General features: G+C 69.1%; 42 protein-coding genes (1 of these 42 running past the window's edge). 12 read left to right on the forward strand and 30 right to left on the reverse strand.

The window, feature by feature from the left end:
* A protein-coding gene (locus KPL78_RS27610) for a hydantoinase/oxoprolinase family protein (RefSeq protein ID WP_219766498.1) crosses the window boundary here: on the reverse strand, nucleotides 1-997 show its beginning. The gene continues 1043 nt to the left of window position 1, outside the view; only the first 997 of its 2040 coding nucleotides appear in the window; the start codon lies at nucleotides 995-997; the stop codon falls past the left edge of the window.
* 161 nt (nucleotides 998-1158) lie between these two features.
* Here KPL78_RS27610 and KPL78_RS27615 point away from each other — a divergent pair, with 161 nt between their 5' ends.
* The 6 genes from KPL78_RS27615 to KPL78_RS27640 all read left to right on the forward strand — a co-directional run bounded on the left by KPL78_RS27615 (nucleotide 1159) and on the right by KPL78_RS27640 (nucleotide 9496).
* Nucleotides 1159-4563: a DUF4114 domain-containing protein gene (locus tag KPL78_RS27615; protein ID WP_219766500.1), complete on the forward strand. Its 3405-nt coding sequence runs from the start codon at nucleotides 1159-1161 to the stop codon at nucleotides 4561-4563.
* Between the two features lie 131 nt (nucleotides 4564-4694).
* Nucleotides 4695-5369 carry an RraA family protein gene (locus tag KPL78_RS27620; RefSeq protein WP_219766502.1) on the forward strand — a complete coding sequence of 225 codons (675 nt, stop codon included), beginning with the start codon at nucleotides 4695-4697 and terminating at the stop codon, nucleotides 5367-5369.
* Nucleotides 5370-5418: 49 nt separating this feature from the next.
* Complete coding sequence (locus KPL78_RS27625) at nucleotides 5419-6393, forward strand: Bug family tripartite tricarboxylate transporter substrate binding protein (protein WP_219766504.1); 975 nt, start codon at nucleotides 5419-5421, stop codon at nucleotides 6391-6393.
* A complete protein-coding gene (locus KPL78_RS27630) occupies nucleotides 6390-7283 on the forward strand; it encodes a BMP family ABC transporter substrate-binding protein (RefSeq protein WP_219766506.1) in 894 nt (297 codons plus the stop codon). The genes KPL78_RS27625 and KPL78_RS27630 overlap by 4 nt, the downstream gene beginning before the upstream one ends.
* A 183-nt stretch (nucleotides 7284-7466) precedes the next feature.
* Entirely contained in the window at nucleotides 7467-8489 is a 1023-nt protein-coding gene (locus KPL78_RS27635; RefSeq protein ID WP_219766508.1) for an SMP-30/gluconolactonase/LRE family protein, read from the forward strand.
* Nucleotides 8490-8545: 56 nt separating this feature from the next.
* On the forward strand, nucleotides 8546-9496 hold the full coding sequence (locus KPL78_RS27640) for an SMP-30/gluconolactonase/LRE family protein (protein WP_219766510.1): 951 nt from the start codon (nucleotides 8546-8548) through the stop codon (nucleotides 9494-9496).
* A 93-nt stretch (nucleotides 9497-9589) separates the two neighbouring features.
* Here KPL78_RS27640 and KPL78_RS27645 read toward each other — a convergent pair whose 3' ends face one another.
* From KPL78_RS27645 to glpK, 5 genes are all read right to left on the reverse strand, one after another.
* Nucleotides 9590-11167 (reverse strand): ABC transporter substrate-binding protein, encoded by a 1578-nt coding sequence (locus tag KPL78_RS27645; RefSeq protein ID WP_219766512.1) that lies wholly within the window; start codon nucleotides 11165-11167, stop codon nucleotides 9590-9592.
* 192 nt (nucleotides 11168-11359) lie between these two features.
* Nucleotides 11360-11689, reverse strand: coding sequence for an AtuA-related protein (locus KPL78_RS27650; RefSeq protein WP_219766514.1), 330 nt, complete (start codon nucleotides 11687-11689; stop codon nucleotides 11360-11362).
* Nucleotides 11680-13059 carry an acyclic terpene utilization AtuA family protein gene (locus tag KPL78_RS27655; RefSeq protein WP_219766516.1) on the reverse strand — a complete coding sequence of 460 codons (1380 nt, stop codon included), beginning with the start codon at nucleotides 13057-13059 and terminating at the stop codon, nucleotides 11680-11682. The genes KPL78_RS27650 and KPL78_RS27655 overlap by 10 nt, the downstream gene beginning before the upstream one ends.
* Entirely contained in the window at nucleotides 13056-14717 is a 1662-nt protein-coding gene (locus KPL78_RS27660) for a Na/Pi cotransporter family protein (RefSeq protein WP_219766518.1), read from the reverse strand. The genes KPL78_RS27655 and KPL78_RS27660 overlap by 4 nt, the downstream gene beginning before the upstream one ends.
* A gap of 18 nt (nucleotides 14718-14735) precedes the next feature.
* Entirely contained in the window at nucleotides 14736-16229 is a 1494-nt protein-coding gene (gene glpK, locus KPL78_RS27665; protein WP_219766520.1) for a glycerol kinase GlpK, read from the reverse strand.
* A gap of 53 nt (nucleotides 16230-16282) precedes the next feature.
* Between glpK and KPL78_RS27670 the strand changes: the two genes are divergently transcribed.
* Nucleotides 16283-16975 carry a glutathione S-transferase family protein gene (locus KPL78_RS27670; RefSeq protein ID WP_219766522.1) on the forward strand — a complete coding sequence of 231 codons (693 nt, stop codon included), beginning with the start codon at nucleotides 16283-16285 and terminating at the stop codon, nucleotides 16973-16975.
* 135 nt (nucleotides 16976-17110) lie between these two features.
* Here KPL78_RS27670 and KPL78_RS27675 read toward each other — a convergent pair whose 3' ends face one another.
* The 3 genes from KPL78_RS27675 to KPL78_RS27685 form a co-directional block, all read right to left on the reverse strand.
* Nucleotides 17111-18160: an ABC transporter ATP-binding protein gene (locus KPL78_RS27675; RefSeq protein WP_219766524.1), complete on the reverse strand. Its 1050-nt coding sequence runs from the start codon at nucleotides 18158-18160 to the stop codon at nucleotides 17111-17113.
* A 1-nt stretch (nucleotide 18161) separates the two neighbouring features.
* Complete coding sequence (locus KPL78_RS27680; RefSeq protein ID WP_369412883.1) at nucleotides 18162-19820, reverse strand: ABC transporter permease; 1659 nt, start codon at nucleotides 19818-19820, stop codon at nucleotides 18162-18164.
* Nucleotides 19821-19896: 76 nt separating this feature from the next.
* Nucleotides 19897-20946, reverse strand: a complete 1050-nt coding sequence (locus tag KPL78_RS27685; protein ID WP_219766528.1) for an ABC transporter substrate-binding protein — start codon at nucleotides 20944-20946, stop codon at nucleotides 19897-19899.
* Nucleotides 20947-21084: 138 nt separating this feature from the next.
* Here KPL78_RS27685 and KPL78_RS27690 point away from each other — a divergent pair, with 138 nt between their 5' ends.
* Nucleotides 21085-21918: a sugar phosphate isomerase/epimerase family protein gene (locus tag KPL78_RS27690; protein ID WP_219766530.1), complete on the forward strand. Its 834-nt coding sequence runs from the start codon at nucleotides 21085-21087 to the stop codon at nucleotides 21916-21918.
* 273 nt (nucleotides 21919-22191) lie between these two features.
* On the opposite strand, the gene KPL78_RS27695 is transcribed toward KPL78_RS27690, so the two are convergent.
* The 11 genes from KPL78_RS27695 to KPL78_RS27745 form a co-directional block, all read right to left on the reverse strand.
* Nucleotides 22192-22950: an SDR family NAD(P)-dependent oxidoreductase gene (locus KPL78_RS27695; RefSeq protein WP_219766532.1), complete on the reverse strand. Its 759-nt coding sequence runs from the start codon at nucleotides 22948-22950 to the stop codon at nucleotides 22192-22194.
* A gap of 2 nt (nucleotides 22951-22952) precedes the next feature.
* Complete coding sequence (mnhG, locus tag KPL78_RS27700) at nucleotides 22953-23318, reverse strand: monovalent cation/H(+) antiporter subunit G (RefSeq protein ID WP_219766534.1); 366 nt, start codon at nucleotides 23316-23318, stop codon at nucleotides 22953-22955.
* Entirely contained in the window at nucleotides 23315-23596 is a 282-nt protein-coding gene (locus KPL78_RS27705; RefSeq protein WP_219766536.1) for a K+/H+ antiporter subunit F, read from the reverse strand. Before KPL78_RS27705 ends, mnhG begins: the two co-directional genes overlap by 4 nt.
* A complete protein-coding gene (locus KPL78_RS27710; protein WP_219766538.1) occupies nucleotides 23593-24084 on the reverse strand; it encodes a Na+/H+ antiporter subunit E in 492 nt (163 codons plus the stop codon). The genes KPL78_RS27705 and KPL78_RS27710 overlap by 4 nt, the downstream gene beginning before the upstream one ends.
* Nucleotides 24081-25682 (reverse strand): monovalent cation/H+ antiporter subunit D, encoded by a 1602-nt coding sequence (locus KPL78_RS27715; protein WP_219766539.1) that lies wholly within the window; start codon nucleotides 25680-25682, stop codon nucleotides 24081-24083. The genes KPL78_RS27710 and KPL78_RS27715 overlap by 4 nt, the downstream gene beginning before the upstream one ends.
* Entirely contained in the window at nucleotides 25679-26023 is a 345-nt protein-coding gene (locus KPL78_RS27720; RefSeq protein WP_219766541.1) for a Na+/H+ antiporter subunit C, read from the reverse strand. Before KPL78_RS27720 ends, KPL78_RS27715 begins: the two co-directional genes overlap by 4 nt.
* Nucleotides 26023-28923: a monovalent cation/H+ antiporter subunit A gene (locus KPL78_RS27725; RefSeq protein ID WP_219766544.1), complete on the reverse strand. Its 2901-nt coding sequence runs from the start codon at nucleotides 28921-28923 to the stop codon at nucleotides 26023-26025. Before KPL78_RS27725 ends, KPL78_RS27720 begins: the two co-directional genes overlap by 1 nt.
* An 18-nt stretch (nucleotides 28924-28941) precedes the next feature.
* Nucleotides 28942-29418, reverse strand: coding sequence for a PTS sugar transporter subunit IIA (locus KPL78_RS27730; protein WP_219766545.1), 477 nt, complete (start codon nucleotides 29416-29418; stop codon nucleotides 28942-28944).
* A gap of 221 nt (nucleotides 29419-29639) precedes the next feature.
* Nucleotides 29640-31277 carry a hydantoinase B/oxoprolinase family protein gene (locus KPL78_RS27735; protein ID WP_219766547.1) on the reverse strand — a complete coding sequence of 546 codons (1638 nt, stop codon included), beginning with the start codon at nucleotides 31275-31277 and terminating at the stop codon, nucleotides 29640-29642.
* Complete coding sequence (locus tag KPL78_RS27740) at nucleotides 31274-33295, reverse strand: hydantoinase/oxoprolinase family protein (RefSeq protein WP_219766549.1); 2022 nt, start codon at nucleotides 33293-33295, stop codon at nucleotides 31274-31276. Before KPL78_RS27740 ends, KPL78_RS27735 begins: the two co-directional genes overlap by 4 nt.
* A complete protein-coding gene (locus tag KPL78_RS27745; RefSeq protein WP_219766551.1) occupies nucleotides 33292-34227 on the reverse strand; it encodes an alpha/beta hydrolase in 936 nt (311 codons plus the stop codon). The genes KPL78_RS27740 and KPL78_RS27745 overlap by 4 nt, the downstream gene beginning before the upstream one ends.
* 103 nt (nucleotides 34228-34330) lie before the next feature.
* Between KPL78_RS27745 and KPL78_RS27750 the strand changes: the two genes are divergently transcribed.
* Both KPL78_RS27750 and KPL78_RS27755 read left to right on the forward strand, forming a co-directional pair.
* Nucleotides 34331-34921 carry a helix-turn-helix domain-containing protein gene (locus KPL78_RS27750; RefSeq protein ID WP_219766553.1) on the forward strand — a complete coding sequence of 197 codons (591 nt, stop codon included), beginning with the start codon at nucleotides 34331-34333 and terminating at the stop codon, nucleotides 34919-34921.
* Between the two features lie 3 nt (nucleotides 34922-34924).
* A complete protein-coding gene (locus tag KPL78_RS27755; RefSeq protein ID WP_219766554.1) occupies nucleotides 34925-36208 on the forward strand; it encodes an NAD(P)/FAD-dependent oxidoreductase in 1284 nt (427 codons plus the stop codon).
* A gap of 108 nt (nucleotides 36209-36316) precedes the next feature.
* On the opposite strand, the gene KPL78_RS27760 is transcribed toward KPL78_RS27755, so the two are convergent.
* The 6 genes from KPL78_RS27760 to KPL78_RS27785 all read right to left on the reverse strand — a co-directional run bounded on the left by KPL78_RS27760 (nucleotide 36317) and on the right by KPL78_RS27785 (nucleotide 42714).
* On the reverse strand, nucleotides 36317-37375 hold the full coding sequence (locus KPL78_RS27760) for an ABC transporter substrate-binding protein (RefSeq protein ID WP_219766555.1): 1059 nt from the start codon (nucleotides 37373-37375) through the stop codon (nucleotides 36317-36319).
* Nucleotides 37376-37403: 28 nt separating this feature from the next.
* Nucleotides 37404-38216: an ABC transporter permease gene (locus KPL78_RS27765; RefSeq protein WP_219766556.1), complete on the reverse strand. Its 813-nt coding sequence runs from the start codon at nucleotides 38214-38216 to the stop codon at nucleotides 37404-37406.
* Nucleotides 38216-38995, reverse strand: coding sequence for an ABC transporter permease (locus KPL78_RS27770; RefSeq protein ID WP_219766557.1), 780 nt, complete (start codon nucleotides 38993-38995; stop codon nucleotides 38216-38218). The genes KPL78_RS27765 and KPL78_RS27770 overlap by 1 nt, the downstream gene beginning before the upstream one ends.
* Nucleotides 38996-39024: 29 nt before the next feature.
* Nucleotides 39025-40068, reverse strand: a complete 1044-nt coding sequence (locus tag KPL78_RS27775; protein WP_219766558.1) for an ABC transporter ATP-binding protein — start codon at nucleotides 40066-40068, stop codon at nucleotides 39025-39027.
* A gap of 85 nt (nucleotides 40069-40153) precedes the next feature.
* Entirely contained in the window at nucleotides 40154-41020 is an 867-nt protein-coding gene (locus KPL78_RS27780; RefSeq protein WP_219766567.1) for a 4-(cytidine 5'-diphospho)-2-C-methyl-D-erythritol kinase, read from the reverse strand.
* Nucleotides 41017-42714, reverse strand: a complete 1698-nt coding sequence (locus KPL78_RS27785; protein WP_219766559.1) for a tetratricopeptide repeat protein — start codon at nucleotides 42712-42714, stop codon at nucleotides 41017-41019. Before KPL78_RS27785 ends, KPL78_RS27780 begins: the two co-directional genes overlap by 4 nt.
* A gap of 165 nt (nucleotides 42715-42879) precedes the next feature.
* Between KPL78_RS27785 and KPL78_RS27790 the strand changes: the two genes are divergently transcribed.
* Entirely contained in the window at nucleotides 42880-44316 is a 1437-nt protein-coding gene (locus tag KPL78_RS27790) for an NAD-dependent succinate-semialdehyde dehydrogenase (RefSeq protein ID WP_219766560.1), read from the forward strand.
* Nucleotides 44317-44604: 288 nt separating this feature from the next.
* On the opposite strand, the gene KPL78_RS27795 is transcribed toward KPL78_RS27790, so the two are convergent.
* Genes KPL78_RS27795 through KPL78_RS27805 form a run of 3 tightly spaced genes read right to left on the reverse strand, consistent with a single transcriptional unit; the run spans nucleotide 44605 to nucleotide 46796 of the window.
* Nucleotides 44605-45111, reverse strand: coding sequence for a universal stress protein (locus KPL78_RS27795; RefSeq protein ID WP_219766561.1), 507 nt, complete (start codon nucleotides 45109-45111; stop codon nucleotides 44605-44607).
* 9 nt (nucleotides 45112-45120) lie between these two features.
* A complete protein-coding gene (locus KPL78_RS27800; protein ID WP_219766562.1) occupies nucleotides 45121-45885 on the reverse strand; it encodes a TIGR02186 family protein in 765 nt (254 codons plus the stop codon).
* Complete coding sequence (locus tag KPL78_RS27805; RefSeq protein ID WP_219766563.1) at nucleotides 45882-46796, reverse strand: sulfite exporter TauE/SafE family protein; 915 nt, start codon at nucleotides 46794-46796, stop codon at nucleotides 45882-45884. The genes KPL78_RS27800 and KPL78_RS27805 overlap by 4 nt, the downstream gene beginning before the upstream one ends.
* Nucleotides 46797-46926: 130 nt before the next feature.
* Between KPL78_RS27805 and KPL78_RS27810 the strand changes: the two genes are divergently transcribed.
* Complete coding sequence (locus KPL78_RS27810) at nucleotides 46927-48516, forward strand: bifunctional metallophosphatase/5'-nucleotidase (RefSeq protein ID WP_255569526.1); 1590 nt, start codon at nucleotides 46927-46929, stop codon at nucleotides 48514-48516.
* Nucleotides 48517-48538: 22 nt separating this feature from the next.
* Here the strand turns inward: KPL78_RS27810 and KPL78_RS27815 are convergent.
* On the reverse strand, nucleotides 48539-48920 hold a 382-nt coding region (locus KPL78_RS27815; protein WP_219766565.1), incomplete at its 5' end, for an energy transducer TonB.

A 48920-nucleotide genomic window follows, 5' to 3' on the forward strand; every position in this document is an offset into this window, starting at 1 on the left:
ACCCGCCGCCGGCGCCGATGCTGTCGATGTCGATGCTCGGCGTGCGCACGGCATAGGAATGCAGTAGTGCCTGGGTGCGCAGCTCCGGCCGGCCCTCGCGGATCAGCGAGACATCGAAGGTGGTGCCGCCCATGTCGCCGAGGATGGCGTCCTGCCTCCCGGTCGCCTCGGCGAGGCGCATCGCCGCGCTGACGCCCCCGGCCGGGCCGGATTCCAGCAGCAGCACGGGGCGCGCGGCGACGGTCTCGGCTTCGGCGAGGCCGCCATTCGATCCCATGAAGAGCAGCTCGCCGCGGAAGCCTTCCGCTGCCAGCCCGTCGCCGAAGGCGCCGATGTAGCGCGCGCAGACCGGGCCCAGCATGGCGTTCATCACCGTGGTGCTGGTGCGCTCGTACTCGCCCTGCTGCGGGTTCACCTCATGCGAACAGGTGATGAAGAGGTTCGGCAGCGCGGCGCGCAGGATCTCGGCCGCACGCTGTTCATGCGCCGGATTCACCTGGGCGTGGAGGAAGGCGATGGCCACGGCCTCGACCCCGCTGCGGGCGATGCGCGCGGCGATGTCCGCGAGCGCCGCCTCATCCGGCGCCTGGACAACATTGCCGCGCCAGTCGAGCCGTTCCGGTACCTCGTAGCGCCAGCGGCGCGGCACCAGCGGCTTCGGGTTGTCGAATTGCAGATCATACAGATCGGCGCGGTCATGGCGTGCGATGCGACGCAGTTCGAGCAGGTCCCGGAAGCCCTGTGTGGCCAGCAAGGCGGTCGGGGCGCCGGTGCCCTCGACGACCATGTTCGTCGCCATGGTCGAGCCATGGCCGATGAAGCCGATCTCATCGGGCGCGCAGCCCGCCACCTCCAGGATGCGCCGGAAGCCGGCGATGGCGCCGATGACGCGGTTCGCCGGTGTCGTCGGCACCTTCGCGGTGTGCACGCGGCCGTCTTCTTCGATCAGGACGACATCCGTGAAGGTGCCGCCCACATCGATCCCGATGCGCTTCAAGACCATTTCCTCCGGGCGTCCTGGTGGTTCGCCTGGGATAACGGTGAAACGTTTCCACAGGCCTGCCAATGCGGTCATGCCCCGGCCAGGACCGCGCAACCCCCTGGTAAGCATTGCGCCGCACTCTAGGATCGGTGCCGCACGGGATGGTGATTCGGACGATGGCGACGACGCTGGACATCGCACTCAGCACGACGATGCAGACCTGGCTCAGCCAGGGCGGCAGCGGCAATGGCGTGTCGGCCTATGCCATCCTCTATGGCAGCGCGGCGCCGGGCGGCAGCGCCGATACGCCGATCTCCTCGCTGACGCTGGTCAACAACGGCGTGGTGCAGTCCGGCGGGTCCTTCACGCTGGACCTGACCACCAGCACGCAGACCACGCTCTATGGCGGCAAGGTCTACTTCATCATCCAGAGCCTGGACGATCCCTCCAGCGCCATCGATCCGACGACGTTGAGCCAGTCCGCCATCACCTGGGGCAATGCCGAAAGCCTCAGCTACCGCTACGACAGCATCGAGGTCAGCCTGACCGGCAGCTCGGGCGACGCGGCCAACCTCACCTCCATCCAGGGCTTCGGCATCGGCATGGCGCTCTCGGCCGAGACGGGGTCGCGGAGCTATTCCGTCTCGGCGGGCACGCTGTTCACCTCGCTCGCCAACGCGGCAACCGACCCGACGGCCAGCATGCCGGCGGTGACCACCTTCTCGGGCGGTGGCCTGGCCGGGCAGAATCGCGAAGCTGCCTCGCCCGCCATGGCCGTGGCGCCGGACAACGACTACCCGATCTATGCTGCCAGCGACTGGACCAACTACATCGATGCGCTGAAGCACCCCGACACGCCCATCGTCATCAACGGCTATTTCAACGGGGCGGGGGATCTGCAGGCCACGGCGCCCGCCGGCACGCCGGTCATCTGGCGCAATGCCGGTTTCTTCAGCTACCGCCTGGAATGGGTCGAGAAGGACAGCACCTTCTGGCTGACGCCGACCGAAGGCAGCCAGATCCAGGGCGCCATCAAGCTGACGCCGGATGCCCTGGCAGACAGCGTCTATTCCACCCTCGGCCAGGTGGAACTCTACGAGACGATCGGCTCCACAACGCCCTTCGAGCTCTATCCCGGCAGCAGCGAGATGAGCTCCGGCGCCAACAATGCCTGGGGGCAAGTGCTGCAGCAGCTCACCCTGGGTCTGACGGCGGGCTATCTGCAATCGAGCGGCGTATCGCCGAACAGTGCCGTGACGGCGGGCATCGACCTCAACAAGAACTACAATTGGGATCCGTCCTACGCCTTCGGCCAGAACACCAACAGCACGCTCGGCGCCGACGTCACCGTGACCTGGGATCCCTTCGCCCAGCTCTTCTACCAGTACTCGAATTCCTACGGCACGCAGTATGCCGACGCGCTGATGAGCGCCTTCGCGCAGGGCGGGCCGCAACTGCCGGCCTATGCCAACGGGCAGAACATCTCGACGCTGTCGGTCACGCTCTTCGCCGACAGCGAGGCGCCGCCCGCGGGCGACTACACGCCACCCGTGATCCATGACTACGTGGCCGGTTCCGCCGCCGGGGGCCAGTACGAGGCCGCCCAGTGGCACGAGAACAATCCCGCCAATGTGGTCCTGGACTTCAATCCGGGCGCGAGCCTGGCCCAGTCGCTGGTGTTGCGGGACGACGCCGAGCTCTCCATCCGTATCCTCACCGGCTATAACGACGACAAGCCGCAGTGGCAGGATGTTGCCCTCGGCGGGGCCGGGGTTACGCCGTGGCAGAACTGGACCTTCGCCTATGCCAACGGCAGCTATTCCGTCAGCGGGAATGGCGGCGCAGGGCAGACCTCGCAGAGCCTGGTGCTCACCGGTCTGCCGATGGCCGACAGCGGCGTCGGCTGGTACCAGATCGTCGTCAAGTCGCGCGGCTTCGAGAAGGTGTTCAACCTCTACACGACGACCTTCACGCCGGCGCCGACGACCGGGGATCCCAATCCCATCCCGCGTTTCTCGGATTTCGGCAGCGATCCCTCCCTGTTCGGAATCGATGGGCTGGCGACGCTCACTGCCGGCACGGCGGCATCGGGCGGCGGGCTGCTGACCTTCTCGGTCGAGGTCACCGGCGTCTCGCCGACGCTCGACCTGTCGCTGATGCAGGCGAATACGAGCAGCGCCTTCCTCAACGGTCAGGTCACCGCCACCGCCCCCGTCGCCGGCACCCTGAAAGGCGGGGTCTTCACCGCCGTGGCCGGGCAGACGGCCGATGTCCACGATGCCGGCGGCGAAGGCGTCGCACTGTCCGTCACCAGCTCGTCGGGGCTGCTCGCCTTTGGCTGGACGGGGCTGAACGATGCGGCCGATACCAGCACTTGGACCGAGACCTTCACCAATCTCGTGCAGGGCAGGTCCGTCGCGGTGATCCATATCGACCACCAGGGCGGATCGGGGTCCATTGCGCCGCTATTCGCCAAGGCCGATCTGGCGGGCGGCTGGCAGACTCTGGCCGCGCAGCAGCTCGGCAACGGCACCTACGATGTGACGATGACGGCCTATGACGCCAAGCCTCATGCACCGAATGCGCCGGACTATGCGGAGCCGCTGACCAAGGCGAGCGCCGCGCTGACGGTGACGGTGCAGCTCAGCGAGCTCGCCCTGACGACGAGCCCCGATGGAAAGGGGCTGGCGCTGCAGGCCGATGACGGGGATACGGGGGGCAACTGGATCCGCTTCACCTCCGGCGCGGGCAGCCTGCCCGAGGGCATGGCGGTGGCGCTGTATGCCACCGATGCCGACGGCCATCCGGTGAATGCCGATGGCACGCCGGCCGGCGGCATTGCCGAGGCCGTGCTCGGATGGGTCGGCACCGTGGGCAGCGACGACGGCGCGTCACTCGTGGCCGGTCTCCAATCCATCTATCTGGCCGCCGATCGGCATCTGCATTTCGCATTGGTGGATGGAAAAGGCGACGTGCCACGCGCGACGGCGGTGACCATGCGCGACAACGGCGACGGTTCGTTCTCCCTGGATGTCGGCGGCGTTGCGCTGCGTGCCGAGGTCGACAACACGCTGTCGGCGGATATGCAGATGGCATCGGCCCAGCGAATGTACGGGTTGCCGCTGGTCCATCTTGATCATGGGCAGCAGGTCGCCGTCGAACTGACCGGAAGCGCGTTCAATGCGAATACCCTTGGCTTTGTCCGCGTCGATCTGAATCAGGCCACCGGAGAGATGAGCCTCGACGGCATTGCCTATGGCGATACCGATGCGTTCCGCGACGCGGTGCGCGGCGCACTTGATCCGGGCTATGGCGTGACGATCGGCGGCAGCGACTTCGCGCGGACCGATAGCTGGACGGTTGCAGGGGAGACCGGCTTCTACGCCCCGGTTCTGCTGACCCAGTCCGGCGAGATCTTCGTCATTGGCGACGCAGCCAATGCCGGTGGCCACGCCTATATCCGCACCTATGGTGCCAACATCTTCGGCTTCGAGGATCTGGCCTACGATCAGGGATCGGATTTTGACTACAACGACATGGTTGTGACGTTGAAGGCCATTTCCGACAGCTCCATGATCTGAACGGTCGACGAACACGTCAATCATCGAACCGGGCATGCGGCGCTGCAGGCCTGGCCCGTCGCGGGCGCGGATTGTCGCGCGGCGCCCTGCGTGCTGGATTGCGTGCCTCTGCATTTCAGGACTACGAGACCATGCCCATCGGCTTCCGCATCGCCCCCGTCACCCAGCGCGTCGACGCCGCGCTCATCGCCCGCGCGGCGAAGCTGCCCGCGGCCAATATTGGCGATGTCATGAGCCGCGTGCAGACCATGCGCGGCGGCTTCCGCCCCTTCGGCGGCAAGAAGGTCATCGCCGGCCCGGCCTTCCCGGTGCGTGCCCGCGCAGGCGACAACCTGATGCTGCACCGTGCCTGCGATATGGCCGAACCGGGCGATATCATCGTCGGCGATGGCGGCGGTGACCTGTCCATCGCGCTGATGGGCGAGCTCATGATCGGCCATGCGCAGACGCGCGGCGTGCAGGGCATCGTGCTGGACGGCGCGGTGCGCGACGTCGAGGCGCTGGCGATGCTCGACATCGGCGTCTGGGCCTGCGGCGCGACACCCTCCGGCCCCTACAAGGACGGGCCGGGCGAGATCGGCTACCCGGTGTCCTGCGGCGGCCAGGTGGTGATGCCGGGCGACCTGATCGTCGCCGATGCGGATGGCGTGGTCGTGGTGCCGCTGGCCCATGCCGCCGAGGTCATCGCCCTCGCCGAAGCCCACAATGCCAAGGAACAGCGGGCCCAGGCGGCGATCGAGGCCCGGACCTATGACCGTTCCTGGGTTGTGGACGCGCTGCGCGCCAAGGGCTGCGAAGGCGCCTGACGCGGCACCGGCCTTGCAGGGTCCACCGTCGCAACGACGGAGACCCTGCATGCGCCGCCGCCACCTGCCGCTGCTCGCGGCACTTGCCTGCCCCATAGTCGTGCAGTCGGCCCGGGCACAGTCCTGGCCGACCCGTCCCATCCGCATTGTGGTGGTCTTCCCGCCCGGCGGGTCCTCGGACATCGTCGCCCGGGTGCTGGCCGAGGCGCTGTCCACCCGCATGAATGCCCGCGTGGTGGTGGACAACCGGCCGGGTGCGGGCGGGACGCTCGGCGCCCTTCATGTCGCGCAGCAGCCGGCCGATGGCACCACACTGCTACTGTCGAACACGGCGCCGATCACCTCCTCCCCGCCGATCTACCCCAATGCCGGCTACAACCCGGTCACGGGCTTCACCCACATCGCCTATATCGGCGCGACGCCGCTGGTCGTCGTCGCCAACCGCAACCTGGTGCCGGCGACGGACCTCCAGGGGCTGATCGCGTGGGTGAAGGCGCAGCGGACGCCGCCGGGCTATGGTTCCTCCGGCGCCGGATCGGTCGCGCATATCGCCGGGACGCTGTTCGAACAGCAGACCGGCGCGGCGCTGACCCATGTGCCCTATCGCGGCAGTTCGCCCATGCAGGCCGATCTGCTCGGCGGCAACATCCCCATGGCCTTCGATACATTGCCGCAGAATGTCGAGCACATCCGCGAAGGTCGGCTGCGCGCCTTCGCCGTGACCGCCCGCGCGCGCGAGCCCATGGCCCCGGACGTGCCGACCGTCGGCGAGGCCGGCCTGCCCGACCTGCTGGTGGAGAACTGGCTTGGCCTGTCCGGCCCAGCCGGCCTGCCACCTGCGATTGTCGAGCGGCTGAACGCCGAGACCAACGCGGCCATGCAGACCGACGCCGTGCGCCAGCGCCTGGTCGAGCACGGCATCGCCCATCGCCCGATGACACCCGCCGAGTTCCAGGGCTTCGTCGCCAAGGACGTGCAGGAGATCGGCGGGCTGGTGAAGTCGCTCGGCATCACCGCGCAGTGATCCGCGCTGTCTTCTTCGGCCGCCCCGGCGCCGGTGCCTTCAATGCCGCCGGCGTCGCCGGGCTGGCGCGCGCGACCGAGGACGCCGGCATCGCGGTCGAGACCGTTTGGTGTCCCGATCCCGCGCAGCGCATCGACGTGCTGCGCGCTGCCGCCTCAGGCGCGTCGCTGGTCATCGCCCATGGCGGCCAGGGCGAGGCTCCCGTCGCCGCCGTCGCGCCGGATTTCCCGACCGTCCGCTTCGCGGTGACCCAGGGCCGCATCGCCGGGCCGAACATCGCCTGTTTCGAAGTACTGCAGGAACACTCCGCCTTCCTGGCCGGCGCGCTGGCGGGGTGGTGGTCGGAAGGGCGGCCGGTCGCGCATTTGTCCGGTGAACCGGTGCCCCCCGGGCTGCGCGGCCGCGCCGCCTTTGCCGCGGGGCTCGCCCATGCGGCGCCGGCGACGCGCTTCCTCACGGGCTTCTGCGGCAACCAGCACGACCCGGCGCTCGCCGAAGCCTGGACCGCGGCGCAATGCGCGGCGGGCGCCGTGCTGCAATTCGCCATGCTCGACGGCGGCCGGCCGGGTGCGATGGTCGCGTTGCGGCGCAACGGAGCGCGGGCGATCGGCAACGTGCATGACTGGACCATGGAAGACCCGACCTTCCTGGCGAGCGCCATCGCCGATAACGGGTGGTGCATTGCCGCGGCACTGTCCGCGCATCACCGCGACGATTGGCGCGACGCGCGCATCGGGCTCGAACGCCCCGAGGCGGTGCGCCTCGCCCTGGCGGCCGATGTGCCGCGCCTCCTCGCGGACCGTATCGCGGCACTGGCCGGGGAGGTCATTGCCGGCCATATCGCCATTCCCGAACATTACGTTGGCTTAGAATTCCGCCCCGTCGACTGACGCCCAGCGTGAAAGAGCGTTTTTCGCTCACGCTGGATCGGTATCGGCCCGCACCCCCCACCCTGCCACCCAACGACAGTATCCTGGCCGGGCAGGGGTGCGGGGTGATGCTATTCGACCGAAAAATGTTCTAGCCTTCCCCCACGGCCCCGAAGAAGGCCGTGCCAGGAAGGAAATCACGCCATGCACATGCAACGCCGCGCGCTGTTGGGCGCCGCCGGCGGCGCTGTGGCGCTCGCCGCCTCGCCTGCCCTCGCGCAATGGAAACCCAGCGAGCGCTACCCGGACCCCGCGGTCCAGGTGCTCGACCCATCCTTCAACGCGTACCGGCTCGTCCTCGCCAGCGTCGAACGCCTCTCCACCGGCGCCCGCTGGTCCGAGGGTCCGGTCTGGTTCGGCGACCAGCGCTGCCTGGTCTGGTCGGACATCCCCAACAACCGCATGCTGCGCTGGCACGAGACAACAGGCCGAACCGACGTCTTCCGCAACCCGTCCAACAACAGCAACGGCAACACCCGCGATCGCCAGGGCCGCCAGATCACCTGCGAGCACCTCACGCGCCGCGTCACCCGCACCGAACCCGATGGCCGCATCACCGTCGTCGCGGACCGCTTCGACAACAAGCCGCTGAACAGCCCGAACGACGTGGTGGTGAAGTCGGACGGGTCGATCTGGTTCAGCGACCCGCCCTTCGGCATCCTCGGCTTCTATGAAGGCGAGGTGGCGCAGCCGGAACTGCCGACGAATCTCTACCGTGTCGATGGTCAGACCGGCGCCATCCAGGTGATGACCGGCGATGTCGGGCGCCCCAATGGTCTCGCCTTCAGCCCAGACGAGCGCCTGCTCTATGTCGTCGAGGCCGCGGCGACGCCGCGCGTCATCCGCGTCTTCGACGTGAGTGGCGAAGGGGCGCAGACGCGCCTGATGAACAACCGCGTCTTCTTCCAATGCCGCGACGGAGAAACGCCGGACGGCTTCCGCGTCGATGTGGACGGCAATCTCTGGTGCGGCTGGGGGATGGGCACGGAGGAGCTCGACGGCGTCCGCATCATCAACAAGTCGGGCACCCCGATCGGGCATATCCGCCTGCCGGAACGCTGCGCGAACCTCGCCTTCGGCGGCCGTCACCGCAATCGGCTGTTCATGACAGCGTCGCATTCCCTCTACAGCCTCTACGTCAACACCCAGGGTGTGGCCGGCGGTTGAGCCCGACATCGCGGCGGGCCATGCTGCCCGCCGCGAACCGAGGGGGAAACCAGACCATGACCGAGCCGGCACCTTGGCAGCCGAGCGAGCGCTACCCTGACCCGTCCATCGTGGCGCTCGATCCGTCCTTCAAGCGGTATCACCTGCCGCTCTCTGCGGTAGAGCGCCTGTTCCACGGCACGCGCTGGGGCGAGGGGCCGGTCTGGCTCGGCGATGCGCGCTGCCTGTTGTGGTCCGACATCCCCAACAACCGCGTGCTGAAATGGGAGGAGGAGACCGGCGCCGTCTCCGCCTGGCGCAAGCCCTCCAACAACGCCAATGGCCACACCCGCGACCGCCAGGGGCGCATCATCGCCTGCGAGCATCTCGGCCGCCGCGTGGTGCGCTTCGAATATGACGGGTCGATCACCGTCCTCGCCGACAGCTACCAGGGCAAGCGGCTCAACAGCCCGAACGACGTGGTTGTGAAGTCGGACGGATCGGTCTGGTTCACCGACCCGCCCTTCGGCATCTATGGCTTCTACGAAGGCGAGAAACACACGCCGGAACTGCCGCACACCAATGTCTATCGCATCGACGGCGCGACCGGCGCGATCACCCTGGTCGCCGACGATGTCGACCACCCGAACGGCCTCGCCTTCAGCCCAGATGAAAGCCTGCTCTACATCATCGAGAGCCGGTCCGAGCCGCGCAACATCCTTGTCTATGACGTGGACGGCGCCAAGCTGCGCAACAAGCGCGTCTTCGTCGCCTGCCAGCGCGGCGAAACGCCGGACGGCTTCCGCGTGGATGTGGACGGCAACCTCTGGTGTGGCTGGGGCATGGCGCCGGCCTTCGATGGCGTGCGCGTGTTCAACGCGGCGGGCGCGCCGATCGGGCACATCCGCCTGCCGGAACGTTGCGCGAATGTCTGCTTCGGCGGACGGCACCGGAATCGGCTGTTCATGGCGGCGGCGCAGTCGCTCTACAGCCTGTATGTCGGCACGCAGGGGGTCGCGGGAGGATAGGAGAGGCCGCTCACCCTGCCTGGGCTGCGAGGCCTTTGGCGGGCAGGGGCCCGGGGGAAGGCAGAGCCCTCCCCCGATGGTGCTCCACCTCCGTCACGTGCGGCGCACATTCCACGGATATGGCGCCGACCCTTGCAGGATCCCGGTGACGTCACGCCGGAATGCGGTCCGGATGACGAACTGGCCCAGGGGCAGGAAGGACACGTCCTCCAGCGCCAGATGCCCCAGATCCTGTGCCAGCGCCTTCTGACGATCGGGGTTTTCCTCGGTCACCCAGGCCTCGGCGAGTTCCTCGGCGCGATCGCTCTTCCACCAACCGAACCAGCCATTGGCCCCCTGCCCGCGCACGAGGAAGGAGAGTGCGGGATTCGACCAGGCCGACGCGCCGCCCGTGGTGTGCAGGATGGACCAGCCGCCCTTGTCCACCGGTTCCCGGTTGGCGCGCCGCTGCACCACGGTTCCCCAATCGGATTCGGCGAGGTCGACATTCATCCCGATGCGCTTCAGCCGGTCCGCCGTCACCTGGCCGAGCGGTCCGATATCCGGGAAATCCGTCGGGTTGATGATGACGACCTTCTGGTTGGCATAGCCTGCTTCGCGCAGCGCGGCGCGCGCGCGGTCAAGGTCGCCGGGCATCATCGCTTCGCCCTCGTCACGGTAATACGGCGTGCCGTGCGGCCAGAGGCTGCGGCAGATCTGCCATTCCGAGCGATCGTCACCGCGTGAGGCGCGCATGTATTCCTCCTGCGCCACGGTCAGCCGCACGGCCTTGCGAAGGCGGGCGTCGTCGAAGGGCGCCTGCAGGCAGTTCATGCGCATCACGGCCAGGCGGCCGAGCGGATCTGTCACCTCCCGCCGGATGTCGCGCGACCGCGCGAGGAGCTGCTGCAGGTCGGGATGCGGGCGTTCCCACCAGTCGATCTCTCCGTTCTGCAGCGCGGCTGCGGCCGTCGCGGCATCCGGCAGGATGTGCCATTCGATGCGCGGGAAATGCGCGACCTTACCGCCGGAGGTCCAGATCGGCGGCTCGTTGCGCGGCACGTAGCCGTCGAACTTCTCGTAGGCCACCCTGCTGCCGGAATTGTAGTCGCCGGCGACGAAGCGATAGGGACCGGAGCCGATCATCTCCGTCACCGCGCGTGCCGGATCCGTCTTCGCCAGATGCTCAGGCATGATGAAGGGCACGGAGGAATCCGGTTTGGCCAGCGCCTCGAGCATGATGGGGAATGGCCGCTTCAGGCGGATCGCGAAATTCCGGTCGTCCACCACGACCCATTCATCGACTTGCCGCGCGAGGAGCTGGCCGATCGGCTCGCGCGCGCACCAGCGGGCGATCGAGGCCGTGCAATCGGCCGCGCGCACGGGATTGCCATCGTGGAAGCGCAGCCCTTCGCGCAGGCGGAAGCGCCACAGGCGGCCGTTGTCGGCAACCTCATGCCCCTCGACCATCTGTGGCTTCGGCTTCAGTCCGGCATCGACGCCGTAGAGCGTGTCGAAGACATAGAAGCCGTGATTGCCGGTAACCGTCGCCGTGGTGAAAATCGGGTCGAGTACCGAAAGATTGGCCTGTGGCACGAAGCGCAGTGTGCCGGCGCGGGTGTTCTGCGCGACGGCAGGCGAAGCGAGCAGCCCCGCGGCACCGGCGGCGAACAGGGTACGACGTTGGATCATGACCTCCTCCTCCGGCGTCGTGGCGCGCCGATCCAGCGCAGGCTAGAGCGGTTCCTTCAAGGGTGGAACCGCTCTCGTCCCTGTCCGGCGGCAGCTCTGCCCGAATGGGATCCGCGCCGGGACGGGCGGTCCGTTGCTGCCGGACGCAGGACCAGTGGCCACCGCAAGCTGCCTGGCGGAGGGGATCGGCGATCAGCCCTTTGGCACTCGCACGGTCAATGACAGCAACCGGAAGGAATGGCTCTTCCCGTGTCCGTCCAGGTTCAGCGCGCCGTTCACCCCGCCTTCCAGCGCGTCATCGACGACGAAGTTGAAGGCGTGGATCAGGGGCAGGTCGTAGCGCTGGCAGCGCGTCGCGCCGCGATGGGCGAACAGCGCGAGCACGCGCTCCTCCGTTACCTGCTCGGCGAGCAGCGGCCACATCGCCGGGTCGTAGGGTATCAGGGACAGGTTGACGCGGTTGCCCTTGTCCCCCGCGCGGGAATGCGCGACCGCATGCAGCGGGACGTCGATCAGTTCCATGCCCGGGCCTCCAGCACGCGGATCTCGGTCGGCACCATCTCGCGCGGGACGAGGAAGGATCGCGTCAGGATGCGCGGCGTCACCCGCCAGCGTGCGCCCGATGTTCCCGCCGTGCCGCAGCACAGCATGGCGAGCACTTCCCGCGCCGCCTGATCGGCATTATCGCGCGTGGTGGATTCGACGGCGAGGCGGATGCGAATGTCAGGAGGTTCCGGCCCGTCATAGCTGCGCCACAGCGCGCCTTCGTCGGAATCATGCACTGAGGCAACCCCGATCAGATCGGCCCGCGCGCGGCGCGCCAGGCCGCGCTGCTCCACCCGTTCCAGCAGCACATCCGCCGTGGCGCGCGCGCGGGCCAACGCATTCGGGCCGGCCACCGACACTTCGCCCTCGCCGAGCCAGGAGCCCTCATAGCAGGCTGTCACCTTCAGCCGCTCGGGCCGCGCATGGCCACGCACGCCGTGCAGCGCCACGCGATCCTTGCCGGATTGCTCCAGCGTCACGCCGGTGATGTCCATGACCACGTCCGGCGTCAGATAGGCCGCGGGGTCGTGCAACTCATACAGGAGCTGTTCCTTCACGCTGCGCAGATCGACTAGCCCGCCGGTGTCCCGGGGTTTGGTGATGACCATGGCGCCATCGCGCGACACCTCGGCGATCGGAAAGCCGATATTCGCGGGATCAGGAATGTCCTTGAAGCCGGGGTCCCAGAAGACGCCCCCCGTCACCTGCGACCCGCATTCCAGCAGATGTCCGCAAGCCGCACCCAGCGCGAGCGCCTGCCAATCATCCTCCGCCCAGCCGAAATGATGCATCAGCGGCGCGATGGCGAGCGAGGGGTCGGAGGTCCGTCCAGCGACGACCACCTGCGCGCCCTGCGCCAGCGCCTCGGCGAGCGGCGCCGCGCCGATATAGGCATTCGCCGAGACCATCCGCCAGGACGACATGTCGAGGCCGGCATCGGCCTCATGCACTGGCAGCGCATCGAGATCGACGGTGCCCGAGACATCATCCCCGGTAACCACGCCGATGCGCAGATCAGCCATGCCGAGCCGCCGCGCCAGCCGCGCGACGCAGCGCGCCGCGGCCACCGGATTGGCCGCGCCGAAATTGCCTAGGATCGGAATGCCGGCCTTCGCGCAATCGGCGAGGATCGGCTCCAGCAGGCGTTCGAGCATCGGCTCGTACCCCGCTTCGGGGTCGCGTCGCTTCTCGATCTGCGCCAGCGCGATGGTGCGCTCGGCGAGGCATTCGAAGAACAGCGCAGCCGGGCGGCCACTGCGCACCAGCGCGCGCACCACCGGCGGCGCGGCATCGATGCGGTCGCCGGAAAACCCCGACGCATTGCCGACGAGGAAAAGGTCGCTCATGTCGGGTTCAGGCCCTCCTCGGCCTCGGTCAATCGGCTGGGCCGCAGGGCGCCGATGCGTTCCAGCAGCGGATAGGCGGTCGCTGCCAGATGACCGCCGACACGCTTGAGGTCGCGCACCACCTCCAGCACCACGCCGCGGGACGCGATGGCGGCGGGTTCGGTGGCCAGGGAGAAACTGCGCGCCGCTTCGGCCTCCTCCTCCCGCATGCGTTCCTTTTCCTCCATCAGGCGGCGCGCGGCGGAGACGTCTTCCCGCATGAAGGCGGCGACGGCGAGCTGGAGCTGCTCGAGCCCCCGCGCATGCAGGGCCTGGATGGAATCCATCATCGCGCGATCGAGCGGCACGCCCTCCTTCGCCCATTTCGCCGCGACGCGGGCGAGGCTGCGGTCCAGCACGTCGCCCGCGCTCTCCAGGTTCAGCACGAAGGCACGGATCTCGGCGATGCGGCGCTGCTCCTCATCGCCCAGGTTCTCCACCGGCAAGCCGGCGAGATAGACCTGCACCGCGCGGTTCAGCCGGTCCACCACCTCGTTCAGCCGCGCGATGCGCTTCGCCAGGTCGCGATCCTCAGTGCGGAAGCCGGTGGCGATGGTGCGCAGCATCTCCTCCAGCGCGTCGGCCTGGCGCAGCGCCTCGCGCTCGGCATTGGCGAGCGCGACCGGCGGGGATTGCAGCCCGGCCTCGTCCAGATAGCGCGGCGCTGCCGGATCGCCGGTCGTGCCGGCTTCGGGCAGCAGCCGTTCCAGAAGGCGTGCCGTCATCGGCAGCAGGGGCAGCGAGACGATCGCCAGCGCCAGGTTGAAGGCGAGATGCGCATTCGCCACCAGCCGCGCCGGCGCCGGATCGAGCCAGATCATCGCCTGCGTCACCCAGGGCAACGCCGCCAGCACCAGCACCGCGCCCAGGATGCGGTTGGCGAGGTTGCCGAGCGGCACGCGCATCCGCGCCCATTCGCTGCGGTCCCCTTCCAGCACCGGGTTCAGCGCGGTGCCGAGATTGGCCCCCACCACCATCACGATCGCCGCGTCCGGCCCGATCACGCCCACCGCATGCAGCGAGGCGATGAAGAGCACGGCCGCGACCGAGGCATGCATCGCCCAGGCAAGCGCCGCCGCGATCAGCAGGTTGGGCAGCGGCAGCGCCCCCACGGCGGCGAGGACCGTGCGCAGCGTCGGCGAATGCTCCACCGGCGCCATGACCACCGCCATCATGTGGAGCGCCAGCAACATCAGCCCGAGCCCGATCGCCGAACGGCCCAGGTCGCGACGGCGGCTCACCTCCGCACGGCGGAAGGCGACGACGCCGACCAGGATCAGCGCCGGCGCCACCGCCGAGACATCGAAGGACATCACCTGCACGATCAGCGCCGTGCCGACATTGGCCCCGAGCATCGCCGCGAGCCCCGGCACCAGCGCCACGGCACCACCCGCGCAGAAGGACGCGATCATGAAGGCGGTCGCGGTGCTGCTCTGCAGGATTGCGGTCACGGCAAGCCCGGCGGCGAAGCCGCGGCGCCGGTTCGCGAGGCCAACGCCGAGACGCTGCCGCAGCCGGCTGCCATAGGCCCGCATCACGCCGCTCTGTACCATGTGGAGGCCCCACAGCAGCAGCGCCGCGTAGCCCGCGAGTTCCAGGATCAGCCAGGCTTCGGCCATTCCGTCGGCATACTCCCTTCAGTGCGTCAGCGTCCGGCGCACGGCATCCTGCCAGACGGCGTGGCGGCGCGACGCCTCCGCCCGAGCCATGGCCGGGACGAAGCGGCGTTCCAGCCGCCAATGCGTAGCACCCGAATCCCCCGGCGCCGGACACAGACCCGCCTGCAACCCGGCGAGATAGGCGGCGCCGAGCGCCGTGGTCTCCCGCACCTCCGGCCGATCCACCGGCGCGCCAAGCAGGTCGGCGAGGAACTGCATCGTCCAGTCGGACGCCACCATACCGCCATCGACGCGCAGCACCATCTCCCGCGCCGCGGGCCAATCGGCGTGCATGGCATCGATCAGGTCGCGGGTCTGGAAGGCGACGGATTCCAGCGCGGCTCGGCACAGTTCGGCGCGCCCCGACCCGCGCGTCAGGCCGAAGATGGCCGCCCGCGCCTCCGGATCCCAATGCGGCGCGCCGAGGCCGGTGAAGGCCGGCACCAGCACCACCTGCTGCGCCGGATCGGCCTGGGCGGCGAGCGTGCCGGCCTCGGCCGCCTGCGCGATGATGCCGAGCCCATCCCGCAGCCACTGCACCGCGGCGCCGGCGACGAAGATCGCGCCCTCCAGCGCATAGTGCCGCTGCCCTTCAAGCTGATAGGCGATGGTCGTCAGCAGCCGGTTGCGGGAGGCTACGAGCTCCGCCCCCGTGTTCAGCAGCGCGAAGCAGCCGGTGCCATAGGTGGACTTCACCATGCCCGGCTGGAAGCAGCCCTGCCCGACCGTCGCGGCCTGCTGGTCGCCGGCAACGCCACGGATGGGCACGGCGCCACCGAGCAGCCCGGCATCGGTGGTGCCGAATTCCGTGGCGCAATCCAGCACCTGCGGCAGCACCGCGCGCGGAATGCGGAACAGGCGCAGCAACTCGTCGTCCCAGGCGCCGCGCCGGATATCGAACAGCATGGTGCGCGCGGCATTGGTCGCATCCGTCGCATGCACGCGACCGCCCGTCAGGCGCCAGATCAGGAACGCATCCACCGTACCGAAGGCGAGCGCCCCGCGTTCCGCCGCCGCCCGCGCGCCCGGCACGTTGTCGAGCATCCAGGCGAGCTTGGTCGCCGAGAAATAAGGATCGGCGAGCAGGCCCGAGCGTTCGGTCAGCAGCGGCTCGACGCCCTCGGCGCGCAGCGTCGCGCAATACTCGGCGGTGCGGCGGTCCTGCCAGACGATGGCGCGGTGCAGGCAGCGGCCGGTGGCGCGGTCCCACAACAGCGTCGTCTCGCGCTGATTCGTGATGCCGATGCCGCCCACCCGCCGCGCATCCCCGCCTGCCGCGGCCAGCGCGTCGCGCAGCGTGGCGAGGCTGCTGCGCCAGATGTCCTCCGGCTCATGCTCCACCCAGCCGGGTGCAGGAAAATGCTGCGGCAGTTCCTGCTGCGCGGTCGCGAGCGGGCGCAGCGCCGGGTCGAAGGCGATGGTCCGCGTGCTGGTCGTGCCTTGGTCCAAGGCAAGCAGAAGATCGGCGGTCATGCGGTGGCGTTCTCTCTCCATCCCCAGGATAGTCGCGATCAGGAGGATCAGTCATGCCCATCACGCTTTACGATCTGGCCGGAGCCGACCCGGCCCGGCGCTTCAGCCCGTATTGCTGGCGAGCGCGCCTGGCGCTGGCGCAGAAGGGGTTGGATGTCGAGACGATCCCGTGGCGCTTCACCGAGCGCAGCGCGATCGGCGTGCTGGGCTCGGAAAAGGTGCCCGTCATCGTCGATGGTGATCACGTGCAGAACGAATCCTGGCAGATCGCCGAGTATCTCGAAGCGACCTACCCCGACCGGCCCAGCCTGTTCGGTGGCGCCGGCGGCCACGCCCTGGCACGCTTCCTGACCGGCTGGGCGGATGCCGTGGTGCTGGCGGGCATCGCCGGGCTGATCGTCTCCGACATCCCGGCCATTCTGGCACCGGACGACGCTGCCTATTTCGTCGAGAGCCGGGAGAAGCGCTACCGGAAGACGCTCGCCGAAGTGACGGCAGGGCGCGAGACACGCGTCACGGCCTTCCGCGAGGCCCTGCTGCCGTTGCGGTTGGCCCTACGCCAGGGGCCATTCCTCCATGGTGAGGCGCCTGGCTATGGTGACGCCATCGTCTTCGGCGGCTTCCAATGGGCGCGATGCTGCAGCCCTTTTCCGATCCTGGAAGCCTCCGATCCCGTGCATGCCTGGCGCGAGCGGATGCTCGATGCTTATGACGGGCTTGGGCGGTCAGCGCCGGGCTTCGCGTGACGTGGATCGAAGATGGGCCTTGCCCCTCCCGAATTCTCCCACGCCCGCGGACGAGGGGCGGTTGCAGCCCTCGACCTGGCAGGGAAGGCCTCGATAGCGATAGGCGCGTTGGGCCCCAAGGCGCTCGGTCGGCCGCTATTGCACCACCGCCACCTGCCGCGGATCGATCGCGAGCCAGACACGCCGGCCGACCTCGTGCGCCTCAAGCGGGGCCGCGGCGGCGCGCAGGCGCAACGCCGACCCGTGCGGTTGCACAACATAGTCCCAGGATTCGCCGAGATAGGTGCGCTCCGCGATGCTGGCTTCGATGACCGGCCCGGCGAGCGGCGGCTGTGCCTCATGGATCGTCATCGCCTGCGGACGCAGCGAGACGAGCACCGGGCCATCCGGCTGTGTGCTGGGACCCAGCGCGATCCCGTCGACGCGTAGCATGCCGGAGGTGACCTGCGCCTCCAGCAGGTTGGTCCGGCCGACGAAGCCGGCGACGAAGCGCGTCCGCGGCCGTGTGTAGAGCAGATGGGGAGCATCCACCTGTTCGATCCGCCCGGCATTCATCACGGCGATGCGGTCGGACGTCGCCATGGCTTCCGCCTGGTCATGGGTGACATAGACGGTGGTGATGCGGAACTCGTCATGCAGGCGGCGGATCTCGAAGCGCATCTCCTCACGGAGGTTGGCGTCGAGGTTGGAGAGCGGTTCGTCCAGCAGCAGCACGGCGGGCTTCACGACGATCGCACGGGCCAGCGCGACGCGCTGCTGCTGGCCGCCGGACAGTTCAGCCGGGTAGCGATGGGCGAGATGGCTCAGCTGCACCACTTCCAGGATCTCGCCGACACGGCGGCGGGTCTCCTCGCGCGTCAGCTTGCGTAGCTTCAGGCCGAAGGCGACGTTCTCCTCCACTGTCATGTTCGGCCAGATGGCATAGGACTGGAAGATCATGGACATGCCGCGCCGTTCCGGCGGCACCACCGCACCCGGCGCCGACAGCACCGTGCCGTCGACCGCGATGCTGCCGCCGGTCGGATCGACGAAGCCCGCGATCATACGCAGCGTGGTCGTCTTGCCGCAGCCTGACGGGCCGAGCAGGGAGACGAACTCGCCCTCCTCCAGCGTCAGGTCGACGCTGTCGACAACGGTCAGCCTGCCATAGGCCTTGGTGAGGCCCGAAAGCGTCAGTCGCGGCACGCTATTCCCTCCGCAGCATGAAGTCGCGGCCGACCAGCTTCATGCCGATGCCCACGATGGCCAGGGTGATGACGAGCAGGATGCCGCCGAAGGCGGAGACGACCTCGAAATTGCCCTGCTCGGTGAGATCGTAGAGCAGCACCGACATGGTCCGTGTGCGCGGCCCGACGAGGAAGATCGCCGCCGACAATTCGCGCGAGGCGACGATGAACACCACCAGCCAGCCGCCGAGCAGCGAGGTCTTGAGCAGCGGCGCCGTCACCTTGCGGATCGCGTGCAGCCGTCCCGAACCGAGGATGCGCGCGGCTTCCTCCATTTCCGGATGCACGGCGCGGATCGCTGCCTGCGAGGATGCATAGGCGATCGGCAGGAAGCGCGAGGCGAAGGCGAGGATGATGAGCAGCGCCGAGCCATAGAGCGACAGCGGCGGCCCCGCATAGGCGGCGTAGAAGCCGATCGCCATGACGATGCCCGGGATGACGAATGGCGCCATGGCGAGGAAGCCCAGCGCATCCGCGAAGCGCATCAGCCGGCGCACCACGATGTAGGCCACCAGCAGCGCCAGCACCACGGCGATGGTCGCCGAGGCGCCCGAGAACCACACAGTGTTCCACACCGCCTGCGGCGCCATGTCATGCTCAAAGAGCAGGAACTGGTAGTTGCGGAGCGTCAGGTTGTCGAAGGAGAAGCCACGCCCCCAGGCTTTGGCGAAGGAGGCCTGCAGAAGCACGGTCAGGGGCTTGCCGACCGACAGCATGGCGACCGCGAAGCACCAGGCGAAGAGTACCCAGCGCCAGGGGCCGAGCTTGATCTGTCGCCTCTCCCCGCCCTTCCCCGTTTGAGAGACAAAGCCCTTGCGCGCCAGCAGCAGCTTCTGCACGGCGATCAGCGCGATCGTCACCAGCAGCAGCGGAATGGCGAAGGCGGCGGCGACCTCGACACGCACCGGATCCTCGAAGAACTGCCAGAGCTGCGTGGTCACCACATTGATGCGCGCTGGGATGCCGATGATCGCCGGCGTGCCGAACAGCGCGATGGTCTCCAGGAAGATCAGGATGAAGCCACCCATGATGGACGGCCAGACCAGCGGCAGCGTGACCCTGCGCATTGTCACCCAGGTGCCGCCACCGAGGATGTTCGCCGCGTCCTCCATCTCCGAGGAGATGAGGTCGAGCGCCGACTTCACGAAGATGAAGACGAGCGGGAAGGAATGCAGCGCGATGACAAAGGCCATGCCGGTGAAGGTGTACACATTCACCAGCGGCGCGGTCGCGCCAGTCAGGTCGCGCCAGGCGACGTTGATCCAGCCCGAATTCGGCCCGGCCAGCAGGATCCATCCGATCGCACCCAGATAGGGCGGCATGATGAAGGCGGCGAGCACAGTCGCCCAGGTGAAGCCCTTGCCCGGCATGTCGGTGCGCGACACGGCCCAGGCCATGGGCACGGCGATCACCACCGAGATCGCCGCCGACAGCGTCCCCAGCATCAGCGAGTTGCGCAGCGCCTCCAGATACCGCGCACGGCCATAGGCGGTCACGTAGTTCTGGATGGTGAAGACGCCGGTGTCCTGCTCCTCGAAGGAGATGACGACCATCTTGAGGATCGGGGCCGCTACCAGCACCAGCAGCGCCGCGATCAACACGATCCAGAGAAAGGTCACCGGCTCCAGACGACGGAGCCGGCTTGGGCGTACCACCTGGGCGGCAGGAAGGGCCGCGTCACTCATCCGACCAGCCTCAGACGCCGAAGATCTCGCGCCACTGCTCGCGTACCTCCGGCACGCCCTTCTCGGCCTCCTCGAGCGACGGCGCGAGCATTGTCACCTGATCGAGCGGCCGCGAGCCTTCCGGCGGCGGCACGTCGGGGCGGATGCTCTCGTTGAACAGCAGCCGCACGGCGGTGGACAACGCCGGGCCGGTCTGGAATTCCTGGAACAGCTTCGCCGCATTCGGATGCGGCGCATTGGTCGGAATGCCCGAAGGCGACATGGCGGCGATCACGCCCTCGGTCGGGTAGATCAGCTTCAGCGGATTGCCGCGCGACGCCGCAAACAAGGTGGAGGCGGACGGTACCGCCACGCCCACGGCGCGCTCACCCGCTGTCATCATCGTCACGGGGTCGATGGAGGACCGGCCGACCTGCGGCTTGTTGCGTTCGAACCGGCGCAGATAGTCCGGCCCGTACATGGTGCGCATCTGCAATGCCCAGAGCCCGATCGCGCCGCTGTAGCCCGGATGCCCGACCGCAAGCTTGTCCTTCCACTTCGGGTCCAGGATATCGGTCCAGGATCTCGGCGCCTCGGCCTCCGACACCATGTTGGTGTTGTGACCCATCAGGTAGATGCCGAGGAAGGAGGACTGGAAATAGTCGTCCGGGTCCGGTCGGCGCAGGATCGGCAGCAGCCCGTCCGCATTGACCGGACGGAACTTCACCAGCCGGTTCTGCCGCTTGAGCTGGACGTAATGCCCGCCATTGGTCGAGGAGAAGACGTCGCACTGGCCCACGCCCGCGCGGAAATCCTGCGACAGGCGTTGGAAAGCGACCTGCGACGTGCTGCGCACCACGTTGCAGCGCACGCCCGGATACCGCTCGTTGAAGGCACGTCCCGCGGCTTCCGAGGCATCCGCGCTGTATTGCCCGGTGTACCAGGTGATCTCGCCTTCGCGCTTCGCGGCTTCGTAGAGTTCGCGTTCCTGCGGATTCATGGGCGAATCTGCCCAGGCCCTGGTGGCCGCCGCGGACCAGGCCGCGAGCGCAAGCATCTGACGCCTGTCGATCAGGAACATCCGGCTTCCTCCCACCCTGTTCGTGACGCGGCCGCCTTGGGCGGTCTCACGGCACGGCTTTCACTTCTTGGACGGCGGAAACGTTGCCACCACCCTCCCGGCCTGTAAACCATGGAGACAAAGCAGGAGGAGGAAACGATGTCGCTCCAAGATCGGATCGGCGTGGATGTCGGCCGCAAGCTGAAGCTCGAGGATGCGATCGAATGGGCCGCCCGCAATGCGGTGCGGCACATCGACATCCAGCTCGATACCGGCGCCAATGCAGTGACGCTGTTCGATGAGGCACGGTGCCGCGCCATCAGGCGGAGTGCCAAGGCGAATGGCGTGCAGGTCGCGCTGCACACCCTGTCGGCGGTCAATGTCGCCGAATATTCGCCCTTCCTGAGCGATGCGGTGGACGCCTATCTGCGCGCCTATATCGAGGTCGCGCCGAGGCTCGAAGCCGAATGGATCGTCGTCCACGCCGGCTATCACTTCACCGCGGATGTGCCGATGCGCATGGAAGCCGGGCGCGACCGCCTGCAACGCATGGTGACGCACGCCGAACAGCACGGCGCGCTGCTGCTGCTCGAGAACCTCAACCGCGAGCCGGAGAATGCGGAGGTCCACTACCTCGCGCATACGATGGAGGAATGGCGGTACTATTTCGACGCCATCCACTCCCCGGCCTTCGCGCTGTCCTTCACTGCCAACCACGCGCATCTGCTGCCGCCGGGAGTCGATGGCTTCGTGGCGGAGATCCCGCTCGATCGCGTGAAGGAAGTCCGCCTCGCCGATTGCTGGCGCAACGGCTACGAGGAGCACCTGGTCCCCGGCAAGGGTGACTTCGACTTCGGCGCCATGTTCGCCCTGCTGGAAAGGAAGGGCTATCGCGGCGCCTATACCAACGCCTTCGGCACGCTGGAGGACATGCAGGACGCCCGCGCATACATGGTGGACAAGGCGCGCGCGGCGGGGGTCGCGGTGGGGTGACCCGCGCCTGTCCTCGGCGGCTGGACCGAGAGGGGCGCCGCCCCTCTCGGGCTCACCCCGCCCAAGGCCCAAGGCCTTTGGAAACCGTCACCTGGCCCCGGGCGCCGCGGGCAGGACCAATGCCGAGACCCGCACCGGCGCACGGAACGCGTCAAGCGGGCCCGGCATGCCCCCGGGGGCACAACACCAAGTATCCGGCTTTCCAAATGACACGGTCATTTGGTGGGGTGGCTTGGAGGGGCAGAGCCCCTCCAATCATCCAACCGCCCTGCATCAACCCTTATGCACGCGCAGCGGCCCGAAGGACTGCGTCACCGGCATCACCTGCAGGGTGTTGACGTTGACGCGAGCCGGGCGCGTCGCGACCCAATGGACGGCATCGGCGATGTCGTCGGGCGTCAGCGCATCAGCACCTTCATAGACTCCGGCCGCCTTCGCGTCGTCGCCCTTGAAGCGGATGTTGCTGAATTCCGTGCCGCCGACCAGGCCCGGTTCGATATCGGTGACGCGCACCTTCGTGCCCCACAGATCGGCGCGCAGGTTCAGGCTGAACTGGCGCACGAAGGCCTTGGTGCCGCCATAGACATTGCCGCCCGGATAGGGGAATTCGCCGGCGGTCGAGCCGAGATTGACCACATGGCCGCGGTCGCGCGCGACCATGCCCGGCAGCACGGCGCGGGTGACATAGGTCAGGCCCTTGATGTTGGTGTCGACCATCGCATCCCAGTCGTCGAGATTGGCCGCCTGCGCCGGCTCCAGCCCCAGGGCGAGGCCCGCATTGTTCACCAGCAGGTCGATGGCGGCGAAATCGGCGGGCAGGCCGGTGATGGCGGCGGCAACCGCGGCGCGGTCGCGGACATCCAGCACCAGCGCATGGCAGCGCGCCGTGCCCAGTTCGGATTGCAGTGCGGCGAGGCGATCGGCGCGACGCCCCGCGGCAACGATGCGCGCCCCATCGGCGGCGAAGCGGCGCGCGATGGCAAGTCCGAAGCCGGCGGTGGCGCCGGTGACGAGGACGGTCTCAGGTTTCATGGTCAGGGAACTTCCTTCTCCGGCGGGTCGGAGGGCAGGACCGCCGGCACTTCCGAGCTGCCCTCCCGCTGGTCGCGATACAGCGCGGCGCGCGTCAGCAGCATCAGCGTGACGGGTGTCGAGAGCACGATGAAGACCGCCATCAGGAGTTCATGCAGCACAAAGCGCGTCCGCAGGACGGAGAAATACAGCATCGAGGCCAGCAGGATGCTGCCGATGCCGAGCGTCGTGCCGAGCGTCGGCGCATGGACCCGCGCGTAGAAGCTGCGCAGGTTGACCAGCCCGATCGATCCGATCAGCGCCAGCGCCGATCCGAACAGCAGCAGCAGCGTGACCGGGATCGCCGCCCAGAGCGGAAGATCGTTCATTCGATCACCTCCCCGCGCATCAGGAATTTCGACAGCGCCGCAGTGGCGACGAAGCCGAGCAGGGCGATGAGCAGCGCCGCCTCGAAATAATGCGTGCTGCCGCTGCGGATGCCGAAGACCAGCAGCAGCATGGCCGCATTCACGTACAGTGCATCGAGCGCCAGCACGCGGTCCTGCGCCCGCGGCCCCCGCAGCACGCGCCAGGCCGCGCAGGCCATGGCGAGCACCAGCAGGATCTGGGCGATCAGCACGGCACCGGACAGCAGCGTGGCGCTCATTCGAAGACCTCCATCAGCCGCCTTTCCCAGCGATCCTTGACGATCCGCACCCATTCCTCGCGGTCGATCAGGTCGAGGACATGCAGCAGCATGGTCCCGTCCGAGGAATCGTAGTCCACCCAGACCGTTCCTGGCGTAGCGGTGAGGATGCAGGCCAACGCCGCCAGCCCATAGGGGCTGCGCATGTCGAGCGGGATGCGCACGAAGCCCGGCTGATGGGTGCGCTCGCGGGGCGGCCGCAGGATCAGGCGCGCCACGGCGTTGTTGGATCGCGCGACCTCGATCGCGACGTCCCGCAACAGGCCGGGCAGGATGGCGATCCGCCGCAGATGCGCGCGCGGCAGCCGCAGTGCCGCGAGCACCGCGCAGCCGGCCAGCGCCAGCGCCCCGCCCAGCAGGACGCCCCCCACCGACACGCCGTCATTCAGCAGCAGCCACAGCAGCAGCATCGCGACAGCCATGGCCGGATAGGGCAGCAGGCGCCTCATGGCGCGGCGTCCGGCCGGCCGGCGAAGACGCCGCGTAGATAGGCCGTCGGCGCGTGCAGTTGCTGCGCGGCCGCCTGCATGTAGTCCATGGTCGGCTCCGCACCCACCGTCAGGCCGATGCAGATCAGCAGCAGGAAGGCGATGGGCAGGATCTCGACCACGCCGATGCGCGGCGGGCGCCGCGCGGGATTGGTCCAGAAGACGTCGATGCCGCTGCGGACCATGGCGATCACCGTCGCGAAGCCCGACAGGATCAGCGCCGCCATCAGCCCCCAGGCGGTGAGGCGCAGCCCTGTCCCGGTCGGCCCCATCACCGCCGACAGGATGGCGAATTTCGCGAGGAAGCCCGACAGCGGCGGCAGGCCCGCCAGCAGCAGCGCGCAGGCCATGAAGGCGAAGCCGAGGATGGCGAGGGTGCCGGGGATGACGACGCCGACGATCTCCTGTTCCTCCAGCTCCTCCTCATCCTCCCCGCTGCCGAAGGCCGCGCGCGTGACGGCCAGCACGTCCGCGCCCACTTCGCGGCCGCGTTCGACCAGTTCGATCAGCAGGAAGAAGGCACCGATGGCGAGCACCGAACTCGCCATGTAGAACAGCGCGCCGCCAGTCACCGCCACCTGCCCGGCCCCGATGGCGGCGAGCAGTGTGCCGGAGGAGATCAGCACGCTCGCCCCGGCAAGCCGCGGCAGGTTCTGCGTCGCCAGCACGGCGATGGACCCGAAGGCGATGGTCAGCAGCCCGCCGACGACCAGCCAATGCGATCCGAAGCCGACCGAAGGTCCTGTCTCCCCGCCGAACAGCAGCAGCCAGACGCGCAGCACGGCGTAGATACCGACCTTGCTGAGGATGGACAGGATCGCCGCCGCCGGCGTCGTCGCCGCGGCATAGGTCGGCGGCAGCCAGAAGCCGAGCGGCCACATCGCCGCCTTGATCAGGAAGGCGATGCCCATGATGGCGAGGCCGGTCTCGAGCAGGCCGCGATCCTCGGCGACGATGTCCCGCATCCGGAAGGCGAGGTCGGCCATGTTGAGCGTGCCGGTGATGCCATAGACGACGCTGACGCCGATCAGGAACAGCAGCGAGGCGACCAGGTTGACCGTGATGTAGTGCAACCCTGCCCGCACCCGCGCCACGCCCGACCCGTGCAGCGCCATGCCGTAGGACGCGGCGAGCATCACCTCGAAGAACACGAACAGGTTGAACAGGTCGCCAGTGAGGAAGGCCCCGTTCAGCCCCATGAGCTGGAATTGGAACAGCGGATGGAAGAACGCCCCCGCCCGTTGCCATCGTCCCAGCGAGAAGACGAAGGCCGCAAATCCCAGCACCGCCGCGAGCGCCAGCATCAGCGCCGTCAGCCCGTCCAGCACGAGCACGATGCCGAACAACGTCGGCCAGTTGCCGAGGCGATAGATGCGCACCACCGGCTCATCCGCCATGGTCAGCAGCAGCCCGGCCAGCAGGACCAGCGTGACGGTGGAGGCCAGCCCGATCAGCCCGATCAGGTTCCGCCGCCGGTCGCCGATCAGGATCATGATCGCGCCGGCCAGCATCGGCACCACGATCGGCGCCATCAGCAGATGGTCCGTCCAGGCGGTCACCGGTCGCGCTCCCGCCCATCGACATGGTCGCTGCCGGTCAGGCCGCGCGCGGCCAGCAGCACCACCAGCAGCAGCGCCGTGGTGGCGAAGCCGATGACGATGGCGGTCAGCACCAGCGCCTGCGGCAGCGGGTCGGCATAGTTGGCCAGGCTGCCGGATTCGCCGGCCCGCAGGATCGCCGCCGCGCCGCTGCGTAATCCGCCCGTCGAGAAGATGAACAGATTCACCGCATAGGACAGCAGCGCGAGTCCCACGATCACCTGGAAGGTGCGCGCCCGCAGCAGCAGCCAGACCCCCGATCCGGCGAGCACTCCGATGGCGAGGGAGGCGATGAGTTCCATCAGCGGTCTCCCGTCGCGCGTTCGGCCGCGCGCTGGCCGCGCACGGATTGGTGCGCCAGGGCGACCAGCATCAGCAGCGTCGCGCCCACCACCAGCGCGAAGACGCCGATGTCGAAGATCAGCGCGCTCGCCATCGGTATCTTCCCGATGATCGGAAGCTCGGCGTAGGCGAAGTAGGTGGTCAGGAAGGGCCGCCCGAAGATCCAGGCGGCCAGCCCGGTCCCGGCGGCGAGCAGCAGGCCGAAGCCGAGCCAGCGCTGCGGCCGCAGCATGTGCAGGTGGTCCTCGGTCCAGTCCGTCCCGCCGATCATGTACATCAGCAGGATGGCGATCGCGACGATCATGCCGGCGGAGAATCCGCCCCCGGGCAGATCATGCCCGCGCAGCAGCAGGAAGACCGCGACGATCAGCATGACGGGAAACAGCAGCCGCGACAGGGTGAAGGGAACCAGCAGCCAATCCGCCGTGGGCGTCGTCGCGTCGCCATGCAGCGCGCCGTCGCCCTGGTCGCGCTGCTGTTCCGGGACCTCCACGCTGTCCGGCGCGGGGCGGAAGCGGCGCAGCAGGGCATAGGTCGTCAGCGCCACGGCAGCGACGACGAAGATCTCACCCAGCGTGTCGAAGCCGCGGAAGTCCACCAGGATGACGTTGACGACATTGGTGCCGCCGCCTTCAGTGTAGGCGCGTTCGAGGAAATGCTGAGCCAGCAGTTCCGGCGGCGTGCGCGTCATCACTGCATAGGACAGCGCCGCAAGGCCCGCGCCCGACCCGATCGCGAGCGTCAGATCGCGCAGCCGGCGCCTCAGGCTCAGCACGTCCAATCCGCGCTCCCCCGGCACCTTGCGCCGCTGCGGCAGCCAGCGCAGGCCGAGCACCAGCAGCACGGTCGTCACCACCTCCACCGTAAGCTGCGTCAGCGCGAGATCGGGGGCGGAGAACCAGACGAAGGTGAGGCAGACGACGAGGCCCACCCCACCCAGAAGGATCACCGCCGCCAGCCGGTGGAATTTCGCCTGCCACGCCGTGCCGAGCGCGAAGGCCGCGCCCACCAGCCAGATCAGCACCAGCACCGGGTCCATCGGCGTGGCGGGCAGGTTGCCGGGTCCGAAGCCGCGCCACAGCACGGCGGAGACCCCGCCGAACAGGGCGATGCCGACGATCAGGCGAAGCTGCGGTTGCAGCCGGCGCGTGCCGAAGATGTTCTCGAGTCGCCGGGCCAGGCGCCAGGACAGGAAGACCATCACGCGCTCGAAGATGCGTTCGGCATCGACGCCGCGCAGCAGAGGCGGACCATCGGCATCGCTGCGCAAATAGCCCTGCAGCAGGCGATACAGCAGGACGCCGCCGGCGAGCGCGATCACGCTCATCAGCAGCGGCAGGTTGAAGCCGTGCCAGACGGCGAGGCTGTAGTAGGGCACCTCCGCCCCCAGCACGCCGCGCACGGCCAGGGCGAGATACGGCCCCACCGTCGCTGCCGGCAGCAGGCCGATCATGATGCAGACCAGCACCAGGATCTCGACCGGGAAGCGCATCCATCCCGCCGGTTCGTGCGGCGAACGCGGCAGGTCGGTCGCCGGCGGGCCGAAGAAGGCGCCATGGATGAAGCGCAGGGAATAGGCGACGGAGAAGGCGCTCGCGGCCATCGCCGCGACGGGCAGGATCGTCAGCAGCGAGAATTCGCCCTGGGCGGACAGCGCCTCGGCGAAGAACATCTCCTTGGACAGGAAGCCGTTCAGCAGCGGCACGCCGGCCATGGCGGCCGCCGCGACGCCGGCCAGCCGTGCCGTGAAGGGCATGGTCTGGTTTAGCCCCGACAGGCGCCGGATGTCGCGCGTGCCCGTTTCATGGTCGATGATGCCCGCCGCCATGAACAACGAGCATTTGAACGCCGCGTGGTTGATGATGTGGAAGACGGCGGCGACCAGGGCCAGTTCGCTCTTCAGCCCCAGCAGCAGGGTGATCAGCCCCAGATGGCTGATGGTGGAATAGGCGAGCAGCCCCTTCAGGTCGTTCTGAAAGATGGCGATATAGGCGCCGACCAACATGGTGATCAGCCCGGCAAGGCCGATGATCCAGGTCCAGGCATCGGTGCCCGCCATGACGGGCCACAGCCGCGCCAGCAGGAAGACCCCGGCCTTCACCAGCGTCGCCGAATGCAGATAGGCCGAGACCGGCGTGGGCGCGGCCATCGCACGCGGCAGCCAGAAATGGAATGGGAACTGCGCGCTCTTCGTCAGCGCCCCGAAGGCCACCAGCAGCAGCGCCGGCAGGTAGAGCGCATGCTCGCGGATCAGGTTCCCCGCGGTCAGCACCGTGTCGAGGTCATAGCTCCCGACGATATGCCCGATCAGCAGCACGCCGCCGAACAACGCCAGCCCACCCGCGCCGGTGATGGTCAGCGCCATGCGCGCCCCATCCCGTGCCGCCGCCGTATGGTGCCAATAGCCGATGAGGAGAAAGGAGAAGAGGCTCGTCAACTCCCAGAAGAAGGCGAGTTGGATCAGGTTCCCCGAGATCACCACCCCCATCATTGCCCCCATGAAGGCAAGCAGGAAGGCGAAGAAGCGCGGGACCGGATCCTCCTCGGACATGTAGTAGCGCGCATAGAGCACGACGAGCGCCCCGATGCCGCTGACCATGCCCGCAAACAGCCAGGCGAAGCCGTCCATGCGCAGGGTGAGGTTCAGCCCCTGCCCCGGCATCCAGGGAATTTCCGCTCGCAGGATCTCTCCCGCCGAAACCCCCGGATAGGCCATCCAGACGAGAGTCAGGCAGATCAGTGTCACCCCGCCCGCCAGCGCCGAGGCCGTGTCGCGTGCATGGGCCGGCAACAGCCCGGCCAAGATGGCCCCGATGAACGGTAGCCCGACCAGGGCGATCAGCAGCAGCGCGTCAGCCATCGAACCGCCGGACCCACCTCACGCCCCGTCCCCTTCGCCCGATGGCGCATCGTATCGATTGAGCAGTGACACCACCTCCTCGGCCGATTCGGCGTGACGGAGCTGCCGCAGCGCCTGCGGCTCGCGCAACGCACGGCATGTGTCGGACAGGGCGGGGAGGAAGCCCTCCGCCTCGGCTTCCGGCCACAGCACCAGGATGACGAGATCGACCGGCTCCTCGTCGCGCGCCTCGTAGTCGATCGGCTTGCGCAACCGCGCGAAGAGCAGGACTGGCGGGGCATCGCCCTTCAGTCGCGCATGCGGCAGGGCCACGCCGCGCCCGAGGCCCGTGGACCCCAACGCCTCGCGGTCCTGCAGGGCCTTGAGGATCTCCCCGCTCGGCCGGCCCAGGCGGGGCGCGGCCTGCTCCGCCAGATCCTGCAACAGGGCACGCTTATTTCCGGCCCCCAGGTCGAGGATGACATCCGCAGCCGAGATCCGGTCCGAGATCCCCATTCCTTCCTCCAGGCCAGATGAACGCGCGAGGGCATACTGCACCACGGCGCGGCGCTTGGGTGCGGCCTACCAAGGGGGAAGGAGCGTGACAACCTTGGGGTGATCAAGAAGGGGAGGGGCTCTGCCCTTCCCGAGCCCTCCCCGCCAAAGGCCGAAAGGCCCTTAGGAACCTCCATTTGGCGTTCGGCACGACGGTTGGGTCCGGTGCCCCTCTGGTTTCGCTAATCCGCGGCCAGCAGCCCCAACTGCCTGTCCCGCGCCGCATCGGCGGCGTCGCGCAGCGCGGGGTCGCCATATCCGCCGCCGCCGCCCGAGGACAGCAGGATCAGATCCCCCTTGCGCAGCGCGACATCGTCCTTCGACCGCACGGCGATGGTCTCGTTGCCGCGATGGATGATGCAGGATCCGACCGCGCCCGGCCCCCCGCCCGCCATGCCGGGGGCGGGGATGCGGAAGCGATCCGCATAAATGGCGAGCCGCACCCCTTCCTCAAGAATGCGATAGGCACGTACCGACCCCAGCCCGCCGCGATGTTGTCCGGCACCGCCGCTGCCGGGGCGCAGCGCATAGGCCTCGATGCGGAAGAAGTCGTAGTCGGCGTCGATCTGCTCGACGGGCGTGTTGGTGCAGTTGGACAACGGTCCGGCGACGGCATCGCAGCCGTCGTTGCGCGGGGAGGCGCCATAGCCCCCGTCGCGCAGCTCGATGAAGACCCTGTACCGCCCATCCTTCAGATGGCTGAGGCAGAAGCCCGTGGTGCAGTCGTATCCCGGCGCGACGGCATGGTCGGGGTTGGCCTGGCCGAGCGCCTTCAGCACCACATCATAGGCACGGAAGGACGCCTCCATGCGCGCGCGCACCGGCGCCGGCGGATTGGGGTTCAGCAGCGACCCCTTGGGCGCGCTGATCGTCACGGCGCGGGACGCGCCTTCGTTGAACGGCACATCCCCGCCGGTCAGCACCGCCTTCACGCAGGCCAATACTGCCGAGACGGTAGAGGCGAAGGGCGCGTTCATATGCGTCTTCACCTGCGGCGCCGTGCCGGCGAAATCGACATGCAGGTCGTCGCCCTTGACCGTCAGCGTCACGCGTACCGGCAGCGGTTTGTCGGTCAGGCCGTCATCGTCGACGGCATCCTCGGCGGTGTAGGTGCCGTCCGGGATGGCGGCGATCGCCGCGCGCACGCGGCGTTCGGTATAGGCGATCATCTCTGCCATCGCCTCGCGCACCGTGGAGGCGGAATACTTGTCACACATTTCCGTCACCCGCGCCGCGCCCACGGCGCAGGCGGCGAACTGGGAATCGATATCACCCAGCGTCTGCTCCGGCACACGGATATTGGCGCCGATGAAGCGGCGCAGCGGCCCTTCGTCGTTCCAGTCGGTCGTGAGGTTGTACTTGCTGGGCGGGATGACCAGCCCTTCCTGGTAGAAGTCGGTCGCGCTCGAATTCAGCCCCGGCGCGCCGCCGCCGACATCGAGGTGGTGTGCCACCGCCGCGCTGAACCCGACGATCGCGCCATCATGGAAGATCGGCACGAAGATCAGGATGTCCTGCAGGTGGTGCGCCCCGTGATAGGGGTGATTGCAGATGTAGAAATCGCCTTCCTTCAGCGTGTGCACCGGATAGAGCGCGGCGCAGGATCGGAAGGTGATGGACAGCGAGCCCACCAGCATCGGGATCAGCTCGTCGCTCTGCGCCACCGCATTGCCCTCAGCATCCAGGATGCCGGTCGAAGCATCCTTGCCATCGCGCACGATGGGCGAATAGGCGGAGCGGTAGAGCTTGATGCCCATTTCCCGCGCCGCGGAGAGCAGCGCCTGGCTGATGACCGCCTGGTCGACCGGGTTGAGGGTCATGCGCCCCTCCGCAGGATGAGGTTGCCGGATGGGTCGGTGGCGGCGGTCCAGCCTTCGGGCACATAGACCATGGCGGTCAGGTCCTGCAGCGCCAGCGGGCCCGCGACAGGATCCGCGCCGATCGCCGCGCGCGCCATGCGGCGGGCGGGACGATCGCGCCCGCCATCGAAGATCGTCGCCGCCGTTTCCGGCACGGTCAGCGGCGGGCCGGCGATCTCGGCGAGGCTCGGCACCGTCCCGTGCGGCACATGCAGGCCGACGCGATAGGAGACGATCTCCACCGGCCGCACCTGCCCCACCGCGCCGAGACGATAGATGCGCCGATGTTCCGCCGCGAAGGCATCGAGCAGGGCTTCCGTCGTCAGCGTCGCGAGGCCGCCGAGATCGAGCGGCACCGGGATCTCAAAGGCCTGCCCGACATAGCGCATTTCGAGCACCGCCTCGGGGTGCCGATCCGCGCCGAGGCTGATGGCGTCCGCGCGCCGATGCAGACCCGACAGCATCTCCTCCAGTGTCGCCCGCACCGCCTCCGGCGCGCCCACATCGAGAGCGGTGCGCCGCGTCAGGCTGTCATAGAGGCTGTAATCCGCCGCCAGCAGCCCATAGGCCGAGATGACGCCGGCATTGGGCGGGACGACGACGGTGTCGATGGCCAGGGCCTCGGCGACGGCCGCCGCGTGCAGCGGCCCGGCGCCGCCGAAGGGCACCAGCGCATAGTCGCGCGGGTCGCGCCCGCGGCTGGTGCTGACCAGCCGGATGGCCGAGACGATGTTCGCCACCGCGATCTGGATGGCGCTGTCGGCCAGCGTCTCGACCGACATGCCGAGCTCCGCGGCGAGCGGCTCATAGGCCTTGCGCGCCGCGCCGGCATCCAACGGCAGTGCGCCGGCGAGCTTCGCATCCGACGGCAGCCGCCCGCAGATCACATGCGCATCGGTCAGCGTCGGCTGCGTGCCGCCGCGGCCATAGCAGGCCGGGCCAGGATCGGCGCCGGCGCTGCGCGGACCCACGCGCAGCAGCCCGCCATCATCCACCCAGACCAGGGAGCCGCCGCCCGCCCCGATGGTGGTGATGTCGACCATGGGCATCAGAACCGGCAGCGTATCGACGCGCGCCTCGCGTGTCAGTTCCGGCCTTCCGTCCTGCACCAGGCAGACATCGGCCGAGGTCCCGCCGATATCGAGGGTGATGATGTCGCGATGCCCGGACAGCGCCGCCTGGCGGATCGCGCCGGTCACGCCCGCCGCCGGCCCGGACAGCAGCGCCGTCACGGCGTTGCGCCGGATCGCCGCGGCCGGCACGCGCCCGCCATTGGACTGCATCATGGAGAAGCGGCCGGCAAAGCCGCCTTCCGCGAGCCGCGCCTCGATCCGCCGCAGATAGGCGTCGAGCACCGGCTGCACATAGGCGGCGAGCGTCGCCGTGCTGGTGCGTTCGTATTCGCGGAACTCGCGCGTCACATCGACCGAACAGGTCACCGGAAGGCCTGGGCGGTGTTCCGCCAGCCAATCCGCGATGGCCCGTTCATGCGCCGGATTGGCGAAGGAATTCAGCAGGCAGATGGCGACCGCACCATGCTGGCCCTCGTCCAGGAAGCGCGCCAGAACCGGGCCGAAAACAGCCATGTCGAGGTCGCGGGCAATGCCGCCGTCGCTGACGGTGCGCTCCGGCACTTCCAGCGTGTCGTAGCGCGGCACCAGCGGATCGGGCTTGCGGTAGAAGATGTCGAAAAGCTGCTCGCGATCCTGGCGGCGGAGCTGCAGCACGTCGCGAAAGCCCTCGGTGGTCAGCAGGGCAAGGCGCGAGCCCTTGCGTTCCAGCACCGCATTCGTCGCGACGGTGGATCCGTGCGCGAGATCCGCCATGCCATCCAGCGGAATGCCCGCGGCGGCGATGGCATCGAAGACGCCGCGATCCGGTTCGCGCGGCGTGCTCGGCACCTTGGTCAGGCGGACGCCGGTTTCGTCGATGCAGACCAGGTCGGTGAAGGTGCCGCCGATCTCGACGCCGACCTTCACGCCAGATGCTCCCGGAGGAAGGCACAGAGTGCCGCGAATTCCGCGCGACCCTGGCTGCCGGCCTCGCGCATGCGCAGGAAGCCGTGCAGCATCCGCCGCGCCTCGCGATAGCTCACCCAGACGCCTTCGAGCGCCAGCCGCCCCGCGAATTCCCGCCCGTCGTCGCGCAGCGGGTCGAATTCCGCCGTGTGGATGAAGGTTGGCGGCAGGCCGGAGAGATCCGGTGCCTTCAGTGGTGCCGCATAGGGATCGGCGGCAAAGCGCCAGCCCGAGAAATAGATGTCGTTGTAGTAGATCATGCTCTCGGTCGTCAGGGACGGCCCGTCCTTGCTCTCGATGTAGGAGGGTAGGATCGGATCGGCGCCCAGCGTCGGGTAGACCAGCGCCTGCGCGGCGATCGCCGGCCCGCCGCGGTCCCGTGCCGCCAGGCAGCAGGCCGCGCTGAGGCTGCCGCCGGCGCTGTCGCCGCACAGCGCGATGCGCGCACCATCCACGCCGATCTCACCGCCCTGCGCCGCCAGCCAGGACAGGACGCCAAAGGAATCGTTGAAGGCGGCAGGGAAGGGATGCTCGGGTGTCAGCCGGTAGTCCACACTAACCACCGCCGCGCCGGTCTGGTCGCACAGGCCCCAGGCATTGCTGTCGGAGGAATCGAGATCGCCCAGCATGAAGCCGCCGCCATGCAGGTAGACGATGGCCGGTGCGCCCGCTTCCTGCCCGTCCCTGCGGTAGATGCGCACCGGCACCGCATGGTCCGGCGTCGGGACGATGCGATCCTCGGTGAGGATGTGTGCCGGGCGGGGGATCGCGATGGCATTGGTGTAGCGCGTCCAGTTCGCGCGCTTCTCCGCCGGCGTCTTCGCCGGCGCCATCAGCACGCGGGCCGCGAGCAGCGGCTTCATGTCAGGGTGAATCTCGCTCTCGTCCCGCATCCTCGTCACACTCCGGCCTGTTCCGTGAAGTGGGTCACGGCTTCTTCGGCTGTTCAAGGGTGAATTTCACTGTTATGAATGTTTGCGGAGACATTTCACGCGCATGGAATCTTCGACGAGCCGCGCCATCGACCCTATCGACGCCTCGGTGGGCGGGCGCGTGCGGCAATTGCGCCGCCAGCGCGACTTGTCGCTGCAGCAGGTCGCCGAGCGAGCGGACCTCTCCGTCGGCTTCCTGAGCCAGATCGAGCGCGGCCTCTCCTCGCCCTCCCTGCGCGACCTCATCCGCGTCGCGACGGCACTCGAAACCGATCTCGGCACGCTGTTCGAAGGTGCGGGCACCACGGCGTCGGCGGGCGGTTCCATCGTCACCCGGCCCGCCGAGCGGCAGGAAGTCGCCTTCCACGAAGGCATCACCAAGCAGCTTCTGACGCCGCATGGCGATGCCTCGCTGCGGCTCTACATGATCACGCTGGAACCCAATGGCCGCACCGGGGAAGCCCTCTACAGCCATGCCGGGGAGGAAGCCGGCGTCGTGCTCCAGGGTCGCCTGCTGCTGACCGTCGAGACCATCGACCACCTGCTGCAGGAAGGCGACAGCTTCCGCTTCCGCAGCGACCGTCCGCACCGCTTCTCCAATGCCTCCGGCATGGTGACGCGCGTGCTGTGGGTGAACACCCTGCCGACAGGCTGACCGATGACCGCCATGCCCCTGCCGCCGAGCCTCTATGCCGCCACGGCGCGTCCCGCTCCGCCCATGCCGCCGCTGGACGGCGATGCGGCGGTGGATGTGCTCGTCATCGGCGGCGGCTTCACCGGCCTGTCCACCGCGCTGCACCTCGCCGAGCGCGGGACGCGCGTCATGGTGCTGGAGGCCGCCGAGCCGGGCTGGGGCGCGTCGGGTCGCAATGGCGGGCAGGTGAACCCCGGCCTGAAGCCCGATCCTGACGAGGTGGAGCGCGATTTCGGCCCCGATCTTGGCGGCCGCATGGTGCGCTTCGGCTGGAGCGCGCCGGAGACGACCTTCGCCCTGATCCGCCGCTGGCAGATCGCCTGCGATGCGCGGCAGGGCGGCACGCTGCGCGCCGCCTATCAGCCGCGCCATGCGGATGGCGTGCGGCGGTCGGCCGAGCAGGGCCTGAAGCGCGGCATGCCCGTCACCCTCCTGGAAGGCGATGCCGCGCGCGCCGCGACCGGGCATGACCGCTACCTCGCCATCATGCTCGATGCGAGTGGCGGTGACGTGCAGCCCTTCGACTATGCGCGCGGCCTGGCCGGTGCGGCGCAGAAGGCCGGCGCGACGGTCCATGGCGGCACGCGCGTCACCAGCCTGACGCGCGATGGCACCGCCTGGCGCGCCACCACGCCGACCGGCACCGTGCGCGCGGACAAGGTCGTGCTCGCGACCAATGGCTATACCGATGATCTCTGGCCCGGCCTGCGGCAATCGGTCGTGCCGGTGTTCAGTTCCATCGCCGCCACCGCGCCGCTGTCGTCCGACGTCGTGGCGGGCATCATGCCGCATCGCGGCTCGCTGTATGAAAGCGGGCACATCACCGTCTATCTGCGCGTCGACCAGGCCGGCCGGCTGCTGATCGGCGGTCGCGGCCCGCAGCGGCCGATCGCCGACCACGCGCCGGTTCAGTATCTGATCGACTATGCGCAGAAGCTCTGGCCGCAACTGCGTGGCGCGACCTGGACCCATGGCTGGAACGGCCAGCTCGCCATGACGAAGGATCACTACCCGCATATCCACGAACCGGCGCCGGGCCTCTATGCCTGCCTGGGCTACAACGGCCGCGGCGTCGCGCTGTCCACGGCGATGGGGGGCGAGATCGCGAAGCTCGCCACCGGCACGCCGGCGCGCGACATCGCCATGCCGGTCACCCCGATCCGGCCGATCGCCTTCCATGGCTTCTGGAAGCTCGGGGTGATGGCGAAGGTGATGGAAGGCCGCATCCGCGACCGCTTCGGCCTGTAGACTGCAGCGTCCTGCGGACACCCTGTCTGCTCCGTGCCGGGCATAGGCCCTGTGGCCTCTGATGGGGGTGGTCTGGAGGCGGCAAAGCCCCCTCCAGCAATCCGTCGATCACCGCGCCCGGTCGAGGATCTGCTCCACCAGCCGGATGCGCTGCTCAAGATCCGTGGCGATGGTGTACCAGTTGGGCGACCAGTTGCGCGCGCGCACATCCGCCATGGACATGCCGAGCTCGCGCTCCAGCGCGTTCGGCAGCGTCACATTGGTCGCGAGCGGCAGGTAGCCGCTCTCCGCCGCGGAGACCTGCTTCTCCGGCGCGATGCAGGCGTTGAGGTAGCTCAGTGCCGCGGCGCGGTCCTGTGAGCCCTTGGGAATGGACAGGACGTAGGACAGCACTAGCCCGCCTTCGCGTGGCAGGGTGATGTTCACATCGGTCTGCCCGGCGCGGCGCAGCATCTGGATCTGGCCGGAGTAGAAGGGCGCCGCCGTCACCTCGCCGCGCGAGAGCTGCTGCTGCAGCGACGCCATGGAGGTGTAGACGCTGATGGCGTTCTTCGCGACCGCTTCCAGCATCGGGATGCCCGGCCGGATGTTCGCCTCATCCCCGCCATTCAGCTTGGCATAGAGCGTGAGGTCGTAAGGTGCGAGGAAGAGCGGCCGGGTGATCGAGATCTGGTCGCGCCACTTGCGCTCCTTCAGCGCGTTCCAGGTATCGAAGTCGGCCGCCTTCGCCATGCTCTCGTTGAAGGCGATACCGTAGTAGATGAAGTAGATCGGCATGCCGAGCAGCTTGCCCTCCGCATTGCGGATCCAATACTGCTGCGGGATGTGCTGGATGCTCGGCAGGTCAGCCTCGGTGAATTCCTCGACCAGCCCGCGCTGGGCGAGGTTCGCCGCCTGGTAGGACGCGGCGACGATGACGTTGTGCTGCGGCCGGCCCTGCGCGGCGGCGACCGCCGCGGCCGGATCGGGCACCTCGACCACGGTGGTCTCGATGCCGCTCGCCTGCTGGAAGGGAGCGGCGAAGCTGTCACGCCACATGCGGGCGCCGCCGCCACCCCAACTCGCCATCACCACCTTGCCCTCGGCGGCGCGGGCGCGGGTGAAGGCGAACGGCGCCTGCAGCAGCGTGGCGGCGCCGGCGATCATGGACCTGCGGTGCATCGTCATGGTCACTCTCCTTCGCGGTGCGATGGGTTCAGGCGGGGGCGTGGCGGCCCTCCTCCTCGATGTCGATGAAGATGCGCAGGCCCACCAGCCGGTCGATCAGCAGCACCAGCCCCGCGGTCAGCAGGATCAGGACCGAGGAGATGGCGGCGACGACCGGATCGGCGCTGTCATGGATATGGGTGTAGATGGACACCGGCAGGGTGGTGAATTGCGGCCCGGTCAGGAACATGGTGACCGTCACCTCGTCGAAGCTGATGATGAAGCTGAACAGCAGCGACGCCGCGATGCCTGGGCGCAGCAGCGGCAGCACCACACGGGTCAGCGTCTGGCGCGGCTCGGCGCCGAGGATCGTCGCGGCCTCGGTCAGGGAGCGGTCGATCTGCCGCAGGGATACGGCAATAGGCCGGTAGGCGAAGGGCGCGCAGAGGATCAGATGCGCCATCAGCACGCCGATGAAGCCGCCGTTCAGATGCAGCATCGACAGCCAGCCCAGGAAGGCGATGCCGATCGCCGCATGGGGAAAGAGCAGCGGGGCGAGGATCGCCGTCTCCGCAGCGCTGCGCAGCCGGGCCGGCGCGCGGTCGAGCGCGAGCGCGGCCAGTACCGCGATGATGGTCGTCACCACCGCCGCGACGATGGCGATGACCGCGCTCTGCGCGAAAGCGGTGATCCAGGCCGTGCTGCCGAGGAATTCGAGATACCAGCGCCAGGAGAATCCCGGCGGCGGAAAGGCCAGCACGGCGCGCGGCGAGAAGGAGGCGCCGATCACGATGATCAGCGGTGCCGGCAGCAGGATCAGCAGCAGGACCGCGATGATGCGGGTGGCCGGGGACAGTCCCATCACACGCCTTCCTGCGTCTGGCGGATGCGCGCTTCCAGCAGGCGCAAGGGCGCGACCAGCACCAGGGCGACAACGAGCAGCATGACGGCCATGGCCGTGGCGCGCTCGAAATTGAAGACCTGGAAGATCTCCGTATAGATCTGCGTGCCCAGCATGCGATCACGCAGCCCGCCCAGCAGCAGCGGCGTCACGATCGCCCCTGTGGCCATCAGCAGCACGAGCGACGCCCCGCCGATCACGCCGGGCATCGACAGCGGCAGGGTCACCCGGCGGAAGGTCTGCCAGCGCGTGCCGCCGAGGATGCGGCTCGCTTCCTCCAGCCGCCGGTCCTGTTGCAACAGGGAGGACAGGATGGCGATGACCACGAAGGGCAGGAAGACATGCGTCAGGCCGATCAGCACCGCAGTCGGCGTGAACAGCATGCGGATCGGCGCGTCGATGAGGCCGAGGTCCCGCAGCGTCATGTTCACCACGCCGCGATTGCCCAGCAGCACCATCCAGCCAAAGGTGCGCACCACGATGGACACCAGCCAGGGCGAGATCACCAGGATCAGCCACAGGTTGCGGTGCTTCGACCGCGCGAGGAACAGCGCCAGGGGATAGGCCAGCACCACGCAGAACAGCGTCGTCAGCGCCGAGATCCACACGGTCCGCCACAGCACGCGCAGCACGACCTGGTCCGACAGCAGATCGGCATAGAGCCCGACGCCGCCTTTGGTGAAGGACCCCCAGATCAGCCCGCCGATCGCCACCGCGAAGGCGGCGATCAGCATCGCCATGGGCGCGAAGAGGGCAACGCGCCCCGCTTTCATTGCGCCGGCACGCTCGCCGCGCGGGCGGGGTCGAAGCCCAGCACCGTGCGCGCCCCGGGCGCCAGATCGCCCACCGCCCCGCCGTGGATCAGCACCACCCAGGGCTCGGCCGCCTCGTCCAGACCGATGCGCAACCGCGCATGCGGGCCGATATAGTCGATGGTCTCGATGACGCCTTCGCGCCGCGCCGGGAGGGACGTTGCGGCCGCCCCGATGGCGCAGTCCTCCGGCCGGATCACCAGCAGGGACCGCGGCGGCGGCCTCACGCCGAAGGCGGCGAGCTGCGCGGCGTCGCGGATATTCGCCTCGCCCACGAAATCCGCCACGAAGCGGCTGGCCGGGCGCTGATACAGGTCGCGCGGGCTGCCGAACTGCTCAAGCTTGCCGTGGTTGAACACCGCGACCCGGTCGGCCATGGACAGGGCCTCCTCCTGGTCGTGGGTGACGAAGATGAAGGTGGTACGCGTGCGCCGCTGCAGCGCCTTCAGCTCTTGCTGCAATTGCCGCCGCAGCTTCAGGTCCAGGGCCGAGAGCGGTTCGTCCAGCAGCAGCACCGCCGGTTCCAGCACCAGCGCGCGGGCCAGTGCGACGCGCTGCCGCTGGCCGCCCGACAATTGCTGGATGCGCCGCCCGGACAGCGCGCCGAGCTCGACCAGCGCCAGCGCCTGGGCGACCTCCTGCGCGATGGCTTCTTTCGCATGGCCGCGCAGTTCCAGCCCGAAGGCGACGTTCTGCGCGACAGACAGGTGCGGGAATAGCGCAAGGTTCTGGAACACCAGCCCGACATCGCGCCGGTTCGGCGGCAGCCTGCCGAGTTCCCGGCCATCGAGCGCCGCACGCCCGGAATCCGCGGCCTCGAATCCCGCGATGATGCGCAGCAGCGTCGTCTTGCCGCAGCCGCTGGGGCCGAGGAAGGCGATGAACTCGCCCGCCTCGATGTCGAGATCCACGCCATCGACCGCACGCAGCGCGCCGAAGGTCTTGGTGATGCGGTCCAGCCTCAGCCGTCCCTTGGTCGCTGCGCTTGGCATGCCGGCCATGTCACCGGGCCAGCGTGAAAGGGGCAAGCGAAAATTTCACAATCCTAAAATTCAGCGGCGAATTTTCATATCCGTGACGATAGCATCAGGCCTGCGGTGCCCGTACCGGAGCATCGAATACCCCGCCGCCCCAGTGCCACCAGATCGCAGGCAACAACCGTGCCGCTGCGGCCGCCGCTGCCGGCGTGGCGAACAGGCCGAAGCAGGTTGCGCCGGATCCGCTCATCCGCGCCAGCAGGCAGCCCGGCAGGGCGCGCAGCGCCGACAGCACCTCGGCGATCGGGGGGCACAGCGCCATGGCCGGCGCTTCGAGGTCGTTGCGCAGCGCGCCCAGGTCCTGGACGAAGGAGGCTAGGTCCGGCCAGCGCGGCGCGAGCGCCGCGGGCGGCGAGAACGGCCCGCTGCGTCGTGCGAAGACAGCCGGCGTCGGCAGCGCCAGCCGCGGATTGGCCAGCACGATGCCGAGCTTCGGTATCGGCGGCACCGGGCCCAGCACTTCGCCGATGCCGGACATGCGCACCGGCTGGCAGGCGAGGCAGGCCGGCACATCCGCGCCGAGCGCCAGCGCCGTCGCGTCGTCGGTCCGTGTCCCCCACAGGGCGCCAAGCGCCCGCAGCGCCGCCGCCGCATCCGCACTGCCGCCCCCGATGCCCGAGGCGACCGGCAGGCGCTTGGTCAGCCGTAGGGTTGCCGCAGCCTCCCGCCCGGCCGCCGCCGCGAGGCCGCGCGCCGCGCGCAGGACCAGATTGTCGGGCTCGGCTGCCAGCGATCCGGCCTCGGGACCGGTGATGGCAAGGCTCAGCGTCCCGGCCGGCGCCGCCTGCACCGTGTCGCCGATGCCGGCGAAGACCACCAGGCTGTCGAGCGTGTGGTAGCCATCCGTCCGGCAGCCGGTGACATGGAGGTAGAGATTGACCTTCGCCGGGGCTGGTTCGGTAACGCCGGTGTTCAGCGCCGGTTCTCCGCCACCGGATTGGCCGGCAGCCCGCTGCGCAGCTTGGCCTCGATCTTCGGGCCCTCATCGCCCTCCGGGCCCAGCGCCAGGGCGCGGCGCCACTGGAACTGCGCCTCCCGCTGCCGCCCGGCAGACCAATAGGCATCGCCCAGATGGTCGTTGATGACGCTGTTGCGGGCCTCGAGTTCCACCGCCCGTTCCAGCCAGCGGATCGCCCCCTGCAGGTCGCCCATCTTGTAGAGCGCCCAGCCCAGGCTGTCGGCGATGTTGCCGTCCTGAGGGCGCAGCGCCACGGCGCGTTCGAGCATACGCCGGGCCTCGGCCAGGTGCTCGCCCCGCTCGACCCAGGTGTAGCCGAGATAGTTCAGCACATAGGGCTGCTCCGGGCTGACCTCGAGCGCGCGGCGAAAATCGGCCTCCGCCGCCGGCCAGTCGCCGGCGCGTTCCAACGCCACGCCGCGGGCGTAGAACAGCGGCCAATGCGCCGCCGTCGGCGCCTGCACCCGTCGGATCGCCTCGGAATAGGCGGCGACCGCCTCGGGCCAGCGCTGCCGGCTGCGCATCAGGTCGCCCAGCCGGGCATAGGGCTGGGACGACGCCGGGAACGCCGCGGCGATGGCGTTCAACTGCGCCGCCGCCTCATCCGTCCGGTCGAGCCGCTCCAGCACCGCGGCCTTGCGGAGCCCCGCCAGCCCGGCCAGCGGGTCGTCGCCCGGGATCTCGTTCAGCAGGCGCAGCGCGGCCTCGTATTGCCGCTCATCCGCCAGCGCGTCGGAGGCGAGCAACAACGCCGGCGTGAAACTCGGGCGCAGCCGCAGCGACAACCGCGTCAGCGCCAGCGAGAATTCCGCCGCCCCCTGTCCGCGCAACGATCCGGCCAGCGCGAGATAGGCCTCGGCCATGCCCTCGACCGGGGACGCGACGGCCCGCGTCGTCAGCAGGGAACGCTGCGCCTCAGGCGAGGCAGAGAGCACCAGGTCCTCCTGGTTGCGCGTATAGGCTTCGAGCAGCCGGTCGGCGTCCTCCTCCCGCCCGCCGCGGGCCAGGATGCCGCCGGCGATCTGCACGAGGCGCAGGGTCATCGGCTGGTTGTCGCCGATGGAGATGCGGGCGAAGCGTTCGGCCTCGCGCGGCCGGCCTGCAAGGTCGGCGATCAGCGCGGCGTGCATGGCATAGAGCGTGCGCAGCCGCCCTGTTTCCGAGAGCGGCCGCAGCAGCGTCAGCGCCTGTTCGGTCTGCCCCTTGCCCTGCAGCGTCCAGGCCAGCAACAAGGGTTGCAGCAGCTGCGCCACGCCCTGGCGGGGGAGGGTGCGGATGCGTTGCTCGGCACGGTCCCAGCGCCCGGCTTGGGCGTCGGTGCCGGCGATCAGCATGGCGGCGAGCGTGTTGTCCGGCAGGCGCCGGGCCAGCCGCACCGCTTCCGACCGCCCGTCCAGCAGCGTCGCGATGAAGGCCCGCTCGACCACCTCGGGCTGGTTCGGATCGGCCCGCAGCGCCGCCAGCATCGCATCGGCCGCGACGCGCGTATCGGATTCGGACGTCGCGAAGCGACCGGCGAGATAGGCCCCGAAAGCGTTGCTCGGCGACGGTGTGAAGCCGGATTGCCCGCCGCTGCCATCCGCGGCCGCACAAGCCGTCAGCAGGGCGAAGGCGAGGAAGGTCAGGCGACGCGGCGCTGGGGAACGGGTCATCCGGGTATCCTAGCCAGCCCCGTGCTGCAGCGCCACGACCCAGGAAAAGTGCCCTCCGCGTCACGCCGGCGCGAGCCATGCCGGCAGGACGGGACACCCCGGCTGGCCCGGCGCAGGTTGCGGGTCTAGGGTGCGCGCCCCACCGCTTTCCGGAGGCACGCGCCAATGTCCTATCCCAACGTCCTGCTGCACGTGAACGGGGAGTGGCGTCCGGCCCGCTCCGGCAAGACCCTCAACATCATCAACCCGGCCACCGAGGAAGTGATCGGCACCGTCGCGCATGCCGAGAAGGCCGACCTCGACGAGGCGCTGGCCGCCGCCGACAAGGGCTTCGCGGTGTGGAAGAAGGTCTCGGCCTTCGAGCGCTACAAGCTGATGCGCAAGGCCGCCGACATCGTCCGCTCCCGCGCCGACGCGATCGCGACGATGATGACCATGGAACAGGGCAAGCCCCTGCCCGAGGCCAAGATGGAAGTCATGGCCGCCGGCGACATCATCGACTGGTTCGCCGAGGAAGGCCGCCGCGCCTATGGCCGCGTCATCCCGGCCCGCGGCGAAGGCATTTATCAGCTTGTCGTGAAAGAGCCGGTCGGCCCGGTCGCCGCCTTCACCCCCTGGAACTTCCCGATCAACCAGGTCGTGCGCAAGCTGTGCGGCGCCGTCACGACCGGCTGCTCGATCATCGTGAAGGCCCCGGAAGAAACCCCGGCCTCCCCGGCCGAGCTGATCCGCGCATTCATCGACGCCGGCCTGCCGCCGGGTGTCGTGAACCTCGTCTATGGCGTGCCGGCCGAGATCTCCGAATACCTCATCGCGCATCCGGTCATCCGCAAGGTGACCTTCACCGGCTCGACCCCGGTGGGCAAGCTGCTCTCGGCGCTCGCCGGGCAGCACATGAAGCGCGCGACGATGGAGCTCGGCGGCCATGCGCCGGCGATCGTCTTCGACGATGCGGATCTCGACGTCGCCGCCAAGACGCTGGCGGGCGCCAAGTTCCGCAATGCCGGCCAGGTTTGCGTCTCCCCCACCCGCTTCCTGGTGCAGGAGAAGCTGTATGACGGCTTCGTCGAGAAGTTCGTCGCTCACGCCAAGTCGCTGAAGGTCGGCGACGGCCTCGCCGAGGGCACCACCATGGGGCCCCTCGCCCATGACCGCCGGGTGCCCTGGATCGAGACCCTGGTGCAGGACGCCCAGTCCAAGGGGGCGAAGGTCCAGACCGGCGGCTCGCGCATCGGCAACAAGGGCTATTTCTACGAGCCGACGGTGATGACCGACGTGCCGCTGAACGCCCGCGCGATGAACGAGGAGCCCTTCGGCCCGATGGCCATGATCTCCCGCTTCAAGGATTTCGACGAGGTGGTGACCGAGGCCAACCGCCTGCCCTACGGCCTCGCCGCCTATGCCTTCACCAAGTCGGCCAAGACGGCGAACGCCATCGCCTCCCAGGTCGAGAGCGGCATGATGACCATCAACCATCTCGGCCTCGCTCTGCCGGAAGTGCCCTTCGGCGGCATCAAGGACAGCGGTTACGGCTCGGAAGGCGGGTCGGAGGCGATCGAGGCCTATCTCAACACCAAGTTCGTGTCGCAGGCCGGGCTCTGACCGGGAGGGGGGAGAACCCCCCTTTTCGGCAGCGGTGACCGGGCAGCGCCCTGTGCCGGCGTTGTGACATGTACCGCCTGATGCCCGTAGCGGGGCAGCACCCGATACGGGCGAAGAACATGGCGATGGTGGAACGGGGCAGGGCTCTGCCTGCCCCCGAAGCTCCACCCGCCAAAGGCCAAAAGGCCTTCTCGCCTGCCCGCCGAATTCCGCTGCCGGAAACCCGAGGGGCGCCGCCCGTCCAAACCACCCCGCCAATCGCCCGCAGGCGGCGGCATTTCTCCGCCGTCAGGTGATCCGGTCGAGTTCCTTCTCGTCCAGCGTCCCCGGCACCAGCGTCATCGGCACCGTCAGCCGCGCCGCGTAGCGCCCGGTCAGCGCCGTGATCAGGGGCCCCGGCCCGCCGCCACCCGGCGCCATGGCCAGCACCAGGATCGAAATGCGCGGATCCTCCTCGAGCAGCTTGACCAGCTCGTCGCGCGCCTCGCCTTCGCGGATGATCAGGATGGGGAAGCCGCCGGTGATCTCGTTCACCTCGGCGGCGAGGGCGGAGAGCATCCTCTCCGCCTCCTCGCGCCGTTCCTCCTGCATCATCACGCCGACGCCGGCCCATTCCACCAGGCCGACCGGTTCGATCACGCGCAGCAGGGCGACGCGGCCGCCACCCTTGCGGGCGCGCAGGCAGGCGTACCGCATGGCGACGGTGCGTTCGGCGCTGTCGTCAACGACCACCAGAAAGATGCGGTCGCGCTTGGCGGCGGTGGCGGCCGCGGCGGCTTCCTCGGATCCGGGCATGGAAGACCCTCAGTTACGGCGGAAGACGATACTCCCGAACCAGCCGGCTAGAGCGGCCAGCACGATACAGACGATACCATAGACCACTGGGTCGACCCGCGCGACGGAGGCGATGGAGGCCGCCGTCCCCACCCGATCCACCCGCAGGAACAGGGCCTGGCGCGCGAGGATGCGTTCGTCGCGCACCAGCAGGACCTCGATGCGGTAGTCGCCCGTCTGCACCGTGTCGGGGAAGGAGACTCGGGCGCTGAACAGCCGGCCGCCGGCGATGGTGACGGGATGGGCATATTCCTGCCAGCGCCCGTCCTGCTGCTTCAGTTCCAGCAGCGCCGCGCGGAAGGCCGGCGCCTGGCTGCCGCTGGCCGTGAGCGGCAGCGAATCGAGCCCGAGCCGCGCTGTGCGCCGCGTCTCCTCCGGCAGGATCTGCCAGACCGGGCGCGTCGCCGCGATGGCGTAGAAGCCCGGCACCTGACGAAACACCGTGGACGGACCATTCAACCAGAAGCCGAGGACGTTGACCTTCCGCCGCACCACGGTCGGTTGCGGCGGCCCCCAGGCGACGACGACGACGTCCTCGCCACTTTCCGCCCCGATGAGGCGCTCGGTGGCGCCGAAGACCATGACAGAGGCGCCGGTGAAGCCGGTGGTAATCTCGACCCGGTCGGTGGAGATGTCGGCGGTGAGCTGCGGCGTGCTCGCCGGCGCGGGCTGGGCTCGTGCGGCCCCCGCCAGCAGCACCAGCAGCGTCAGCGCCCTCGCTACGGCGCGGATCACGGCAGCGCCCCGATCGAGAACAGGTTGTCCGGCGCGCGCACCAGATCGTAGAGCAGGCCGAGCGCGACCGAGAGCACGAGCATACCGAGCAACGCGCGCGTCTCCTCGCCACGCAGCTTGGTGCCCATGGAGGCGCCGAACTGTGCGCCCACCACCCCGCCCGCCAGCAGCAGCAGGGTCAGCACGATGTCCACGCTGCCCACCTGCACCGCCTGGAGGAAGGTCACGTTCGCCGCGACGAAGACGACCTGAAACAGCGAGGTGCCGATGACCACCGAGGTTGGCATGCCGAGGAGGTAGATCATCGCCGGCACCAGCATGAAGCCGCCGCCCACGCCCATCACGGCCGACAGGATGCCGATGCCGAATCCCACCAGCAGCGGCGGCACCACCGAGATGTAAAGGCGTGACTTGCGGAAGCGCATCTTGAAGGGCAGGCCGTGCAGCCAGGTGTGCTCATGCGCCTTGGCCGCGGCGACGCCGGTGCGGCGGCGGCGCAGGATGGAGCGCACGCTCTCCCGCACCATCAGCATGCCGACGGTGCCGAGGATCACGACATAGAAGATGGCGACCGCCAGATCGACCTGGCCCGCACGTCTGAGCAGGGCGAAAAGCTGCACGCCCGCGCCCGAGCCGATGAAGCCGCCGACCAGCAGCACCGCGCCCATGCGCGCATCGACATTGCCGCGCCGCCACTGCGCGATGAGGCCCGAGACCGAGGCCCCGATGGTCTGGTTGGCGCCGGAGGCGACGGCGACGGGGGCCGGAATCCCGATCAGGATCAGCAACGGCGTCAGCAGGAATCCGCCACCGACTCCGAACAGACCCGAGAGCCAGCCCACGCCAAAACCAATGCCCAGCAGCAGCAGGGCATCAACACTCATCTCGGCGATGGGCAGGTAGACCTGCATCGCGCCCTGGCCCCAGTTGCTACGAATCCTCGGTCAGACCGGGTTTGAACCCGACTGCCCGAAGCGACAAGGGACAATCCGCACAGGACGCGGCAGGATTGCGGCAGCCGATCGTGACGAGGCCATGACCATGATGCTTTCCCGTCGTTTCCTGCTTGGCGCGGCGCTCGCGCTGCCCGCGCTGCGCACGTCCCCGGCCCAGGCCGTACACCAGGTTCGCCTGGTGCATGTGAACGACTTCCATTCGCGCCACGAACCGGTGGCGCGCCCGACCGGCGCGGCCTGCCGGCCCAACGACACCTGCCTCGGCGGATCCGCGCGGCTGGCCGGCGCCATCGCCACTGCGAAGGCCGAGGCCGCCGCCGCGGGGCGCGGCGTCGTCGCCATCGATGCGGGCGACGAGTTCATGGGCAGCCTGTTCTACACCCAGCATCGCGGGGCGGCGGAACTCGCCGTCATGAAGGCCTGGGGCTGCGAGGCCATGACCCTCGGCAACCACGAATTCGACAATGGCGCGGCGAACCTGGCGCGCTTCGTCGATGGGGCGAACTTCCCGATCCTGTCAGCCAATATCGACGCGACGCGTGAGCCGGAGTTGGCGGGCAAGCTGCGCCCCTGGTGGGAGGCGACGCGCGGCGGCGCCCGCATCGCCTTCATCGGCGTGACGACGCCTGAGACGCCGCTGCTCTCCTCCCCCGGGCGCAACCTGCGCTTCAACGACCCGGCCGAGGCCGCGGCCAAGGCCATCGCGGAGATCCGCGCCACCGGCCCGGCGACGATCGTGCTGCTCTCCCATCTCGGTTTCGACATGGACAGGCGAATGGCCGCCGAGGTGCCTGGCCTCGACGTGATCGTCGGCGGGCATTCGCACACATTGCTCGCCAACAACGAGCCGGATTCGGAAGGGCCGTCCCCGGTGCTGGTGGATGGCCGCGACCGGACGGTGCGCATCGTCCAGACCGGGGCCTATGGGCGGTTCCTCGGCATGCTGGATCTCGACCTCGCGGCGGATGGCAAGGTCGCCGCGACCGGCGGCGCCTGTTCCCCGATCGGCCCCGCCTTCCCCGAAGACGCGCGGGTCGCGACCCTGGTCGCGGAATTCGCCCTGCCGCTCGCAGAGACCCGCCGCCGCCCGGTCGGCACCCTGCCCGCCGCGCTGAACAATGCGGAGTGCCGGCGCGGCGAATGCGCCCTGGGCAATCTGGTCGCCGAAGCGATCCTGGCCCGCGCCCCGGGGGCCGAGATCGCCATCACCAATGGCGGCGGCCTGCGCGCCGGCCTGCCGGACGGCGCCGTCACCTATGGCGATGTGCTGACTACCCTGCCCTTCGGCAACACGGTCGCGACCATGGGTCTGCGCGGCGCGGACGTGGTGGGCGCGCTGGAGAACGGCCTGTCCCAGGGCGCCGGCACGGCCGGGCGCTTCCCCCAGGTCGCCGGCATCCGCTTCGCCTGGGACCCGGACGCCCCGGCCGGCAGCCGCGTGCGGTCGGTCAAGGTGGCGCAGGGCAGCGGCTTCGCGGCGCTCGACCCCGGGCGCGTCTATCGCGTCGCCACCAACGACTTCATGCGCCGCGGCGGCGATGGCTACGCCGTATTCCGCGACCGGGCGCTCGATCCCTATGACGGCGGTGTGCTGCTGGAAGAAGCGGTGGCGGAGGAGATCGCCTCCGGCCGCGCCGCGGCCATCAGGACGGACGGGCGCATCGCCGTGCGGTGAAACGCCGGCGCCGGTGCCAGCCCTACCGGATCTGGAATCGCACCGGCACGGTGATGGTCAGGCTGTCCCCGGGCATGTCCGTCGGCATGCCGGGCAGCCGGGCGCGTTCGATCATCTCGCCCACCGCGCGGTCCAGGTCGGCATCGCCGGCACTGCGCGCGATGGCCCAATTCAGGACGGAACCACTGCGGTGCAGGGTGAAGCGCAGCAGCACGACACCTTCCGCGCGGCGTGACCGTGCGGCTTCCGGGTACCGCTTGTACCGCTCCAGCGCCGCAGCCAGCGCCCGCAGGAAGGATGGCGAGGGCGGCCCGGCCGGCTGCGCGGCCGGTGCCGGCGCGGCCGTGCGTGCGGGGGCCGACGGCGCGACTGCGGCCGGTGCTGCCGGGCGCGGCGCCGCCCGC

The organism is Roseomonas alba (genome assembly GCF_019430885.1).
Taxonomy (GTDB): domain Bacteria; phylum Pseudomonadota; class Alphaproteobacteria; order Acetobacterales; family Acetobacteraceae; genus Neoroseomonas; species Neoroseomonas alba.

What these genes read in the sequence shown, in the direction of transcription:
- KPL78_RS27695 (WP_219766532.1), bottom strand. Translation starts at nt 22,950, where the DNA reads ATGAAACCTGAGACCGTCCTCGTCACCGGCGCCACCGCCGGCTTCGGA.
- KPL78_RS27730 (WP_219766545.1), bottom strand. Translation starts at nt 29,418, where the DNA reads ATGGGGATCTCGGACCGGATCTCGGCTGCGGATGTCATCCTCGACCTG.
- glpK (WP_219766520.1), bottom strand. Translation starts at nt 16,229, where the DNA reads ATGACCGCCGATCTTCTGCTTGCCTTGGACCAAGGCACGACCAGCACG.
- KPL78_RS27710 (WP_219766538.1), bottom strand. Translation starts at nt 24,084, where the DNA reads ATGAGGCGCCTGCTGCCCTATCCGGCCATGGCTGTCGCGATGCTGCTG.
- KPL78_RS27750 (WP_219766553.1), top strand. Translation starts at nt 34,331, where the DNA reads ATGGAATCTTCGACGAGCCGCGCCATCGACCCTATCGACGCCTCGGTG.
- KPL78_RS27735 (WP_219766547.1), bottom strand. Translation starts at nt 31,277, where the DNA reads ATGACCCTCAACCCGGTCGACCAGGCGGTCATCAGCCAGGCGCTGCTC.
- KPL78_RS27720 (WP_219766541.1), bottom strand. Translation starts at nt 26,023, where the DNA reads ATGGAACTCATCGCCTCCCTCGCCATCGGAGTGCTCGCCGGATCGGGG.
- KPL78_RS27775 (WP_219766558.1), bottom strand. Translation starts at nt 40,068, where the DNA reads ATGGCCGGCATGCCAAGCGCAGCGACCAAGGGACGGCTGAGGCTGGAC.
- KPL78_RS27690 (WP_219766530.1), top strand. Translation starts at nt 21,085, where the DNA reads ATGTCGCTCCAAGATCGGATCGGCGTGGATGTCGGCCGCAAGCTGAAG.
- mnhG (WP_219766534.1), bottom strand. Translation starts at nt 23,318, where the DNA reads ATGAACGATCTTCCGCTCTGGGCGGCGATCCCGGTCACGCTGCTGCTG.
- KPL78_RS27660 (WP_219766518.1), bottom strand. Translation starts at nt 14,717, where the DNA reads ATGGCCGAAGCCTGGCTGATCCTGGAACTCGCGGGCTACGCGGCGCTG.
- KPL78_RS27745 (WP_219766551.1), bottom strand. Translation starts at nt 34,227, where the DNA reads ATGCGGGACGAGAGCGAGATTCACCCTGACATGAAGCCGCTGCTCGCG.
- KPL78_RS27790 (WP_219766560.1), top strand. Translation starts at nt 42,880, where the DNA reads ATGTCCTATCCCAACGTCCTGCTGCACGTGAACGGGGAGTGGCGTCCG.
- KPL78_RS27650 (WP_219766514.1), bottom strand. Translation starts at nt 11,689, where the DNA reads ATGGAACTGATCGACGTCCCGCTGCATGCGGTCGCGCATTCCCGCGCG.
- KPL78_RS27645 (WP_219766512.1), bottom strand. Translation starts at nt 11,167, where the DNA reads ATGATCCAACGTCGTACCCTGTTCGCCGCCGGTGCCGCGGGGCTGCTC.
- KPL78_RS27705 (WP_219766536.1), bottom strand. Translation starts at nt 23,596, where the DNA reads ATGAGCGCCACGCTGCTGTCCGGTGCCGTGCTGATCGCCCAGATCCTG.
- KPL78_RS27770 (WP_219766557.1), bottom strand. Translation starts at nt 38,995, where the DNA reads ATGGCGATGCTGATCGCCGCCTTCGCGGTGGCGATCGGCGGGCTGATC.
- KPL78_RS27640 (WP_219766510.1), top strand. Translation starts at nt 8,546, where the DNA reads ATGACCGAGCCGGCACCTTGGCAGCCGAGCGAGCGCTACCCTGACCCG.
- KPL78_RS27725 (WP_219766544.1), bottom strand. Translation starts at nt 28,923, where the DNA reads ATGGCTGACGCGCTGCTGCTGATCGCCCTGGTCGGGCTACCGTTCATC.
- KPL78_RS27670 (WP_219766522.1), top strand. Translation starts at nt 16,283, where the DNA reads ATGCCCATCACGCTTTACGATCTGGCCGGAGCCGACCCGGCCCGGCGC.
- KPL78_RS27765 (WP_219766556.1), bottom strand. Translation starts at nt 38,216, where the DNA reads ATGGGACTGTCCCCGGCCACCCGCATCATCGCGGTCCTGCTGCTGATC.
- KPL78_RS27615 (WP_219766500.1), top strand. Translation starts at nt 1,159, where the DNA reads ATGGCGACGACGCTGGACATCGCACTCAGCACGACGATGCAGACCTGG.
- KPL78_RS27805 (WP_219766563.1), bottom strand. Translation starts at nt 46,796, where the DNA reads ATGCAGGTCTACCTGCCCATCGCCGAGATGAGTGTTGATGCCCTGCTG.
- KPL78_RS27755 (WP_219766554.1), top strand. Translation starts at nt 34,925, where the DNA reads ATGACCGCCATGCCCCTGCCGCCGAGCCTCTATGCCGCCACGGCGCGT.
- KPL78_RS27625 (WP_219766504.1), top strand. Translation starts at nt 5,419, where the DNA reads ATGCGCCGCCGCCACCTGCCGCTGCTCGCGGCACTTGCCTGCCCCATA.
- KPL78_RS27635 (WP_219766508.1), top strand. Translation starts at nt 7,467, where the DNA reads ATGCACATGCAACGCCGCGCGCTGTTGGGCGCCGCCGGCGGCGCTGTG.
- KPL78_RS27785 (WP_219766559.1), bottom strand. Translation starts at nt 42,714, where the DNA reads ATGACCCGTTCCCCAGCGCCGCGTCGCCTGACCTTCCTCGCCTTCGCC.
- KPL78_RS27760 (WP_219766555.1), bottom strand. Translation starts at nt 37,375, where the DNA reads ATGACGATGCACCGCAGGTCCATGATCGCCGGCGCCGCCACGCTGCTG.
- KPL78_RS27620 (WP_219766502.1), top strand. Translation starts at nt 4,695, where the DNA reads ATGCCCATCGGCTTCCGCATCGCCCCCGTCACCCAGCGCGTCGACGCC.
- KPL78_RS27655 (WP_219766516.1), bottom strand. Translation starts at nt 13,059, where the DNA reads ATGAGCGACCTTTTCCTCGTCGGCAATGCGTCGGGGTTTTCCGGCGAC.
- KPL78_RS27795 (WP_219766561.1), bottom strand. Translation starts at nt 45,111, where the DNA reads ATGCCCGGATCCGAGGAAGCCGCCGCGGCCGCCACCGCCGCCAAGCGC.
- KPL78_RS27810 (WP_255569526.1), top strand. Translation starts at nt 46,927, where the DNA reads ATGATGCTTTCCCGTCGTTTCCTGCTTGGCGCGGCGCTCGCGCTGCCC.
- KPL78_RS27685 (WP_219766528.1), bottom strand. Translation starts at nt 20,946, where the DNA reads ATGTTCCTGATCGACAGGCGTCAGATGCTTGCGCTCGCGGCCTGGTCC.